The organism is Lysinibacillus halotolerans (assembly GCF_003711845.1).
Taxonomy (GTDB): Bacteria; Bacillota; Bacilli; order Bacillales_A; family Planococcaceae; genus Ureibacillus; species Ureibacillus halotolerans.
Genome location: NZ_RHLQ01000005.1, coordinates 1 through 57,671 on the forward strand (window position 1 = coordinate 1; position 57,671 = coordinate 57,671).

56 protein-coding genes and 1 other RNA gene (1 of these 57 running past the window's edge) are annotated in these 57,671 nt (G+C 35.8%); 52 read left to right on the plus strand and 5 right to left on the minus strand.

All coding sequences use genetic code 11. The features are described 5' to 3' along the window. The 24 genes from EC501_RS03445 to EC501_RS03560 form a co-directional block, all read left to right on the plus strand. A partial coding sequence (locus tag EC501_RS03445) for a transposase (RefSeq protein ID WP_148037793.1) occupies nucleotides 1-141 on the plus strand: 141 nt, incomplete at its 5' end. A gap of 143 nt (nucleotides 142-284) precedes the next feature. Further along, nucleotides 285-854: a GTP cyclohydrolase I FolE gene (gene folE, locus EC501_RS03450; protein WP_122970900.1), complete on the plus strand. Its 570-nt coding sequence runs from the start codon at nucleotides 285-287 to the stop codon at nucleotides 852-854. A 61-nt stretch (nucleotides 855-915) separates the two neighbouring features. Continuing rightward, on the plus strand, nucleotides 916-1,137 hold the full coding sequence (gene mtrB, locus EC501_RS03455) for a trp RNA-binding attenuation protein MtrB (protein ID WP_122970901.1): 222 nt from the start codon (nucleotides 916-918) through the stop codon (nucleotides 1,135-1,137). 79 nt (nucleotides 1,138-1,216) lie between these two features. Further along, entirely contained in the window at nucleotides 1,217-1,963 is a 747-nt protein-coding gene (locus tag EC501_RS03460) for a heptaprenyl diphosphate synthase component 1 (protein WP_122970902.1), read from the plus strand. A 26-nt stretch (nucleotides 1,964-1,989) separates the two neighbouring features. After that, nucleotides 1,990-2,694, plus strand: a complete 705-nt coding sequence (locus tag EC501_RS03465; protein ID WP_122970903.1) for a demethylmenaquinone methyltransferase — start codon at nucleotides 1,990-1,992, stop codon at nucleotides 2,692-2,694. Nucleotides 2,695-2,712: 18 nt separating this feature from the next. Next, nucleotides 2,713-3,687 (plus strand): heptaprenyl diphosphate synthase component II, encoded by a 975-nt coding sequence (hepT, locus tag EC501_RS03470; protein ID WP_122970904.1) that lies wholly within the window; start codon nucleotides 2,713-2,715, stop codon nucleotides 3,685-3,687. Nucleotides 3,688-3,803: 116 nt separating this feature from the next. Next, entirely contained in the window at nucleotides 3,804-4,220 is a 417-nt protein-coding gene (gene ndk / locus EC501_RS03475; RefSeq protein ID WP_174232643.1) for a nucleoside-diphosphate kinase, read from the plus strand. Between the two features lie 108 nt (nucleotides 4,221-4,328). Then, complete coding sequence (locus EC501_RS03480; RefSeq protein ID WP_122970905.1) at nucleotides 4,329-4,580, plus strand: hypothetical protein; 252 nt, start codon at nucleotides 4,329-4,331, stop codon at nucleotides 4,578-4,580. A gap of 120 nt (nucleotides 4,581-4,700) precedes the next feature. Next, nucleotides 4,701-5,471: a CheR family methyltransferase gene (locus EC501_RS03485; RefSeq protein ID WP_122970906.1), complete on the plus strand. Its 771-nt coding sequence runs from the start codon at nucleotides 4,701-4,703 to the stop codon at nucleotides 5,469-5,471. 258 nt (nucleotides 5,472-5,729) lie between these two features. Next, nucleotides 5,730-6,911, plus strand: coding sequence for a chorismate synthase (aroC, locus tag EC501_RS03490; protein ID WP_122970907.1), 1,182 nt, complete (start codon nucleotides 5,730-5,732; stop codon nucleotides 6,909-6,911). Between the two features lie 3 nt (nucleotides 6,912-6,914). After that, nucleotides 6,915-8,006 carry a 3-dehydroquinate synthase gene (gene aroB, locus EC501_RS03495; protein ID WP_122970908.1) on the plus strand — a complete coding sequence of 364 codons (1,092 nt, stop codon included), beginning with the start codon at nucleotides 6,915-6,917 and terminating at the stop codon, nucleotides 8,004-8,006. After that, a complete protein-coding gene (gene aroH, locus EC501_RS03500) occupies nucleotides 8,003-8,377 on the plus strand; it encodes a chorismate mutase (RefSeq protein ID WP_122970909.1) in 375 nt (124 codons plus the stop codon). The genes aroB and aroH overlap by 4 nt, the downstream gene beginning before the upstream one ends. A gap of 17 nt (nucleotides 8,378-8,394) precedes the next feature. Beyond that, a complete protein-coding gene (gene hisC, locus EC501_RS03505) occupies nucleotides 8,395-9,495 on the plus strand; it encodes a histidinol-phosphate transaminase (protein WP_122970910.1) in 1,101 nt (366 codons plus the stop codon). After that, a complete protein-coding gene (locus EC501_RS03510; protein WP_122970911.1) occupies nucleotides 9,492-10,589 on the plus strand; it encodes a prephenate dehydrogenase in 1,098 nt (365 codons plus the stop codon). Before hisC ends, EC501_RS03510 begins: the two co-directional genes overlap by 4 nt. A 32-nt stretch (nucleotides 10,590-10,621) precedes the next feature. After that, complete coding sequence (gene aroA, locus EC501_RS03515; RefSeq protein WP_122970912.1) at nucleotides 10,622-11,923, plus strand: 3-phosphoshikimate 1-carboxyvinyltransferase; 1,302 nt, start codon at nucleotides 10,622-10,624, stop codon at nucleotides 11,921-11,923. A gap of 161 nt (nucleotides 11,924-12,084) precedes the next feature. Next, nucleotides 12,085-13,320, plus strand: coding sequence for a tetratricopeptide repeat protein (locus tag EC501_RS03520; RefSeq protein ID WP_122970990.1), 1,236 nt, complete (start codon nucleotides 12,085-12,087; stop codon nucleotides 13,318-13,320). A 16-nt stretch (nucleotides 13,321-13,336) separates the two neighbouring features. Further along, entirely contained in the window at nucleotides 13,337-13,894 is a 558-nt protein-coding gene (locus EC501_RS03525) for a ReoY family proteolytic degradation factor (RefSeq protein ID WP_122970913.1), read from the plus strand. 189 nt (nucleotides 13,895-14,083) lie between these two features. Further along, entirely contained in the window at nucleotides 14,084-14,533 is a 450-nt protein-coding gene (locus EC501_RS03530; protein WP_122970914.1) for a YpiF family protein, read from the plus strand. A 154-nt stretch (nucleotides 14,534-14,687) separates the two neighbouring features. Continuing rightward, nucleotides 14,688-15,191 carry a QcrA and Rieske domain-containing protein gene (locus tag EC501_RS03535; protein WP_122970915.1) on the plus strand — a complete coding sequence of 168 codons (504 nt, stop codon included), beginning with the start codon at nucleotides 14,688-14,690 and terminating at the stop codon, nucleotides 15,189-15,191. 21 nt (nucleotides 15,192-15,212) lie between these two features. After that, on the plus strand, nucleotides 15,213-15,887 hold the full coding sequence (gene qcrB, locus EC501_RS03540) for a menaquinol-cytochrome c reductase cytochrome b subunit (protein WP_122970916.1): 675 nt from the start codon (nucleotides 15,213-15,215) through the stop codon (nucleotides 15,885-15,887). Between the two features lie 46 nt (nucleotides 15,888-15,933). Further along, nucleotides 15,934-16,722: a menaquinol-cytochrome c reductase cytochrome b/c subunit gene (locus tag EC501_RS03545; protein ID WP_122970917.1), complete on the plus strand. Its 789-nt coding sequence runs from the start codon at nucleotides 15,934-15,936 to the stop codon at nucleotides 16,720-16,722. 114 nt (nucleotides 16,723-16,836) lie between these two features. Next, on the plus strand, nucleotides 16,837-17,436 hold the full coding sequence (gene lhaT, locus EC501_RS03550; RefSeq protein WP_122970918.1) for a lipoprotein heptaprenylglyceryl N-acetyltransferase LhaT: 600 nt from the start codon (nucleotides 16,837-16,839) through the stop codon (nucleotides 17,434-17,436). 62 nt (nucleotides 17,437-17,498) lie between these two features. Further along, nucleotides 17,499-18,173 carry a zinc metallopeptidase gene (locus tag EC501_RS03555; RefSeq protein WP_122970991.1) on the plus strand — a complete coding sequence of 225 codons (675 nt, stop codon included), beginning with the start codon at nucleotides 17,499-17,501 and terminating at the stop codon, nucleotides 18,171-18,173. Between the two features lie 179 nt (nucleotides 18,174-18,352). After that, nucleotides 18,353-20,554: an outer membrane protein assembly factor BamB family protein gene (locus tag EC501_RS03560; RefSeq protein ID WP_241559267.1), complete on the plus strand. Its 2,202-nt coding sequence runs from the start codon at nucleotides 18,353-18,355 to the stop codon at nucleotides 20,552-20,554. A 63-nt stretch (nucleotides 20,555-20,617) separates the two neighbouring features. On the opposite strand, the gene EC501_RS03565 is transcribed toward EC501_RS03560, so the two are convergent. After that, nucleotides 20,618-21,466 (minus strand): YitT family protein, encoded by an 849-nt coding sequence (locus tag EC501_RS03565; RefSeq protein WP_122970919.1) that lies wholly within the window; start codon nucleotides 21,464-21,466, stop codon nucleotides 20,618-20,620. 283 nt (nucleotides 21,467-21,749) lie between these two features. Between EC501_RS03565 and EC501_RS03570 the strand changes: the two genes are divergently transcribed. The 16 genes from EC501_RS03570 to EC501_RS03645 all read left to right on the plus strand — a co-directional run bounded on the left by EC501_RS03570 (nucleotide 21,750) and on the right by EC501_RS03645 (nucleotide 37,385). Continuing rightward, nucleotides 21,750-22,082 (plus strand): nucleotide pyrophosphohydrolase, encoded by a 333-nt coding sequence (locus tag EC501_RS03570; RefSeq protein ID WP_122970920.1) that lies wholly within the window; start codon nucleotides 21,750-21,752, stop codon nucleotides 22,080-22,082. A 2-nt stretch (nucleotides 22,083-22,084) separates the two neighbouring features. Beyond that, nucleotides 22,085-22,882, plus strand: coding sequence for a 4-hydroxy-tetrahydrodipicolinate reductase (gene dapB, locus EC501_RS03575; RefSeq protein ID WP_122970921.1), 798 nt, complete (start codon nucleotides 22,085-22,087; stop codon nucleotides 22,880-22,882). 14 nt (nucleotides 22,883-22,896) lie between these two features. Beyond that, complete coding sequence (mgsA, locus tag EC501_RS03580; RefSeq protein WP_122970922.1) at nucleotides 22,897-23,301, plus strand: methylglyoxal synthase; 405 nt, start codon at nucleotides 22,897-22,899, stop codon at nucleotides 23,299-23,301. A gap of 202 nt (nucleotides 23,302-23,503) precedes the next feature. Then, nucleotides 23,504-24,640, plus strand: coding sequence for an N-acetyl-alpha-D-glucosaminyl L-malate synthase BshA (bshA, locus tag EC501_RS03585; RefSeq protein ID WP_122970923.1), 1,137 nt, complete (start codon nucleotides 23,504-23,506; stop codon nucleotides 24,638-24,640). Next, the gene (locus EC501_RS03590; RefSeq protein ID WP_122970924.1) at nucleotides 24,637-25,821 is read left to right on the plus strand and encodes a CCA tRNA nucleotidyltransferase; all 1,185 of its coding nucleotides are present in this window, start codon (nucleotides 24,637-24,639) and stop codon (nucleotides 25,819-25,821) included. The genes bshA and EC501_RS03590 overlap by 4 nt, the downstream gene beginning before the upstream one ends. Then, entirely contained in the window at nucleotides 25,799-26,782 is a 984-nt protein-coding gene (locus EC501_RS03595; protein WP_122970925.1) for a biotin--[acetyl-CoA-carboxylase] ligase, read from the plus strand. The genes EC501_RS03590 and EC501_RS03595 overlap by 23 nt, the downstream gene beginning before the upstream one ends. A 495-nt stretch (nucleotides 26,783-27,277) precedes the next feature. Then, nucleotides 27,278-28,114, plus strand: coding sequence for a 3-methyl-2-oxobutanoate hydroxymethyltransferase (panB, locus tag EC501_RS03600; protein WP_122970926.1), 837 nt, complete (start codon nucleotides 27,278-27,280; stop codon nucleotides 28,112-28,114). Further along, nucleotides 28,114-28,977, plus strand: coding sequence for a pantoate--beta-alanine ligase (gene panC, locus EC501_RS03605; RefSeq protein WP_122970927.1), 864 nt, complete (start codon nucleotides 28,114-28,116; stop codon nucleotides 28,975-28,977). Before panB ends, panC begins: the two co-directional genes overlap by 1 nt. Then, nucleotides 28,970-29,353, plus strand: coding sequence for an aspartate 1-decarboxylase (gene panD / locus EC501_RS03610; protein WP_122970928.1), 384 nt, complete (start codon nucleotides 28,970-28,972; stop codon nucleotides 29,351-29,353). The genes panC and panD overlap by 8 nt, the downstream gene beginning before the upstream one ends. 306 nt (nucleotides 29,354-29,659) lie before the next feature. Further along, entirely contained in the window at nucleotides 29,660-32,473 is a 2,814-nt protein-coding gene (gene dinG, locus EC501_RS03615; protein ID WP_122970929.1) for an ATP-dependent DNA helicase DinG, read from the plus strand. A 30-nt stretch (nucleotides 32,474-32,503) separates the two neighbouring features. Next, entirely contained in the window at nucleotides 32,504-32,986 is a 483-nt protein-coding gene (locus EC501_RS03620; protein WP_122970930.1) for a cell wall elongation regulator TseB-like domain-containing protein, read from the plus strand. Nucleotides 32,987-33,001: 15 nt separating this feature from the next. Continuing rightward, on the plus strand, nucleotides 33,002-34,195 hold the full coding sequence (locus tag EC501_RS03625; protein ID WP_122970931.1) for a pyridoxal phosphate-dependent aminotransferase: 1,194 nt from the start codon (nucleotides 33,002-33,004) through the stop codon (nucleotides 34,193-34,195). Nucleotides 34,196-34,261: 66 nt separating this feature from the next. Then, entirely contained in the window at nucleotides 34,262-35,557 is a 1,296-nt protein-coding gene (asnS, locus tag EC501_RS03630; protein WP_122970932.1) for an asparagine--tRNA ligase, read from the plus strand. A gap of 86 nt (nucleotides 35,558-35,643) precedes the next feature. Beyond that, nucleotides 35,644-36,366, plus strand: a complete 723-nt coding sequence (locus EC501_RS03635) for a DnaD domain-containing protein (RefSeq protein WP_122970933.1) — start codon at nucleotides 35,644-35,646, stop codon at nucleotides 36,364-36,366. 10 nt (nucleotides 36,367-36,376) lie between these two features. Continuing rightward, entirely contained in the window at nucleotides 36,377-37,042 is a 666-nt protein-coding gene (nth, locus tag EC501_RS03640; RefSeq protein ID WP_122970934.1) for an endonuclease III, read from the plus strand. Beyond that, the gene (locus tag EC501_RS03645) at nucleotides 37,035-37,385 is read left to right on the plus strand and encodes a YpoC family protein (protein WP_122970935.1); all 351 of its coding nucleotides are present in this window, start codon (nucleotides 37,035-37,037) and stop codon (nucleotides 37,383-37,385) included. Before nth ends, EC501_RS03645 begins: the two co-directional genes overlap by 8 nt. Before the next feature lie 47 nt (nucleotides 37,386-37,432). Here the strand turns inward: EC501_RS03645 and EC501_RS03650 are convergent, their stop codons facing one another. Further along, on the minus strand, nucleotides 37,433-40,099 hold the full coding sequence (locus EC501_RS03650; RefSeq protein ID WP_122970936.1) for a penicillin-binding protein 1A: 2,667 nt from the start codon (nucleotides 40,097-40,099) through the stop codon (nucleotides 37,433-37,435). Nucleotides 40,100-40,125: 26 nt separating this feature from the next. Further along, complete coding sequence (recU, locus tag EC501_RS03655; RefSeq protein ID WP_122970993.1) at nucleotides 40,126-40,770, minus strand: Holliday junction resolvase RecU; 645 nt, start codon at nucleotides 40,768-40,770, stop codon at nucleotides 40,126-40,128. Nucleotides 40,771-41,049: 279 nt separating this feature from the next. Here recU and EC501_RS03660 point away from each other — a divergent pair, with 279 nt between their 5' ends. From EC501_RS03660 to EC501_RS03695, 8 genes are all read left to right on the plus strand, one after another. After that, nucleotides 41,050-41,247, plus strand: a complete 198-nt coding sequence (locus tag EC501_RS03660) for an endonuclease (RefSeq protein ID WP_122970937.1) — start codon at nucleotides 41,050-41,052, stop codon at nucleotides 41,245-41,247. A 50-nt stretch (nucleotides 41,248-41,297) separates the two neighbouring features. Continuing rightward, nucleotides 41,298-41,666: a YppE family protein gene (locus tag EC501_RS03665; RefSeq protein WP_122970938.1), complete on the plus strand. Its 369-nt coding sequence runs from the start codon at nucleotides 41,298-41,300 to the stop codon at nucleotides 41,664-41,666. Further along, complete coding sequence (locus EC501_RS03670) at nucleotides 41,659-43,935, plus strand: DEAD/DEAH box helicase (RefSeq protein ID WP_122970939.1); 2,277 nt, start codon at nucleotides 41,659-41,661, stop codon at nucleotides 43,933-43,935. The genes EC501_RS03665 and EC501_RS03670 overlap by 8 nt, the downstream gene beginning before the upstream one ends. A 5-nt stretch (nucleotides 43,936-43,940) precedes the next feature. Next, entirely contained in the window at nucleotides 43,941-45,194 is a 1,254-nt protein-coding gene (locus EC501_RS03675; protein WP_122970940.1) for a ribonuclease H-like domain-containing protein, read from the plus strand. 270 nt (nucleotides 45,195-45,464) lie between these two features. Then, the gene (gene gpsB, locus EC501_RS03680; RefSeq protein ID WP_122970941.1) at nucleotides 45,465-45,770 is read left to right on the plus strand and encodes a cell division regulator GpsB; all 306 of its coding nucleotides are present in this window, start codon (nucleotides 45,465-45,467) and stop codon (nucleotides 45,768-45,770) included. A gap of 58 nt (nucleotides 45,771-45,828) precedes the next feature. After that, nucleotides 45,829-46,209: RNase P RNA component class B (gene rnpB, locus EC501_RS03685), an RNA gene on the plus strand. A gap of 418 nt (nucleotides 46,210-46,627) precedes the next feature. Next, nucleotides 46,628-47,770 (plus strand): THUMP domain-containing class I SAM-dependent RNA methyltransferase, encoded by a 1,143-nt coding sequence (locus EC501_RS03690; protein ID WP_122970942.1) that lies wholly within the window; start codon nucleotides 46,628-46,630, stop codon nucleotides 47,768-47,770. Between the two features lie 91 nt (nucleotides 47,771-47,861). Next, nucleotides 47,862-49,763 (plus strand): ATP-dependent DNA helicase, encoded by a 1,902-nt coding sequence (locus EC501_RS03695; protein WP_122970943.1) that lies wholly within the window; start codon nucleotides 47,862-47,864, stop codon nucleotides 49,761-49,763. A gap of 66 nt (nucleotides 49,764-49,829) precedes the next feature. Here the strand turns inward: EC501_RS03695 and EC501_RS03700 are convergent, their stop codons facing one another. Together EC501_RS03700 and EC501_RS03705 are read right to left on the minus strand one after the other, a co-directional pair. Next, nucleotides 49,830-50,258: a PH domain-containing protein gene (locus tag EC501_RS03700; RefSeq protein ID WP_122970944.1), complete on the minus strand. Its 429-nt coding sequence runs from the start codon at nucleotides 50,256-50,258 to the stop codon at nucleotides 49,830-49,832. Between the two features lie 270 nt (nucleotides 50,259-50,528). Beyond that, entirely contained in the window at nucleotides 50,529-50,984 is a 456-nt protein-coding gene (locus EC501_RS03705; protein WP_122970945.1) for a chemotaxis protein CheX, read from the minus strand. 435 nt (nucleotides 50,985-51,419) lie between these two features. Between EC501_RS03705 and EC501_RS03710 the strand changes: the two genes are divergently transcribed. The 4 genes from EC501_RS03710 to EC501_RS03725 form a co-directional block, all read left to right on the plus strand. Further along, on the plus strand, nucleotides 51,420-55,043 hold the full coding sequence (locus EC501_RS03710; RefSeq protein ID WP_122970946.1) for a dynamin family protein: 3,624 nt from the start codon (nucleotides 51,420-51,422) through the stop codon (nucleotides 55,041-55,043). Then, nucleotides 55,044-55,850, plus strand: coding sequence for a sulfurtransferase (locus tag EC501_RS03715; RefSeq protein ID WP_122970947.1), 807 nt, complete (start codon nucleotides 55,044-55,046; stop codon nucleotides 55,848-55,850). A 73-nt stretch (nucleotides 55,851-55,923) separates the two neighbouring features. Then, the gene (locus tag EC501_RS03720) at nucleotides 55,924-56,220 is read left to right on the plus strand and encodes a hypothetical protein (RefSeq protein WP_122970948.1); all 297 of its coding nucleotides are present in this window, start codon (nucleotides 55,924-55,926) and stop codon (nucleotides 56,218-56,220) included. A gap of 528 nt (nucleotides 56,221-56,748) precedes the next feature. Next, nucleotides 56,749-57,671, plus strand: partial view of an NAD(P)-dependent malic enzyme gene (locus EC501_RS03725; RefSeq protein ID WP_122970949.1) — the 5' portion only. 286 nt of this gene lie beyond the right edge of the window; the window shows 923 of its 1,209 coding nt (coding positions 1-923); its start codon is at nucleotides 56,749-56,751; its stop codon lies off the right edge, out of view.

Genomic DNA, 57,671 nt, shown 5'->3' on the forward strand with positions numbered 1-57,671 from the left:
TCAAATGGTTTTTTAGAAGGAATTAATAATAAATCAAAAGTTTTGAAGCGTAATGCTTATGGTTTTAGAAGCTATGAACACTTTAAAGCGAAAATTTTATTAAATAATTTATCTAAGAAAATTGGGATTCATTTAGGATAATCGGGGTGCCGTGTAATATCACTTCACCCCAACATTTGACATAGAACCTAAAAAAGAAGAGAAACCCTTTTTGCGAATAAAGTCAGTATGTGCTACGATTCATTTTGACAGTGCAACGTTGCATCGGTTTAGGAGGAAGAAAGATGTCGAAAGTGAACTTACAAAAAATAGAAGAAGCCGTAAAAATGATATTAGAAGCAGTGGGTGAAAATGTAGATCGGGAAGGTTTACTAGATACACCGAAACGCGTTTCCAAAATGTACGAAGAAATGTTTAGCGGTATCAATGAAGATCCTAGAGAATTTTTTAGCACCGTTTTTCATGAAGATCATGAGGATTTAGTGTTAGTAAAAGATATTCCATTTTACTCTATGTGCGAGCATCATTTAGTTCCATTCTACGGAAAAGCTCATATTGCCTATTTACCAAAGGATGGACGTGTCGCGGGTTTAAGTAAATTAGGTCGTTGTGTCGAATCTGTTGCCCGCAGACCCCAATTACAAGAACGTATTACGTCTACAGTTGCAGATTCCATCATGGAAATGTTACAACCACAAGGAGTATATGTCGTTGTAGAAGCCGAACATATGTGCATGACGATGCGCGGGTTAAAAAAACCAGGGTCTAAAACAGTTACTTCCGTAGCCCGGGGAGTATATGAGGAAGACGAAGTTTTACGCAGAGAAGTAATTTCATTTATTCAAATGTCTTAAATATAGTGTTTTATTGTGATATGATGTACAAGAATATGTTTATTTGAGGAGAAACGATACTATGACACAACCAGATTATATAATCATTGAAGCACAAGAAGATGGCGTACATGTAATCGGTTTAACACGTGGTACAGATACAAAATTCCATCATTCTGAAAAATTAGATGCTGGAGAAGTAATGATTGCGCAATTTACAGAACATACATCTGCGATGAAAATTCGCGGGAAAGCAAAAATTATTTCTGCCCATGGTATAGTAGAAAGCGGCTCAAAAAAGTAAAATTCATTTGATTGGTGAACCAATCGAACCAATGCAATTGTTTAAACAGTTGCACTTTAAGTAGAATGGAGTAATATCTATGGATGCAACATACATTCAACAATCAATAGAACAATTAAAAACAAATATTTTCATGCATGTTCGTCATAGAACTTTACTGCAGTATACTGGAACACCAGTGGTGAATGAAAATCAATTGTTTTATTTATTATTACCATTTTTGAATGGGGAAAAATGGAGTAAACAAATAGACGAAAGCGCTATTACAGTAGGGATCGTCCATGCCTCTCTTTATGAACATGAGAAAATAAACGAAAAACATGCATTAGATAAAGAGCAGCAGCTGACAGTTCTGTCGGGGGATTTTTATAGTGGACGTTATTATGAAATTTTAGCTCGTTCTGGAAACATTCCATTAATTCGACAGCTTTCTGAAGGTATTGTAAGTCGTTGTGAACATCAAATGAAAGTATATGAATCCAATCAATATACAATGGACCAATGGTATGAAACGATTTCAGTCATACAAACTGAGCTAATTAAAAGATTTTATCAAGTTTATCAATTTGAACAATATAGTACATTTATGCATACAGGATTATTGTTGCTTCAACTACTTGAGGAATATCGTTATCTCCAACAAGGCAAACCATCTATTTTATTTAAAAAAATGATTGAAAGTGCTGAGGATGAAAAAATATTTGAGAGTATGATCGAGAAACAAATTTCATCTCTTAAAAATTTATTAAACGAATATCTTCAATCGTCTACTGTATTAAAAGACGATTTAAAGTTATACATAAAGCAACAAATTGCGCTGAATTAATTTAGCGCTAGAAAGGTTTTGAAAAAATGGCAAAATCGAAAGAACAACATGTACACGAAGTTTTCGAAAGCATTTCCGAAAGCTACGATAAAATGAATTCCGTCATTAGTTTTAAATTACATGTCAAATGGCGTGAAGATACGATGAAGCGTATGAATGTAAAACCGGGCTCTAAATGTTTAGACGTTTGTTGTGGAACAGCGGACTGGACCGTCGCTTTAGCGAAAGCGGTAGGAGAAAACGGTGTTGTAAAAGGATTGGACTTTAGTCAAAATATGTTGAAAGTAGGAGAACAAAAGGTTGTTCCTTATCCACAGGTTGAATTAATTCATGGAAATGCAATGGAACTTCCCTTTGAAGATAACACTTTTGACTATGTGACAATCGGTTTTGGTCTTCGTAACGTTCCGGACTATATGCAAGTGTTACGGGAAATGAATCGAGTTCTTAAGCCGGGTGGAATGGCTGTTTGTCTTGAAACGTCACAATCTGAAATTCCTGTATATAGACAACTATTTCGTTTTTACTTTAATCATATTATGCCTTTATTCGGTAAGCTATTTGCTAAAAGCTATAAAGAATATTCTTGGTTACAAGAATCTGCAAGTGATTTCCCAGGCATGAAAAAACTTGCCAAAATGTTTCAAGATGCTGGTTTTGAAAAGGTAACTTATAAAGGTTATAGCGGTGGGGCAGCTGCTATGCATATGGGATTTAAAAAAGAACATTAGGGGGAGAAGGTTTCACGCGTGGAAAAGATGAAGTTAAAAATACTCTATTCCGATTTGAAATCGGATATAGACATCATCGAAAAAGAATTGGAAAAAGCGTTAAACTCGTCTTCGCACTTGATAAATGATGCCTCTCTCCATCTACTACAATCTGGTGGTAAGCGAATTCGCCCTGTATTTGTTTTAGTTAGTGCTAAGTTTGGGCAATATAACATTGATAAGGTGAAAAACATAGCAGTGCCGTTAGAGTTAATTCATATGGCATCTCTTGTCCATGATGATGTTATTGATAATTCGGATTTGAGAAGGGGTACACATACTGTTAAAGCCCAATGGAATAATCGGGTTGCTATGTATACAGGTGACTTTATTTTTGCGCGGGCATTGGAGTATGTGACATCTATCGAAAATAAAAGAGTTCATCAGATTTTAGCTAAAACAATGGTTGAAATTTGTAATGGTGAAGTTATACAAATAGAAGATAAGTTTCGTAAAGATCAAAACTTAAAAGATTATTTTCGTCGTATTAAACGTAAAACTGCATTACTCATCGAGTCTAGTTGTGAGTTAGGTGCGGTCGTTGGTGGATTAGATGATAAAAGCATCGGTCACTTGAGACGATTTGGTTATTTTGTAGGGATGAGCTATCAAATCGTAGATGATATTTTAGATTTTACGGCTACTGACAAAGAGCTTGGTAAACCTGCAGGTAGTGATTTATTGCAAGGAAATATTACATTGCCGATTCTTTTATTAAAAGGAAATCCAACAATTGATCAATTTATAGACCAAGCTTCTGTAGGAGAGGTTACAGAGAGCGGTCGCCTGGAAATGTTAAAGGTTGTTCGAAATTCCGATTCCATCAAACAGTCTATTACAATCAGTAATCAATATTTAAGAAAAGCCTTGAAGGAAGTAGAGGCTTTACCAAATCATCCTATGAAAAAGAAATTGCGGGATATCGCCTTATTTATTGGTAAACGAAAATTTTAAAATAGCTCATTAAAAATTCGGTATATATTGGTTTTAGTTGATGTATCTAAGTTATTTTGGTAATATTTATCGGTAGGTGTAAATGCCTTATTAGAATTTAAGGAGTGTAAATAAACATGGCAATTGAAAAAACATTTTTAATGATTAAACCAGACGGTGTTAAACGTCAAGTAATTGGAGATATCGTGAATCGTTTTGAACGTCGCGGATTTGAATTAAAAGGTGCTAAACTAATGGTAGCTAGCCGTGAAATCGCAGAAGCTCACTATGCAGAACATGCGGACAAACCTTTCTTCGGTGAATTAGTTGATTTCATCACTTCTGGTCCAGTATTCGCAATGGTATGGGAAGGTGAAAATGTTATTTCATTAGCTCGTACAATGATGGGTAAAACAAACCCAGCTGATTCTCAACCAGGTACTATCCGTGGTGACTTCGCTGTATCAGTTGCTGAAAACATTATCCACGGTTCAGATTCAGTAGAATCTGCTGAACGTGAAATTAGCTTATGGTTCAGTGAAGGCTTAGCTTAATTTTATACAAAACAAAAAACAACTGTCGTTTACTTGCGATAGTTGTTTTTTTAGTGTAAATTAACAGAATAATTAGCGAAATATGGAAAAATAAAGTGGAGGTTTCTAATGGGAACGATTATCGTAATTTGCACTTTTTTATTTATAACGACCGTATCAACTGCTGGGATTGTTACGGATTACTTAAATAAACAATCCAAGTATAGAATAGAAGCGATGAAACAAGAGGTTAAATTAGAAAAATTAAGACAAGAAAGCTTCCTTGTTGAAACAGAAAAGCTTCGTTTAGAAATAGAAAAAACGAGACAGCAATTGGCATTGGATACTACTAAACAACCTTTGTTACAAGAAAAACAATAATAGAACTGTTATATTTTCCATCCCCATGACGATATCAATATAGTTGGAATGATATATATTTCAGATTTTACAAAATTTCGCTATAATAAATTTACGAATAATGAGGGGATAGATGGATCGATGTCAGATTATGAACAATTTATTGCCGGTATAAAAAATAAGACAGGGATTGACCTTGCCCTATATAAAGAAGCTCAGATGAAGCGACGTTTAACATCTCTTTACGAAAAAAAGGGTTATCAAAACTTTGTTGAATTTTTACATGCCCTCGAAAAAGATCGGGATTTAATGAATGAATTTTTAGATCGCATGACGATTAATGTTTCGGAATTTTATCGTAATGGCAAACGTTGGGATGTGCTGCAAAACAAAATTTTTCCGTTATTATTAAATCATAATAAGCGATTGAAAATTTGGAGTGCCGCTTGTTCAACTGGTGAGGAGCCTTATACAATTAGTATGGTATTATCCCATCATATACCATTATCACAAATTCAAGTTTTAGCAACTGATATCGATGAAAATGTCATTCAAAAGGCAAAACTTGGACTATATCCTGAACGTTCCCTTGATGAAGTGCCGAATGATGTGAAACATAAATACTTTATTCAAGAAGGGCCATTCTTCAAGGTGAAGGATGAAATTAAACGTACAGTCACTTTTAAAAAACATAATTTACTGAAGGATACATACGATTCAAATTTAGATTTAATTGTATGCCGAAATGTAATGATTTATTTTACAGAGGAAGCAAAAGATCAAATCTATCAAAAGTTCAGTCAATCGTTACGTCCTGGTGGGGTATTATTTGTAGGTTCAACGGAACAAATTTTTAATCCTAGCCGTTATGGATTTGAAGTAGTGGATACATTTTTCTATCGAAAAATATAAATAAAATCGTTTGTGAAAAGAAAGTGTTAAGTGAATATGACTTTAAAACTTTTTTGAAATGGAATGACGCTTTTCGTATAAACGGAAAGCGTATTTTTACTATTGTCGACTTAACATGAAAAAATGCACCGTTATATACGTATTTCTGAATATTCGGTACTATTTATGTTTCGATTCAAATTTGCCACTGATTTTTAATGTATAATATGTTATAGTAAAAAATACATACTTTAGCGAGTTGAAGGGAGAAAGTGTTTTATGCGTTATCTTACTGCAGGAGAGTCTCATGGACCCCAATTAACAACTATTATCGAGGGGTTACCATCCCTTTTACCAATTACGTCAGAAAAAATAAATTATGATTTAAAACGTCGCCAAGGTGGTCATGGACGTGGTAGACGGATGCAAATTGAAACGGACACAGTTGAAATCGTTGGTGGTGTTCGCCATGGACAAACATTAGGTTCGCCTGTTGCATTAGTAGTGAAAAATGATGACTGGAAGCATTGGACAAAAATTATGGGAGCAGATCCTTTACCAGAAGATATAAATCCTAACGAGATTAAACGCCAAATTTCCCGTCCTCGTCCTGGACATGCTGATTTAGTTGGTGGTATTAAATATGGACATCGTGATTTGCGAAATGTATTAGAACGTTCTAGTGCACGGGAAACGACGGTTCGTGTAGCTGTCGGATCCGTTGCAAAGGCATTGCTAAATGAATTAGGAATTTCAATTGTAAGTCATGTTACGGAAATTGCAGGTATTAAAGCTGATACGTCGAAAATTGAAGGGAAATCTGTAGACGAAATACGTGAGATCGTAGAACAAGATCCATGCTATTGTGTTGACGGGGAAGCTTCTGCAAAAATGGTACAAATGATTGACGAAACGAAAAAAGCAGGAGATTCCATCGGTGGAGTAGTTGAAGTTATTGTGGAAGGTCTTCCTGCTGGGATTGGTTCTTATGTACATTACGACCGGAAATTAGACGGTAGACTAGCACAAGCGATGCTTTCGATTAATGCATTTAAAGGAGTAGAATTTGGCATTGGTTTTGAAATGGCCCGCCGAAAAGGGTCAGAAGTTCATGATGAAATTTTATGGGATGAAGAAATGGGATATACACGGAGAACAAATCGTTTAGGTGGGTTAGAAGGTGGTATGTCCACGGGTATGCCGATTGTCGTTCGAGGCGTAATGAAACCAATCCCTACTCTTTATAAACCGCTTCAAAGTGTAGATATCGAAACGAAGGAACCATTTAAAGCAAGTGTGGAACGTTCTGATAGTTGTGCAGTACCAGCTGCTTCTATTGTTGCCGAGAATGTCATTGCTTGGGAAATTGCAAGTGTTATTGTGGATCAATTCCATAGTGATCAATTGCCCCAATTAAAAGCTCAAATTGACGAGATGAGAAAAGTTGCGAAGGAGTTTTAGTTGATGAAAATCCCCGTTAATACAGCTTCCCATCAGTACGACGTTACAATTGGTAATGAAATACTAACGACTGCAATGGAATCCTATAAAGATATAATAAATAAGGCAGATAAACTATTCGTATTGACAGATGAAAATGTATGGAATAATCAAGGCACTTATTTTAAAGATCATTTTCCATACCCTTTTGAAGTTTTTGTAATGCCTGCAGGGGAAGAGTGTAAAAGCTTTGATAATTTTAAAAGGGCCCATACGTTTTTAATTGAAAAAAATGGTACTCGGAAATCAATTTTATTTGCATTTGGTGGCGGAGCAGTTGGCGATTTAACCGGATTTGTTGCAGCAACATTTATGCGTGGAATCCCTTTTATTCAAATTCCAACGACTATATTAGCTCATGATTCTGCAGTAGGTGGAAAAACGGCTATCAATCATCCTCAAGGGAAAAATTTAGTTGGTGCTTTTTATCAGCCTGAAGGGGTTGTTTATGATATTCATTTTTTACAGTCGTTAAATGAGCGGGAAGTTCGTTCTGGAATGGCTGAAGTCGTAAAACATGCGATGATTTCCGATGCAAAATGGCTAGAAAAATTAATGGCTTGTCCTTCCCTAAATAAAATGGCACAGGATGAATTAGCTTTTCATTTGAAATCAGGAATTGAAGTAAAAGCGAAAATTGTAACTGAAGATGAAACAGAACAATCTGTTCGAAAGTATTTGAACTTTGGTCATACATATGGTCATGCCTTAGAAGCGGCAGCAGGATATGGGGAACTTGCCCATGGTGAAGCGGTCATGATAGGGATGGTTTATGCGTTACTATTAAGTGAGCGTTATGGTCAAATTAATCGTTCATTTACGAAATCATTTTTACAATACGCTTATCACAATGGGTATCCGTTTGAACAAGTAGTAAAATATCCGTTTGAAACATTACAACCATTTATCGTTAAAGATAAAAAGGCGGAATATGGTGAGTTAAAGTTCGTTTTACTTAGTAAAATTGGAACGCCTTTTATGCAACCAATTGAACTAGCTGAATGTAGAAACGTAGATAGCGAGTTCCGAGCGTTAGTTATGGAGGTATGTAAATGATTAGAGGAGTTAGAGGGGCAACGACGGTAACAGCGGATCAACCAGAATTAATTTATAACGAAACTGAAATTTTGATGAAGGAGATTGTAAGACTTAATCAATTACAACCGGAAGATATTATTTCGGTCTTCATCTCTACTACGACGGATTTAGTTTCAGGATTTCCAGCTAAGGCGGTTCGCTCCATTGAAGGGTGGCAATACGTTCCGACAATGTGTACTCATGAGATGAATGTCCCAAATGCTCTTCCAATGTGTATTCGTGTATTAGTGCATGTCAATACGGATCTAAGCCAAAAGGAAATTCGTCATGTTTATTTAAATAATGCAGTCGTGCTGAGACCTGATTTAGTACAAGAGACAAACAAATAGGTAGAGGAGACGTTTATATGAAGTGGAAACAACAAATTTTCGGAATGAAAGCTTACCAACCCGGTAAACCGATGGAAGAAGTGAAAAAAGAGTTTGGCTTAGATGAAGTAGTAAAGCTTGCCTCAAATGAAAATCCTTATGGTTTTTCACCGAAAGTAAAGGCATTTTTAAATAATGAAAATACAAATCATGCGATATATCCGGATGGATATGCACAAAATTTACGTACGGCTGTTGCAAATCATTTAGGAGTTAAAGAAACGGAATTACTATTTGGAAATGGTTCAGACGATATAATAGCAATTATTACCCGTGCCCTTCTATATCCGGGAGTAAACACGGTAATGGCAACCCCTTCCTTCTCCCAATATAGTCATAATGCTGAAATTGAAGGCGCAGAAGTAAGAAAAGTACCTTTAAAAGATGGCAAACATGATTTAAAGGCGATGCTTGAAGCAATTGATGAAAATACTTCCGTCGTTTGGGTATGTAATCCTAACAATCCAACAGGTACGATTGTTCATCATCATGAATTACAAACATTTTTACAAAATGTTCCTCAAGATGTATTAGTCGTTCTCGATGAGGCTTATTTTGAATATGTTGATTCACCGGATTATCAAAATTCCATTCCTTTTATACATGAATATCCTAATATTATTATTTTACGTACATTCTCAAAAGCTTACGGTTTAGCCTCTTTCCGCGTAGGCTATGCCATCGCCAACGAAGAAGTTATTGCAAAACTTGATCCAGTTCGTGCGCCATTTAATAATACAATATTAAGCCATAAAGTAGCGATTGTAGCTTTAGAAGATCAAGAATTTATCCGTTCTTGTAAAGAAAAAAATGAAAATGGGAAAAAGCAATTTGTTCGTTTCTGTGAAAAACATCATTTCCATTACTACCCATCCCAAACAAACTTTATATTATTTGAAGTAAAAGCTGATAGTGATGTTGTATTCAATGAAATGATGAAACGCGGTTTTATTATTCGAAGCGGTAATGCGTTAGAAGCCCCTGGATATATTCGTGTAACAATTGGTACAGAAGAACAAAATGAAAAGTTTTTATCTTTACTTGAAGAAGTGCTGACAGAACAAGGGGTTTTTGCATGACACGTAATGTCTTAGTAATTGGATTAGGGTTAATTGGGGGCTCTATTGCTTTGTCTTGTCAAAAAGCCCCCGATACAAAAGTATTTGGTTACGATTACAATGAAAAGACAAGAGCCCAAGCTGCAAAGTTAAAAATTGTCCATGAAGTAGTGGATGATGTGTTAAAAGCTGCGAGCATGGCAGATATTATTATTTTCGGAACACCTGTCAATGCGACTATTGAATGGTTAGAACAATTAAAAAAATGGCCGTTAAAGAAAAATGTCATTGTAACGGACACAGGAAGTACAAAAGGGTTAATAATGGAAAAAGGGGCAGAGCTTCGTGAATGTGGGATTACCTTTATAGGGGGACATCCTATGGCTGGTTCCCATAAAAGTGGTGTTCAAGCTGCAAAAGCCCATTTATTTGAAAATGCATATTACATGTTAACACCTTTACACAATGAAAAAGAAGATAACATCAATGCATTAGAACAATTATTAAAATTTACTTTAGCGAAATTAGTTAGAGTAGATGCCCATGAACATGATCATATGACAGCAGTTGTTAGTCACTTTCCACATCTCGTGGCAGCTTCCCTTGTTCATCAATTAGATGCAGAACAAAAACGTTACCCGATGACAAGTTTACTCGCTGCTGGTGGTTTTCGTGATATTACGCGCATCGCTTCTTCTAACCCACTAATGTGGAAAGATATTGTACTTCAAAATCGTGAGGAATTACTATCCCAATTAAATTTATGGTTAGCTGAAATGAACCGGGTAAAATCTTTATTGATTGGTCTGGATCAATCGGCAATTGAAGAATATTTTGCAACTGCAAAAGAAGTAAGGGATCAGTTACCCATTTCAACAGGTGTATTCTATTCAACTTACGATTTATATGTCGATATCCCTGACTATCCAGGTGTTATATCAGAGTTAACTGGATATTTAGCTGAAGAAAAAATTAGTATAACGAACATTCGAGTTGTGGAAGCGCGGGAAGACCTTTTCGGTATTTTAGTCATTAGTTTCCAAAATGCAGATGATCGTGATAAAGCTGAAAAATGTATTAGTAAAAAAACAAATTATGAAATGTATGTTTCGTAATCGGCACATTTGTTTCTGAAAGGAGTACTTACATGTCTTCTACAAAAGTTTTAGATAATCAAAACATTCGTCTTCAAGGATCGATTGTTGTACCAGGTGATAAATCAATTTCCCACCGTTCAATTATGTTTGGAGCCATTGCGAAGGGGAAGACAACGGTTAGCGGCTTTCTTCTTGGTGAAGATTGTTTAAGTACGATTGATTGTTTCCGTAAACTAGGTGTGAACATTGAAGTGAACGGCACGGATGTAACCATTCAAAGTGATGGTATGGACAATTGGAAAGAGCCAAAAGAAGTGCTTTATACTGGGAACTCAGGTACAACGACAAGATTAATGCTGGGCATTTTGTCTGGTACGCATTTGCATACCGTCATGACTGGAGATGCTTCCATTGGTAAACGTCCGATGCGACGGGTAACGGACCCACTCCGTTTAATGGGGGCGAAAATTGCCGGTCGTGAAAATGGACAATATACTCCTTTAGCTATTCAAGGAACAAAACTTAAAGCGATTGATTATACGATGCCAGTAGCTAGTGCACAAGTGAAATCAGCCATTCTTTTAGCTGGACTTCGTGCAGAAGGGACAACGATTGTCCGAGAAAAAGAGATTTCCCGGGATCATACTGAACGAATGTTAAAGCAATTTGGCGCTAACATTGAAGTTCAGGAAGGGATTATATCCTTCCAAGGAGGGCAACAATTACAAGCAACCCATGTGAATGTGCCAGGGGACATTTCATCTGCTGCTTTCTTTTTAGTTGCAGGAGCAATTACACCGAATAGTGAAATTACAATGGAAAATGTGGGAGTAAATCCTACTAGAGCAGGTATTTTAGAAGTTTTAGAAAAAATGGGCGCAGATATAACGGTAACGATAGAAGATGAGCATGCTGCTGAACCGACTGCAACGATTACGATACGATCATCGTCTCTTCAAGCTACAACGATTGAAGGAGAGATTATTCCACGACTAATCGATGAAATCCCAATCATTGCCTTATTAGCTACGCAAGCACAAGGAACAACAGTTATTCGTAATGCTGAAGAGCTAAAAGTAAAGGAAACAGATCGGATTACAGCAGTTGTAACAGAGCTAAAAAAACTTGGAGCTAATATTGAAGCGACAGATGATGGCATGGTTATCCATGGACCAACGGCTCTTGGCGGAGGCCAATTACAGTCCTATGGAGACCACCGTATTGGTATGATGTCGGTGGTCGCATCTTTCATTTCTTCGTCACCAATTCAAATAGATGACACAGATTGTATCGCAGTGTCATATCCTTCGTTCTTTGACCATGTTCGTGAGCTAAAAAATGAAATATACTAAAATTAGTCCACTTGATCACTGGATGATTACTATTTATAGTAGGTAGGATCTTCCCGAAAAGGGACAGGTCCTTTTTCTTGTTTCTATTAATTGAGTGCGGTAGCATAGTATATTGACTATGAATAAAAAGGTGAGTAAATTTGACAAATACAACGAATGAAATGATTCAAGCAATACAAAATGGTGATTTACAACAAGTTAATACGTATTTAGAGACGTTTTTGTTAAATGAAAATCCAGAGGTTCAGTATGAAATAGCAGATTTACTTATGCAATTTGGCTATTTACCGGAAGCAAATCGAGTATATGAACATTTACAGTTTTTATTTCCGGATGAAGCACAAGTGGCCATTGATCGAGCTTCCGTCTTAATTGAATTAGGGGAAGAAGATGAAGCGCTGCAATTATTGATGGGTATTGACTCAGAGTCTCCCGAATATCCTCAAAGTTTATTACTACTAGCAGACTATTATCAAATGCAAGGATTATATGAAGTAGCTGAAACACGGATTAATGAGGCATTAGAGTTATTGCCAAACGAACCATTATTACAATTTGCTAAAGCGGAATTATTATTTGAAACGGGACGTTTTACCGAAGCGGCTCGTATTTATGAAGAATTACATGGAAAACAGAGCGAAATAGCTGGGGTAGTACTTGCTGAACGACTGGCGGAGGTTTATCGTTCTGGTGGGGGATATGAAACAGCCCTTGACTATTACATGGAAGCATTAGAAAAGTCTGTAACTCCCGATTTATTATTCGGATCTGCCTATGCCGCTTTTCAATCAGAAAAATATGAACTTGCCATTAAACAATTAGAAGATTTGAAGGAATTGGATATCGATTACTTTAGTGCCTACTTATTATTAGCAGAAAGTTATGCGATGATAGAAGATAACAAAAAAGCACTGAAAATAATTGAAGAAGGTTTAAAACGGGATGAGTATGAAAAATCCTTTTATTTATTTGCCGGCAAGATGGCGCTGAAAAATAATCTTCCAGATAAAGCAATTCAATATTTACAGCAAGCGATTGCTTTAGATACAGAATATATGGAAGCCATTTTAGTGCTAATGTCGATTTATGCAAATCAAGAACGCTTCGGGGAAATTATCGATTTATATGAAGAATTAAAAAACGATGATTTTGACTGGAGCGCTTTATATCCAATAGTTGCAGATGCTTATGCAAAAGATGAGCAGTATGAACGCGCATACGAAATTTACAAGGTAGCATATAATGATTTTAAAGACGAACCGTCGTTTTTAGAAAAATATTGTTATTTCTTGATAGAAGAAGGAAAAAGAGACGAGGCACGTGATATTGTTAATCAATTAATTGCTTTAGAACCTACTGAGCAACAATGGATTGATCTGCTTTACACTCTTGAATAAAAGGAGGGATAGCAAAATGACTTCTTCCGTTCCGATTATAGATAAAAAAACTTTTGTTCGTTGGTTTCTGAAAAATTTCCAATTGAAAAGAAGAGAATGTGTTTGGATTTTAAATTACTTATTAAGTAATGATAACTTGTTGGAAAATATCCACTTTGTTGAAGAAGCCCATTATTGTCCTCGTGCAATCGTTATGTCATCTGTTGATTCAAATGGGGTACCGTTTCGTTTCTACAAAGGGAATATTATGACAAGTGATGCAGAGAAGTCTTTTCATGATTTACGATTACATCCAAATGAAAGCATGTATATCCAATTGAATTTTCCTAACATACCACCAAGTGGCCAGTATTTAGCTGTATTAGAGGAAAATCCTTATATGCCAAAATTTTTACACATTAGTGAAAAGGATCGACTCATTGCAGAAGAAATGTTAAATAATAGCTTGTTGGCTTTCCAAGAAGAAAAGCTGTTAAAAGAAATTGACGATGCATTAGATAAAGGGGATAAAGAAAGATTTTATTCGCTATCCAATTTACTCCAAGCATTAAAACAAACATCAAAAAACTTTTAATTTCTCCCATTCAGCCGTGGAAAATCGGCTGAATGGGAATTAAATTGTTTGGATAAGTTTGGATAATTCGATTAATATTATTTTAGTAAAACGAATACATACATAAAAGAGAGATAGTTTTTATTTTTAGATGATAATTTTTTATTATTTTTGGCAATAGTAAATATTGATATAGATGGAGGAGAAGCAATGTTTTTTAATGTAAATGATGTGCAACAGTTTCAAAGCCAAAAGGATTTTATCGATACGGCTCTCGTACCATTATTATCTCTAGATTTTGAAGAAGGAAAGATGAAGCAAAGTAGTTCGGCAGCAGAATTTTTAATGTCCCTTACTTCTTTTATTGAACAACAATTTAAAGGGCGTTTAATGCTAATCCCGCCATTTTCTTATACAGAGCAAACGAAAAGTGGGTTGAATGTTTCGTTATTAAAAGAGGAACTGAATCAAGCAGGTTTTAAACATGTCCTCTTTATTACAACAGACCATTCATGGACAAGCTTAAATGAGCAAATGGATATTCTATGGTTACCTTCAATTCCATTGGAATTTATGGATAGTGGGGTAAAAAAATCGGTGCTTGAAGAGCAACTTAAACAAGTCATCCCAATACTTTCTACCAAATGGTCTCAAAGTTAGTAAATTGTTTCATTAAATGTTCACAATCTTGTCGAATCTACTGAATGCATTATTGACCAACCTATTTTCTTGATATATCATAGATATGTCCTAGTATTACTATTTGTAAAAGTATGTCCGTTGGACTGACCTTTTAGTTAGAGGGGGGAAAAGGATGAGTAACAATCGAGTTTCAAGACGTCAATTTCTTAACTACACTTTAACTGGTGTTGGTGGATTTATGGCGGCGGGCATTTTAATGCCAATGGTACGTTTTGCAATTGATCCAGCGCTACAAACACATGCAGATGGTGATTTTGTACAAACAAGTACAAAAGTTGCAGATCTTACAGAAGAGCCAGTAAAAGTTGACTTTTCATATGAACAAGTTGATGCTTGGTACAAATCAGAGGTTACTGATACTGCTTGGGTGTATAAAGAAGGAGATAAAATTATCGCTCTTTCACCGGTGTGTAAACATTTAGGATGTACTGTAAACTGGAACAGTGATTCAGCACACCCAAATCAATTCTTCTGTGCATGTCACGGTGGACGTTATGAGAAAACTGGTAAAAATGTTCCGGGTACACCACCATTAGGTCCGTTGGACGAGTATGAAGTATCAGAAAAAGATGGCTTCTTATTGCTTGGGAAAAAAATGGCAAATACTTTAGTTTAATTAGTTAGGGGGTAGACAAGAGTGCTAAATAAAATTTATGATTGGGTCGATGAGCGACTAGATATTACTCCAATTTGGCGTGATATTGCCGACCACGAAGTGCCAGAGCACGTTAACCCTGCACATCACTTTTCAGCATTTGTATACTGTTTCGGCGGTTTAACATTCTTTGTTACTGTTATCCAGATCTTATCCGGTATGTTCTTAACAATGTACTATGTGCCAGACGTAGAAAATGCATGGAAATCAGTTTATTATTTACAAAACGAAGTAGCCTTTGGTGAAATTGTACGTGGTATGCACCACTGGGGAGCTTCATTAGTTATCGTAATGATGTTCTTACATACACTTCGTGTATTCTTCACAGGTTCTTATAAAAAACCTCGTGAGTTAAACTGGATTGTAGGCGTATTAATCTTCTGTGTAATGTTAGGTTTAGGTTTCACAGGATACTTATTACCTTGGGATATGAAAGCGCTATTCGCTACAAAAGTTGGTATCGAGATTGCAGCTTCTGTTCCGTTTATTGGTGAGCTGATTAAAGTTTTACTTGCAGGGGATGCAACAATAATTGGTGCACAAACGTTAACACGTTTCTTCGCTATTCATGTATTCTTCTTACCAGCAGCATTATTTGCATTGCTTGCAGCACACTTTATCATGATTCGTCGTCAAGGTATTTCAGGACCTCTATGATTTAGTTCATTTGAAAGGTCTATGATTTTTTAAAGGAGGGGACACTATGCATCGCGGAAAAGGGATGAAATTCGTAGGTGACTCGCGCGTTAAAGCTAATAACCGTATGGTCAATATGCCTAAAGATTATTCCGAATATCCAGGTAAAACTGAAGCGTTCTGGCCTGATTTCTTATTAAAAGAATGGATGGTTGGTGCCGTTTTCTTAATTGGATATTTATTATTAACTGTCGCACACCCTTCACCACTTGAAGGTCCGGCAGATCCAACTAACGCTTCATATATTCCATTACCAGACTGGTATTTCTTATTCTTATACCAATTATTAAAATATACTTATGCTTCTGGTCCTTACAATATTGTTGGAGCAATTATTATTCCTGGTTTAACTATTGGCGCGTTATTATTAATGCCGTTCTTAGACAAAGGTCCTGAACGTCGACCATCTAAACGTCCATTGCCAACAGCATTTATGTTATTAGCGCTTGCTTCAATGGTTTACTTAACTTGGGAATCTGTAGTTAACCATGACTGGGAAGCTGCAGCAAAACAAGGTGAAATTAAAGAAGAAGTAGATATCGAAATCGATGAAACTGCAGAAGGTTACTTAATCTTCACTGGTGAACAAGGTAAATCTTGTATCGCTTGTCACGGAGCTGACATGCAAGGTGGAGGAGCTGCGCCTCCTTTAGTAGGTAACGAATTAACTGCTGAAGAAGTTGCAGAAGTAATTAAAAATGGTCGTGGTGCAATGCCAGCTGGTCAATTTGCAGGTACGGATGAAGAACTTCAAGTTTTAGCTGAATTTATCGCAAGCTTAAAAGCTGAAGAATAATATTTGTATTTATAAAGAGAGTCGGGAAACTGACTCTCTTCTCTTTTATCTTTTTTACATATAAGCTTCCATGAAAAAAATACATAAAATTTGTCAGACAAAAGGGGATAAGGTATGAAGTCATTGTTAACGCAAGCTTGGTTTCTATTAACTCATCGCTCATTTTTAACATTATTATTCTTTATAAACCTTTTTGGAACAATTTACGGTTATATATGGTATGGGTGGCAATTATCTGTAACGGAGCCTCAATTTTTAATATTTGTACCAGATAGTCCAACAGCGAGTTTATTTTTTTGTATAGCAATCATTGGATGGATTTTTGGAAAACATTTTAAATTAATTGAAGCATTAGCACTCATTACGTTAGTGAAATATGGAGTTTGGGCAGTGGTCATGAATTTACTAACTTTAGGAGAAACGGGATCCATCGGTTTAGCTGGTTGGATGCTTGTTGTTTCCCATGGTTTAATGGCTGTTGAAGGATTACTGTATATGGCGAAATATCGTTTTACGATGATTCATATTGCAATAGCTGCTATTTGGACATTGCATAATGACGTAATTGACTATGTATATGGACAAATGCCGATTTATCGAATATTAGAACAATATTCAAATCATATTGGCTATTTTACTTTTTGGTTATCTATTGTCTGCATTATCATTGCTTATTCTGTATATAATAAGCGTGAATATTTGCATAAGTTATAGTAAATCATTAAAATTATAAATATAGTAAGTTAAAGAAAGGACGAGGGTAATTGACAACAGGGATGTATATAATTTACTTTCTGATTATATTAATTTTACCAATTTATGCACAAATTAAAGTAAAAAACGCCTATAGAAAGTTTTCTCAAGTACCTGCAACGAAAGGTATGACTGGTGCACAGGTTGCTCGTATGATTTTAGACCATCATGGATTATTTGATGTACGGGTAGTACCAACGCAAGGTGTTTTGGCAGACCATTATAACCCGGCGACAAAAACGGTTGCCCTTTCTGAAGATAATTACTACAATTCATCAATCGCAGGAACAGCAGTTGCAGCCCATGAAGTTGGACACGCAATTCAACATAAGGAAGCCTATTCTTTCCTGACTTTACGTTCAAAACTTGTACCAGTAGCAAATATTTCTTCTAATGCATCATGGATTTTTGTTATGATCGGTATTTTTGCTGCAAGTACAAATATGTTGTTGTTAGGTATTGTGTTATTAGCAGCAGGTGTATTATTCCAAATTGTTACTTTACCTGTTGAATTTGATGCTTCTAGACGAGCAATGAATGAAGTGGTTTCACTAGGAATCATTTCAAACAATGAAGAACGTAGTGCGAAAAAAGTATTAAGTGCAGCTGCCATGACATATGTTGCTGCAGCAGCAGTTGCAGTACTTGAGTTACTTCGTTTAGTGTTAATATATACAAACATGAAATCAGAAGATTAAATATAACTTTAATCCAAAATGTAACCGACCTATTATAGGTCGGTTTTTTTATTTATTTTACAAAATATTTTATAACAAATAATATCTATAGACCTAGATTAATAGAATATAGAAATCGTTGGATGTTATGAAAGCGCAACCAAGTGCTTTGCATAAAGGAAAATAAAGGGGGGAGAACAATGAAAATTAGTGGGACGAAAATGATTTTGTTTGGGTTTATAACATTTATTGTTATTATCGGGTTAGCTTATTGGGCAGGGGTGTTATCAAAACAAATTGTAGAGGATGGTAAAGAAGAGGAAAGTGGATTTATTATTGACTCTTCAGATGATAAAGAAAGCAGTGGAAGGGATCCGGGTCAGCCGAATATTAAAGTTAGTTACGCAGAGGATGAATGGCTGACTCATGGGGGTGATTATTACAATCGCCGTTTTTCACAATTAGATCAAATTAATCTTGAAACAATTGGAAATTTAAAGCCTGAATGGGTAACAAGTCTTGGAGCAAGTCTTGATATGAAATATTCAGGTGAAGCAACACCTATCGTAATCGATGGTGTAATGTACATTGCGACGGCAGAAAATGATATTTTAGCCCTTGATGCTAAAACGGGTGGGAAAATTTGGGAATATCGCCCTGAAATTGAACAGAAATTAGACACGGTTTGTTGTGGTTGGACGACTCGGGGAGTAGCTGTAGCAGATGGAAAAGTTTATGCTGGCCTATTAGATGCTAGATTAATAGCTTTAGACCAAAAAACTGGAGAACTTCTTTGGGAGACAGAAGTAGCTGACTGGGAAGAAGGATATACGATTACAAGTGCACCTCTATATTACAACGGCAAAATTTATACAGGTGTTGCTGGTGGGGAATATGGAATTCGTGGACGGATAATGGCCTATGATGCAGAATATGGCCACGAAGTTTGGAGATGGTATTCCATTCCTTCACCATATGAAGAAAATGGTGATACATGGCCAGACGATGAAGATAAAAACTGGCTACATGGTGGAGCACCAATATGGAATACACCAGCAGTGGATCCTGAACTTGGCTATATTTACTTTGTAACCGGAAATACATCACCAGACTTAGATGGAAGTAAAAGGGAAGGAGATAATTTATACGCCAATTCGATTATTGCATTAAATGCAGAAACAGGAGAATACATTTGGCATTTTCAACAAGTCCATCATGATATATGGGATTTAGATCCCACGAACCCGGTTATTTTATTTGATGTAGAAATCAATGGTGAAAAGAGAAAAGCATTAGGTGAAGCTGGGAAAACAGGATGGATTTACTTCTTAGATCGAACAGATGGAACACCATTAATTGGAATTGAAGAAAAGGAAGTACCCCAGTTGGCGGAACAAAAAACATCACCGACACAGCCATTCCCGATTGGAGACTCTTTCGTTCCACAGGAAGTAACGGAGGAAGATGTAGAAAGGGATTTAGCTGATGATTTCGAAGGGAAAATTGGATCCATTTTCACACCGTTCTGGGATGAACCAGTAACGTTAAAACCTTCAGCATTTGGTGGTGCCAATTGGCCACCTTCAGCTTATTCACCTGAAACGGAATATTTTTATGTTTTAGGAACGGATGGATATATTGCTTTATCAAGAATGGATGAAGATATATACGAAGAGGGTGGTATGTACATTGGCAGTATTATGGTACCTGTTTCAGATGCTCCGCAAAGAGGTACCGTTACGGCAATGGATGTAAAAACAAATAAAATTGCTTGGCAAGTTGTTTGGGATGACAATGCCTATTCGGGAGTGCTTGCAACAGCAGGTGATCTCATTTTTGTTGGACATAATGACGGTCGACTCATTGCCTACAATGCTAAAACTGGAGAAGAAGTATGGAGCTATAAAATGGATGCAGGGGCAAATGCACCTTCAGTCACATATGAAATTGATGGGGAACAATATTTATCCATTTTTGCGGCAGGAAACTCATTAGCCGGTTCTGTTCACGGTGATAAAGTATATACGTTTAAAATAGATGGAAAATGGAACGGAACGCCGATTGATGCTTCTGAAAAAAGTTCTGGTGAGAAAGTTGTAACGACGGAACAACCTAAAGAAACAGAACAATCCGATACAACAGGTGATACAACAGATCCTTATGAATTAGGCCTTTCAGTATATGAAGGAAATTGTTTATCTTGCCATGGGAATATGGGGGAAAATGGCCATAATGGTCCGAACTTACAACTAAGTGAGTTTGCCGAAAACTATGAAAATGTAGTGGAAAAGGTTAAAAATGGAGGAGAGGTAATGCCTGCTTTTGGAGAAAATTTAACTGAAGAAGAAATTGAAGCAGTAGCTAAATATGTAAATGAAGTATTAACAAAAGCAGACGAATAAAAAATAAATGGGGTGGCTAGTATGACAGCCATCCCACTTTTCGTTGAGCTTGTAGTGATACGTTTAATCATCTATTTTAAAACCTTCACCCGTTACATCTCTAACATCAATAATTGAAACAAAGGCATTCGGATCAATACTTCGTACAATGGATTTTAGGCGCACAATTTCTCTTGTCGCAACGATACAATACAGCACATCTTTCGATTGTTTTGTATAATGACCGTATCCGTGAAACACTGTAATCCCTCTTTCCATTTTTTCAGAAATGAAGTTGGCAATTTCCTCTGGATGGTTTGATATGATTAATGCGGCCTTTGCTGAATAAGCTCCTTCTTGTACCATATCAATCACCCTTGCTCCGACATACACAGCGACTAATGTGTACATCATAGAGCGAGCATCTAAGAAAGTAGCCCAAGATGCAAGAATTACAAAGGCGTCAAATAGGAACATCGTACGGCCCATGCTCCATCCTAGATACTTGTTGGCAATTCGTGCAATGATGTCTACTCCTCCTGTAGTACCACCACATCGGAAGATAATTCCTAAACCTATACCGACAAAAACACCGGCAAATAAAGAAGCTAATAATAAATCATCCTGTAAATTTAGTTTAAACTGATATACTTGAAACAGTCTTAAAAAGATGGAAACAGCTACGGTACCAATAATTGTATAAATAAATTCGATTCTGCGGAACAATTTCCATCCTATTATAAACATTGGTATATTTAGAATTAAGTTCATAATTGCTGGATCCAAATTTAAAGTGAAGTATAATATTAACGTAATTCCACTAAATCCGCCTTCACCAAGCTCATTTTGCATATTAAAATGGACAAAACCAAAACTATAAATGGCTGCACCAATTATAATTCCGATAATGTTTCGAATATTTAACCCTTTCAAATGTAAACCTCCTACTGTAAGCCAAATAAATTTTCATTTCTAGTAACATGCTGTACGATGTATTTGCATGAACTTGCAAAAGTGGTACACCCTTCAATATTGTGAATGAAAAATTAAAAAGGTGTAATATAGTTTCTACAAGAAAAGCATGATTGGATAACGACCAATAAGTGTGATAAATGAATTTTCCACTGATTGATAGTTTCACCTTATTATGTTGTATTTTTCATCTTTTGACAACCGAGCCTTAAATTATTTACGATGTTAGTAGGAGCGTGTTATGATGACGAGTGAGCTTTCTTTGCAACAATTACAGAAAAAAGTAGATGATTACATAAGTCAATTTAAGGAAGGATATTTTCCTCCCTTTGAAATGATAGCAAGATTAACAGAAGAGTTAGGCGAATTATCGCGAGAAGTTCAAGATGTTTATGGTCATAAAAAGAAAAAGAGTACTGAATCAAAAAATAGTATTGAAGAAGAATTAGGAGACTTTTTCTTTGTATTAGTATGTTTTGCAAACGCACAAGGTATCCAATTAGATGATGCGTTATTAAAAGTATTACATAAATTTGAAACGAGAGATAAAGATCGTTGGACACGAAAGGAAGAGTAACAATGACGATTCGAGTAGCAATTGCTGGAGCAAGAGGAAAAATGGGCTCAGAAGCAGTGAAGACCGTATATAAACGGGATGGGCTAGAACTAGTGGCTGCCTTAGATTATAAACATGTTGGAGAGAGTTTATCTGAACTAGAAATCTTCCCTCCAAATTTGGATGTTCCGATATATACAAACTTAACTCAATTAATCAGTGAAACAATGCCAGATGTATTAATTGATTTAACAAATCCGGACTCTGTGTATGAACATACAAAAGAAGCAATGTTACATAATGTACGAACGGTTGTTGGTACGACAGGCTTTACTGATGAACAATTGGAGGAATTAACAAGCTTAGCGAAAACGAACAAAGTTGGCTGTATTATTGCTCCTAATTTTGCTATCGGTGCTGTTTTAATGATGAAATTTGCAAAGGAAGCAGCAAAATACTTACCCCATGTTGAAATTATTGAATTACACCATGACCGAAAACTCGACGCGCCTTCAGGGACAGGTAAGAAAACAGCTCAAATGATTTCGGAAGTACGAGAGGCTAGAAGACAGGGGCACGAATTCGAAACTGAAACGATGCCTGGTGCAAGAGGTGCAGATTTTGAAGGGATGAGAATTCACTCTGTTCGTTTACCTGGATTAGTTGCCCATCAAGAAGTACTATTTGGTGGAGAAGGGCAAATGCTGACGATCCGTCATGATTCGTATAACCGGGAATCATTCATGGGTGGAGTCGTTTATTGTGTTGAAACTGTGATGACGTTAGAAGAATTAGTTTATGGATTAGAAAACATCCTATAGAATGGAGATTTGAAATGAAAATTGCCCTTATTGCGCACGATCGAAAAAAAGATAGTCTAGTTGAGTTTGCTATTGCATATAAAGAGATATTACAACATCATGACCTTTTTGCAACTGGGACAACGGGACAGCGAATTCATGATGAAGTTGGTTTAAAAGTGACAAGATTTCGTTCAGGTCCATTAGGAGGCGATCAACAAATTGGTGCGATGATTGCTAATAATGATATGGATATGGTATTTTTTTTCCGAGATCCTTTAACTGCACAGCCCCATGAACCAGATGTGACGGCTCTTGTACGTTTATGTGATGTTTACCACATTCCGTTAGCAACGAATATGGGAACAGCTGAAATTTTACTAAAAGGATTACAAGAAGGCTTTGTAGATTGGCGATTAATTCAAGAGAGACGTAAATAAATTCATATTAAGTTACTGATTCTAAAATTTATCTTTAAAATGGTTGTTAATTAGCTGAATATATAGTGAACTTCTGGCGGATGCGACTCTATGTTTATGAAACGAACAATGATGCGCATTAATGAATCTACTCATATTTGATTAATTAATTTGTTTTAGATTAAAGTAATTAAATATTTTGGTTAGAGAGGATGAACGTCGGATGAGAAAATTAAAAATTGGTATTACATGTTATCCAACAGTTGGAGGTTCGGGTGTACTTGCAACAGAACTAGGTAAAATGCTTGCAGAAAGAGGTCATGAAATTCATTTCATTACTTCCAGTGTGCCATTTCGACTGAAGAAAATTTATCCGAACGTATTTTTCCATGAGGTAGAAGTGAGTAATTATTCAGTATTTCAATATTCTCCATATGACATAGCTTTAGCGAGTAAAATGGCCGATGTTATAAAAGAGGAAAAGTTAGATGTATTGCACGTTCATTATGCGATACCCCATGCCGTATGTGCAGTTCTAGCCCGTGAAATGAGCGGTGAAAATATAGGAATTGTAACAACATTACATGGAACTGACATTTCTGTTTTAGGTCAAGATTCGACCATGGCACAAGCGATTCGATACGGTATTAATAAATCCGACATTGTAACGGCTGTTTCAAATTCGTTAAAAGAACAAACTTATGAATTAATTGATTCGACAAAAGAAATTGAAACTGTTTATAATTTTGTCGATGAATCGGTATTTAAACCTATTGATTCAAGTCATTTAAAAGAACAATTTGGCATTCGGCCAGATGAACGGGTTATGATACATGTATCTAACTTCCGGAAAATTAAAAACTTACCAGATATCGTCAATGTATTTTATAAAGTACGTGAACAAATGCCTGCAAAGTTACTTCTTGTTGGTGATGGACCGGAAAAACAACGGGTGATGGATTTAGTGAAGTTATCACCTTATAAACAAGATGTTTTATTTTTAGGAAAACAAGAAAATGTTGCAGAGTTATTTGGTATTAGTGATTTAAAATTATTAATGTCTGAAAAAGAATCCTTTGGTTTAGTTCTTTTAGAAGCAATGGCTTGTGGTGTACCTGGTATTGGCACGAATATTGGTGGAATTCCAGAAGTAATCGACCATGGAGAAAATGGTTACCTTGTAGAACTAGGGGACGTTCACCAAGCTGCCCAGTATGCAATCGAGTTATTACAAGACGAAGAAGAGCTGATTAAGTTCCGTCAAGCAGCAATTAATACGGTACAAACAAAATTTTTAGCTAAACCGATTATTGATCATTATGAACAATTATATGAACGATTGGTGGCACTAAGAGTATGAAAAAAAGTGAGGAATGGCTTGTTGCTTTAAAGGTCATTGACAAAATTGAGAAGGCTGGATTTGATGCGGTCATTGTAGGTGGAGCCGTACGAGACTACTTACTAAATAAAAGTGTTAATGATGTAGATGTGGCAACAAGTGCATTACCTTCTGAAGTAAAGGAAATTTTTTCATCTACCGTTGATGTTGGAATTGATCATGGTACGGTTTTAGTTCTAGATGAAGGGCAACCTGTTGAAGTAACTACATTTCGTACTGAAGGTACATACACAGACTACAGAAGACCAGAAGAAGTAACATTTGTACGTACTTTACAAGAGGATCTCGAACGACGCGACTTTACCATTAATGCAATGGCCATATTAAAAAATGGTACGATTATTGATTTATTCGGCGGTCAAGAGGATATTGAAAAGAAAGTTATTCGAGCAGTAGGAGATCCGAATGTACGATTTCGAGAAGATGCTTTGAGAATGTTAAGAGCGATTCGATTTAGCGCTCAACTCGGATTTACGATTGAGGAAAAAACATTAAAAGCAATTCAAATTGATAGTGATTTAATTGATTTTATTGCCAAAGAACGAATTACAATGGAAATGGCAAAAATATGGAAAAGTGACTATGTATATGAAGGATTAAAATGGCTCGTTGTAAGTAAATTAGCCCCCTATTTAGTTGGAGATTTTAAAAATCAACTGAAAAGTTGGAAGGAATTTCGATCGAATAAGCCGGAAGTTGGTTGGGCTTATTTGTGTTTGTTAAATCGAAAGGACATTCAACATATTTTTGATTTTTACCGATTGTCGAAAAAAGAAAAAACATTTATTCGAGATGTTTTAAATTTATATGACGCATTGTTACAAAAGTGGACATTAATGGATTATTTTTCAAATGAACTATTAGTTTTAGAAACTGCCTACGATTTCGCTATATGGCAACATCATTCCGTTCCCTTTTCAAAAGAGGATATTGCAAAAGTAAAAGAAAACTTGCCAATTCAAAAAGTGGATGAACTGGCAATCAACGGAAACCATCTTATCAATTGGACCGATAAAAAAAGAGGACCATGGATTAAAGTGGCACTTGATGCAGCACTAATAGCGGTTTTAAATAGATATGTGGAAAATGAAGAAGAGAAACTGAAGGAATGGTTCTTAAATGACTTTATCGATGAAAGATGAAATATTAAAACGTTTTTTATCTGCTAATGGTGAGCCCATTAGTGGGCAACGATTAGCAGATGATTTAGGTATTTCTCGAACGGCAATATGGAAACATTTACAGACGTTACAAGAGGAAGGCTATACATTTGAAACGATAAAGAAAAAAGGATACGTTTTAATGACAAAGCCAGACAAAGTGGAAGCACCAAGAGTAACAGCGTTTTTAAAGACTGAACGCTTCGGTCAAACGATTCATTATTTAGAAGAATGTACGTCAACCCAAACAATTGCCTATGAATTAGCGCGGAATGGGGCAAAGGATGGAACATTAGTAATCGCAGAGACGCAAACAATGGGGAAAGGGCGAATGAGCCGTCCTTGGGAGTCGACGAAAGGAAAAGGGATTTGGATGACGATTATTATTCGTCCAGATATTTTACCTCATCAAGCTCCCCAGTTTACATTGGTGGCTGCAGTTTCCATTGTCAATGCGATGAAATCCCTTTGTCATCAATTTAGTCCTTATATTAAATGGCCAAATGATATTTTAATCAATGGACGTAAATGTACAGGAATATTAACGGAAATGATTGCTGAAATGGATCGAGTTCAATGCCTTTTAATAGGGATGGGCATTAATGTAAATCAAGAACTTTCTGATTTTCCGGAGGAGCTTCATCCAATCGCCACATCTTTGAGAATTGAAGAAAAGAAACCTTTGAACCGGGCTGAACTTGTTGGAACTATATTAAATTATTTAGAGAAGTATTGTGACCTTTATGTGAAAGATGGATTTGCCCCAATTAAACTATTATGGGAAGAAGCTTCTGGAACAATCGGTAAAAGAATTAGAGCAACAACGTTAACAGAAGTTATTGAAGGTAAAGCGATTGGTATTACGGAATCGGGTGTATTAGAAATTCAATTGGATAACGGGGAAATTAAAAACGTTTATTCAGCAGACATTGAATTAAAATAACCTTTTTAAAGAGAATGTTTTCCTTCTCCATAAAAAATTTTACCCTTATTTGTAGTGGATTACTTCAACTATGAATGAGGGTTTTATTTTTCTTACAAATGGAATTTTTGCTATACCTTTTCGTCAAAACTTGTTATAGTAGCGGTAAGGACAGTATCGATATAGAACTGTACCTTAAAACATGTTTAAATACTAAAAATGATCTGCCTTGATCTGGAAAGACAGGGACGGAAGAAAACAATGCGTTGAATTATTGAATTATACTGATTTAGGTATAAATTCACACAAATCAGTATAAAAAATGCATCTGAAGTAGATGTATTTGATCGATAACGCTATCCTTCTGTCCATTTTTAGACAGAAGGATATTTTTATGTTGATAAAAGATTCGTTGACTCAATTATCAGCATAAGAAAAACATCGTATCGTCATTAATGGCGTTCAAAAGTGTTTTTCGACTTGTTTTCTTCTTTTAAAAAAGGAGGAGAAAAAGTAATGAAAAGTACAAATGATTTTTTGAAGATGAAGTCACAAGGTGAAAAAATTGTGATGATTACGGCGTATGACTACCCATCTGCCAAATTTTCAGAAGAAGCTGAAGTCGATATGATTTTAGTTGGTGACTCTTTAGGGATGGTTGTTCTCGGTTATGATTCTACCATTCCTGTGACAGTGGAAGATATGATTCATCATGCAAAGGCGGTGCGACGAGGTGCTCCAAATACCTTTGTTGTAGTCGATATGCCCTTTGGTTCTTACCATGGTGATGTAAATGAAACGTTAAAAACAGCCGTGAGAATGATGCAAGAAACGGGAGCAGATGCATTAAAGCTAGAGGGCGCTGGTGACGTAGCCAAAGCTATTGGGAAATTAACAAGTGTAGGGATACCAGTAGTTGCCCATTTAGGATTGCAACCTCAACTTGTAGGCGTACTTGGCGGCTATAAAGTACAAGGGAAATCAGCGGAACAGGCGTTAAAATTAATGAAAGAAGCGAAAGAATGCGAGGCTGCTGGTGCATGTGCGGTTGTTCTTGAATGTATCCCTTATCAATTAACAGAGGAAGTTTCAAAGGAATTAAGCATTCCTACGATTGGTATTGGAGCAGGTCCAACTGCTGACGGTCAAGTGCTCGTTCATCATGATTTATTACGTTATGGAAAACATCATATTCCTAAATTTGTTGAAAGTTTTGCCTTCGTAGGGGATGAAGTCGAAAAAGGAATAAAAGGCTATAAAAAAGCTGTAAAAGAAGGTTCGTTTCCGACCGTTGCCCATAGTTTTACGATGAAGGAAGAAGAATTATCGCAAATTTATGGGGGCGTCAAGTAATGGAAGTTGTAACGAAAATTGTCCAGTTAAAATCCATTGTGAGTCGGGTAAAAGGGGAAGGAAAAACGATTGGTCTTGTACCAACAATGGGTTACTTGCATGAAGGCCATCTAACTTTGGCAAAAGAAGCTAGAAAAGAAAATGATTTTGTCGTTATGAGCATTTTTGTTAATCCAACCCAATTTGGTCCAAACGAAGATTTTCTATCTTATCCTAGAGATTTAGAACGCGATAAAAGATTAGCAGAGTCAGCTAGTGTGGATGTCATTTTTGCTCCGTCGGTAGAAGAAATGTATCCGACAAATGGAGGGATTTCTATCCATGCTGGTAGACAATCGGAAATTTTATGTGGAGCATCCCGACCAGGGCATTTTGATGGTGTACTGCAAGTTGTAACGAAGTTGTTCCATTTAGCAGAACCAAATCGAGCATACTTTGGACAAAAGGATGCCCAACAAGTCGCGATCGTTCAAACGTTAGTAAGGGATTATAATTTTCCTTTAGAAATTCGGACTGTTCCAATTGTAAGGGAAGAAGACGGATTGGCGAAATCTTCTCGTAATGTTTATTTATCAAAATTAGAGAGGGAAGAAGCACGAGCTATTTATGAAGCATTGCAAATAGCAAAAGAAACATTTCTTTCTTCTTATCATGTGAAAATGGCCTTAGATGAAGCTAAAGCATACATTTTAAGTAAAACAACCGGGGAAATCGATTACTTAGAGCTATTATCTTATCCAGATTTACAGCCAGTTACTGAAGACACAAAGCAGTTTTTACTAGCTACAGCTGTCTATATTGGTAAAACAAGACTCATTGACAATATTATTTTTTCTATAGAAGGGGAAACAGCAAATGTTTAGAATGATGATGAATAGTAAAATCCATCGGGCACAAGTAACACAAGCAGATTTGAATTATGTCGGCTCTATTACAATTGACGAGGACATTCTTGATGCGGTTGGCATGCTTCCAAATGAAAAGGTTCATGTAGTGAATAATAATAACGGAGCCCGTTTTGAAACTTATATTATTGCAGGAGAGCGTGGAAGCGGGGTTATTTGCGTGAACGGAGCAGCCGCAAGACTCGTTCAAAAGGGTGATATTGTCATTATCATTTCTTATGTTTATGTGACAAATGAAGAAGCAAAGGATCACCAGCCAACAGTGGCGATTATGGGCGATAATAATACGATAAAAGAAATGATTTCCTATGAACCAGAAGCGACAATAAAATAAAATTTTACTTGTTATTCTCTTTAATATCATATAATATATATAGAAGGTGCCAAACCTAGTAAAGTATATACTTTACAACCAAAGTACTCATTACGACACGGATTTGTCGGAGTACTTTGTTTTTATGAGCAGGGAGATGAGCCCCTGCTCTTTTTCATTTCCAATAAAAGATAAAAATGAACAATTTGTCTCAAAGGTCCATGTGACTTTTGAGATTTTTTTCGTTTCTGTATTACAATAACATGACCGGTTGACAGTACATATGATAAAATTCGCTTATAATTATTTAAATTGTGAGTTGAGAAAATGATGGAAAGTCAGAAATATGCAATTGTTGATATCGAGACAACTGGACATTCCCAAGCAAATGGGGACCGAATGATTCAAATAGCAATTGTCATTATGAAAGATTGGTGTATTGAGAAGACTTTTACATCATTCATTCATCCTGGGAAGTCAATCCCACTATTTATTCAAGATTTAACAAACATAACAGATGATGACGTAAAAGATGCATTACCTTTTGAGGCTCATGCAGATACGATATATGAATTGATACAAGATGCTATTTTTGTTGCCCATAATACCGATTTTGATCTTTCCTTTTTACAAGGGGAGTTTAAACGAGTCGGATTGCCGAAATGGAATGGAAAGAAAATTGATACGGTTGAGCTGGCAAAAATTTTATTTCCCTCGGCTTTAAGCTACAAACTAGGAGATTTAGCAGCAGAATTAAATATTCCTTTAACTAATGCACATCGGGCAGATGATGATGCTAAGGCATGTGCCTTTCTGTTAAAAACATGTTGGGAAGAACTTTTAGTTTTGCCTCTTTCGACTTTAGAACAAATGCATAAAAAGTCCTTTCGATTAAAATCGAATTTATCCCAATTGTTTTTTGAAGCATTGCAAATCAGTCGAAGTACTGTCTCGAACGAAGATGACTTTATTTATTATAAAAAATTGGCTTTAAAGAAACCGTACGCCACTAATAAGAAGATACGCCATCAAATTGATTTTCCTGCCACGAGCGCGGAAAAAAGTACATTATTTAAAAAAGCGCTGTCGCATTTTGAAGAACGACCGAAACAATATCAAATGATGGATATCATTTGGGAACATTTAAATAACAAATCTGAAGTGATGATTGAAGCATCAACAGGTATTGGGAAAACGATTGGTTATTTAATTCCTTCAATCATCTATGCTAAACAAAACAATCGAAAAGTATGTATTAGTACGTACACGACCTACTTACTTGAACAATTATTAAGCAGTGAAATTCCAAAGGTAGAAAAAATTCTAGGCTGTCCAATTAACGTAACGTTATTAAAGGGGCGGAGAAATTATGTAGATGTTGTTGTGTTTGAACAATTAATGAAAAGTAATGATTTATCTTACGACGAAACATTAACAACCCTTCAAGTACTTGTATGGTTATCAAAGACCGAAACAGGAGATTTATCCGAATTAAATTGTTCCGGTGGAGGTCAACTGTTCATCGATAAAATTCGTAAAAATGCAGAATATGGAAAGAAAAAACAGCTTTTTGATTATTATGATCGAGCGATTCAAGAAAGCGAACATGCAGATTTAATTATTACAAACCATTCGATGTTATTAGCAGATCTTGTACGTCATGAACCAGTTTTTAATCAAATTGATGCTTGGATAATCGATGAAGCCCATCAATTTGTGCAAGCTGCTGTACAACGGGATCAAGCAATCTTTTCCTATACGAATTGGAAATATTTATTTGGTCAAATCGGTTATGCTTCTGATCATCAGTTATTTTCTATCTTTCAAAAAATTGCATTGAAAAAACAAAGGGTTCCGTTAACTTATTTCCAACAATTAGAGAAGAAATTTATGCAGATGGTTGAATTATTTGATAAAACAATACAAGAAATTCTATATCATATGCAAAAAACGTCATTACCTTCCAAGTTTGAATCAAAACAAATTGCCTTTGTACACAATATCTTAACAAATCGTGAAACGATGAATAACTTTTCGATTGCCTTGCAAGGTTGGGTTGATTTAGCTGAGCAAATATCTGTCATGTTCAAAAAGGATATCGAACAAATTGCTCCAGAACATCAATTAATATTAGAGCAGTGGGACTTTTTCGTTCGCGAATATAAAATGAAGGCAACGGAATGGGATGAAATTTTCCTACAAACTGATAACGATTATACGGCTTGGATTGAAATTGATCGAAGAAATTTACCTGGTAGTATTCGTGTGCTCAAAAAACCTATTAGTATAACTGCAACCATTCAACAATTATTTGAGTCTATACGAAAGACTTCTGCTGTTATTTGGACTTCTGGAACTTTAACTGTTCCAAAAAACGAACGTTTTATTGCGAATCAATTAGGAATTGATGAAAGGGTACCAATGATCGTTTTGCAGGCACCAGCCTCTTATTATAAAGGGGCAAAAGCATATGTTGTAAACGATATGCCAGATATTCAATCGGTGTCCCAAACGGATTATATTGAATCGGTAGCTCTAGCTATTACGAGAATTGTCCGAGCTACAGAAGGAAGATGTTTTGTTCTTTTCACATCACAAGATATGTTAAAAAAGACGGTAGAGCTAATTCAAGAAAGTGAATTGCTCTATGACTATATGCTGTTTGCCCAAGGCGTAACAAGTGGTAGCCGTATGCGCTTATTAAAGTCGTTCCAAAAGTTCAGCCATTCGGTGTTATTTGGAACAAATAGCTTTTGGGAAGGTGTAGATGTTCCAGGGGATGGTCTATCGTCCGTTGTTATTGTCCGCTTACCTTTTTCAGCACCAGAGGAACCAACTTTTAAAGCGAAATCGATTAGTCTACAACAACAAGGTCGAAATGCTTTTACTGAATTATCATTGCCGGAAGCGATATTACGATTTAAACAAGGTTTCGGTAGATTAATAAGAGCGTCGCAAGATAAGGGCGTATTTGTTGTGTTAGATAGAAGAATTGACACAAAATCGTATGGAGTAGAATTTTTACGTGCATTACCGCAAATTTCTGTTAATAAACTACCTCTACAAGATATGGTTTTAGAGATAGAACATTGGTATAATAACAAAGATGGGAAAAGAAAGCAGGTTGACAAAAATGAATAATAAAACTGTACAAATTTCGAAGGTGATCCGATGAAGAACTGGATAATTTTCATTTCCGTTTTTATTCTATCTTTGGCACTTGTCATTTCGGTTCTCGTAATTTGGAAATCTGATGCACCATTTGATGAAATTGAAACGAAAGCAGAAGAATTGGCATTATCTTCTGACTCACTAGCTGCTGTATCGGACTCATATGTTTATAATGGTAATAAACCATACGTTACCGTATTCGGTGAAGATAAGGACGGTAACAAAAAGGCACTATTTGTTCCAATCAATTTAGAAGAGAAAGCAATTCAGGAAGTAAATTTAAAAGATGGTATTACTGAAAAGCAAGCGTTGTCTGTTTTAAGTAAAGAAGAGGAAGTAAAAGAAATCCTTCATACAAAATTGGGCTATGAAGAAGTTGGTCCAGTTTGGGAAATTACTTATAAAAACAACTCAGACAAACTGAACTATGTCTACATTTTATTTGAAGACGGACAATGGTGGAAACGTATTTTGAACTTGTAGAGGAGAAGATTTTTGATGAAAGAATTATTAGCCAATCGTGTAAAAACTTTAACACCATCAGCAACTTTAGCGATTACGGCAAAGGCAAAAGAATTAAAAGCACAAGGAATTGATGTAATTGGGTTAGGAGCAGGAGAACCTGACTTTAATACACCAAAGAATATTCTGGATGCCGCTGCAAAATCGATGTATGACGGACATACGAAATATACTCCAGCTGGTGGACTTCCTGCGTTAAAACAAGCAATCATTGAAAAATTAGCACGAGACAACAATTTAGAATACAAACCGAATGAGATTCTTGTTGGTGTTGGGGCAAAACATGTTCTTTATACTTTATTCCAAGTCATCTTGAATGAAGGCGATGAAGTCATTATTCCAATTCCATATTGGGTATCTTATCCTGAACAAGTGAAATTAGCGGGTGGAGTACCGGTTTACGTTGAAAGTACTAGTGAACAAAATTATAAAATTACAGCATCTCAATTACGTGAAGCAATAACTGACAAAACAAAAGCCGTCATCATTAATTCACCAAGCAATCCTTCTGGTATGGTTTATACTCGTGAAGAATTAGCACAATTAGCTGCAGTTGCAGTGGAAAAAGATATTATAATCGTATCGGATGAAATTTATGAAAAACTTCTATACAATGGACTTGAACATTTTTCAATTGCCCAACTTTCTGAGGAAGTGAAGTCACGCACGATTGTCATCAATGGGGTAGCGAAATCCCATTCTATGACTGGGTGGAGAATTGGATATGCTGCTGGAAATGCTCAAATTATTAATTCGATGGCTGATTTGGCATCCCATTCAACATCGAATCCAACTACTACTTCTCAATATGCAACAATTGAGGCTTATAATGGCTCACAAGATTCCGTTGAAGAAATGAGAAAAGCATTTGAAACACGATTAGAAACAATCTATCCGAAATTAAATGCGATTCCTGGTTTCCGTGTAGTGAAGCCCCAAGGTGCATTTTACTTCTTACCAGATGTAGCAAAAGCAGCTGAAAAAACTGGATACGGGTCCGTAGATGAATTCGCGACTGCACTTCTAACTGAAGCGAATGTTGCCGTAGTACCTGGTTCAGGTTTCGGCGTACCAACAACTGTACGTTTAAGTTATGCAACTTCTTTAGAGTTACTTGAAGAAGCAGTTCGACGTATCGATCATTTCGTAAAATCAAAATGGCAAGACTAATTTTGTAAACAAGTTGGAAGTACGAAACGACAATTTGATAAAATTAGTCCTTTGTGGAGGAACAATATGAAGAAAATTATGATTCAAGACATGCCAAATCATATTGGCGAAACTGTAAAATTAGGCGTTTGGTTATCGAACAAACGTTCAAGTGGAAAAATTGCCTTTCTACAATTACGTGACGGCTCAGGCTTTGTTCAAGGAGTTATCGTAAAAGAGGAAGTAGGGGAAGAACTATTTGCGACAGCAAAAGGTTTAACTCAAGAAACATCTATGTATATTACTGGACAAGTTAAGGAAGATACTCGTTCTAGTTTTGGATGTGAACTTGCCGTAACGGATATTGAAGTGATTCATGCTGCAGTGGATTATCCTATTACACCAAAAGAACATGGTGTCGAATTTTTAATGGACAATCGTCATTTATGGCTACGTTCACGAAAACAACATGCCATCATGAAAATTCGTAATGAAGTTATCCGAGCTACATATGAATTTTTCAATAACAACGGTTTCGTTAAAATCGATCCGCCTATTTTAACAGGTTCTGCTCCTGAAGGAACGTCAGAACTATTCCATACAAAGTACTTTGATGAAGATGCGTATCTTTCTCAATCTGGTCAATTGTATATGGAAGCAGCGGCTATGGCTTTAGGAAAAGTATTCTCCTTCGGTCCTACATTCCGTGCAGAAAAGTCCAAAACTCGCCGTCATTTAATTGAGTTCTGGATGATTGAGCCGGAAATGGCATTTGTTGAATTTGAAGAAAATCTAGAAGTACAAGAACAATATGTATCTTATATTGTTCAATCCGTACTTGAAAATTGCAAATTGGAATTAGAACGATTAGGACGCGATACTTCTAAATTGGAAAACATTCAAGCACCATTCCCACGCATTACTTATGATGATGCGATTAAGTTCCTACATGAACAAGGATTTACAGATATCCAATGGGGAGATGACTTTGGAGCACCTCATGAAACGGCAATAGCCGAGCATTTCGATAAACCAGTATTTATCACTTGCTACCCAGTAGGAATTAAACCATTCTATATGCAGCCCCATCCTGAAAGAGATGATGTTGTATTATGTGCAGACTTAATTGCACCAGAAGGTTACGGTGAAATTATTGGTGGATCTGAACGTATTCATGATTATGAATTGTTAAAACAACGCATTGCAGAACATAACTTAGATGAATCTGCCTATGCTTGGTATTTAGATTTACGTAAACAAGGGTCTGTACCACACTCCGGTTTTGGTTTAGGATTAGAACGAACTGTAGCGTGGATTAGTGGTGCAGAACACGTACGTGAATGTATTCCATTCCCAAGACTTTTAAATCGTTTATATCCATAATAAATAAGGAAGATTTTTTCCTAACATAAAAAGCGTCCGTATATACGGGCGCTTTCCTTACTATAAGAATAGAAAGGAGTCTTCTTATGAACGATAAAGGACAGCGACTCCGTACGTGGACAGAGCAGGGGAATGTAACAGTTCCTCAATTTTTTTTTCAACACTATAAAGATTTAAAGATAACTGATGATGAAGCATTACTTTTATTGCATTTATTAGCTTTTCACTCTGAGGGCAATGATTTTCCAACCCCAACGGATATTGCGAAACGTTTTCATGTTAACGAAAATGATATTTCATTAAAACTGCAGCGTCTTTTACAAAAGGGCTTTTTAGAAATTAGCCAAGGAATCGATGGCAGTGGAAGATTATTTGAAAAATATTCGGTTTTCCCATTATGGGAAAGAATTTTGGATTATATCGAATCACAAGCGATGCAGAAAGAATCTCAAAAAGTGAAAAATGAAGAAGGGGAAATTTTTTCAGTATTTGAACAAGAATTTGGGCGCCTTCTATCACCAATGGAAATTGAAACGATTTCGATGTGGTTAGACGCAGATCGTCACTCCCCAGCAATTATTAAAGCAGCATTAAAAGAAGCAGTTCTAGCTGGAAAACTTTCCTTACGATATATTGATCGGATTTTATTTGAATGGAAAAAGAAAAATATTACTTCACTCAAACAAGTTGAAAATCATACAGAACAATTTCATCAAAAAACAACCGTCGTGCAACAAAAGCAAAAGTCGACGACGCAAGAAAATCAAAATAAAGTTTCCTTTTATAACTGGTTAGAAGAAAGAGAATAGGGGGTACATTATGCTTACGAAAAAACAGTGGGAGCATTGTTTAAACGTGATGGACGAAATGTTTCCAGATGCACATTGTGAGCTCGTACACGATAACCCGTTTGAGTTAACAATTGCTACATTATTGTCAGCCCAATGTACAGATGTACTTGTCAATAAAGTAACGAAGACTTTATTTCAAAAGTATAAAACGGCTGAAGATTATTTAGCTGTACCATTGGAAGAATTACAAAATGATATCCGTTCGATTGGTCTCTATCGTAATAAAGCTAAAAATATTCAAGCTTTATGTGAAAAAGTAATTACCGATTTTAATGGAGAAATTCCACAAAGTCGTGAACAACTCGTTACATTACCCGGTGTTGGACGTAAAACTGCAAATGTTGTTTTGTCAGTTGCGTTTAATATACCAGCCCTTGCAGTAGATACACATGTAGAACGTGTTTCGAAACGTTTAGGGTTATGTCGTTTAAAAGATACGGTGTTGGAAGTTGAAGAAACGATAATGAAAAAAACACCAAAGGAAAATTGGTCTAAAACCCATCATCAGTTAATTTTCTTTGGTCGTTATCATTGTAAAGCTCAAAATCCCCAATGTCATACGTGCCCGTTATTAGACATTTGTAGAGAAGGGCAGAAACGTTTGAAAAAAGGTTTGGTGAAAAACGTTGATTAAAGTAAGACCTGAAGCAATTCAAAAGGAGAAGGTTGAACCTTATTTTGCACAATGGGAGGAACTAAGTCAGCTTATTCATCAAGCCCACGATCAACGTAGTGGCGAAGCGAAATCATTAATGGATAAAGGAATTGTGCTATTTGAAGCTTGTGTATTGAACAGCTCACAAAGTAGTGAACCAACATTGGATGAAAAGGAAGAGTATGAAGTTCTTCCAATCAACGGAATGGAACGGCTTTTGTTTATTAAAGCAAGACCAGGTCAATATGCTTGCTACCGTCAATTGGATGAATTATTTAAAGAATTAAAGAAGCGATTAGCTCGTCTAAGAATTAAATCATAAGAAAAAAGGAACATCAATCATTTTCATCTGATTGATGTTCCTTTTTATTATTCTGGTGTTTCAGTCGGGTCAGTCGGTACAGTAGGAGCTTCTATTTCGCCATTACCATCCTCACTGACGTCTTCTCCGCCATTATCCCCGTTGTTTTCACCATCTTCTCCTGGTCCAAACCAGTCATCTAAATTACCATCGTCTCCGTTACCATTACCATTACCGTTACCATTACCATTCCCGTTACCATTCCCATTTCCACTACCATTCCCGTTGTTTTCATTTCCATCCCCGTTATTTCCATTATTCGGGTTTTCTGGTTTTTCAACTTCCGGTTCTTCTATTTTATTTTCAATGAAAATTGAAACGGTTGCTGGTTCACTTCGGATATCATCAGAAACGGCGACTACAGAGAATGTGTAATTACGTCCAGGTTCGATATTCGGAATTTGTAATTGTTTATCGGACGTTGTATTCACGACTACAGGTTGTTCTTGATCAACAGTCATCGATACTTCAAAGGAAACATCCAAATCTTCATTCCCTTTAGGCGCTTTAAAGTCCCAAGTTAAGTCAACAGTACTTCCTTCTTCATTGTACTTCGCTTGTAATTTAGTAGGGGCATCTAATTCAATCTCTTCGTATTTCTCTGATACTTGAGATGGTTCAGTCCCTTTAACAAACAATTCTGTTCTTCGTAATTCATTTGGTGTATATTCACTTGCTAATTGTAATGGATTTGTTCCGACTTCAATTGTTGCTTCTACAACAGAATTTGGCTTTTTAAAGTCTGATGTTTCAACATCATCAGATATTTGGCTCATAATTGATTTAAACAATCTTTGTGGTAAACGACGTTCATCCCAAGTAGTAATCGGTTCGGAACGTTGAGAGTAACCACTCCAAATGGCTATTGAATAATTTGTTGTATAGCCTGCAAACCATGAATCAGGTACACTGCTACTTGGTAAATTGAATTTATCAAAGTCTTCAGGGGAGTAATTGGTTGTACCCGTTTTACCTGCAATATCTAATCCAGGTACTGCAGCAGCGGAACCTGAAGCTCCCGGTTTATCACTTAAGACATCGCGTAAAATATCTGTTACCATATAGGCTGTATAGTCGCTCATCGCCACTTCTGGTTGTGATTTATAAGATTTTTTTGAACCGTCACGGTACTCAACTTCTTTAATCGTAGTTGGTTCGTTATAAATACCATTATTACCAAATGCAGCATAGGCAGCAGCCATTTGGATAGGGGACATATAAATCGCTCCGCCACCAATTGCATCAGACTCATATACATCTTCAGTTTCGATACCTAATTTACTAATAAATTCTTTTGCTGCATCTGTTCCAACCTCTTGTAATGTTTTAACGGCTGGTACGTTACGTGATTGGTATAATGCTTCACGTACGGTCATTGTGCCCAAATATTTATTATCCCAGTTCGTAATGACTTTATCTGAATTAGAATAAGTCATTTTTTCATCCACAATCGTTTGACCAGTTGACCATTTTAAGTTTTCAATGGCAGGACCGTAATCAAGTAAAGGTTTCATTGTTGAACCTGGTTGACGATCTTTTAAATCATCTGCATAGTTCCAACCTCTCTCTGCTCCGTAATTTCTTCCGCCACCAATTGCACGAATCTCACCCGTTTTTGTATCAATAACAGATACACCAGATTGAATATCCTCAGTAGGGAAGTTTTCAGAATCGTTCATAATATTTTCTACAACCGATTGAGCATTAGGGTCAAGAGTAGTATAAACTTTTATTCCTTCAGCTAATGCTTCTCCATCTCCGTTTTCTTCAAGTTCTTCTAATACAACATCTAAGAAGGCATCATATTTTGTGCCTGTTACAGTTTGACGTTCTTCTTCCGGTAAAACGCGGGAAGCAATTTCAACTTTTTTCGCTTCAGCAGCTTGTTCTTCTGTAATTTTTTCGTGTTGAACCATTAAATCAAGTACTAAATCCCGTCGTGCTTTCGCTCGGTCAGGATTTTTGAATGGATTATAATTGTTCGGACTTTGAGGGATACCTGCAAGTAAAGCCATTTCATCCAATTCTAATTCATCTAATTCTTTACCAAAGAAATATTCAGCAGCAGTTCCAAATCCATAAACCCTTCCAGACATAAGTACTTTGTTAAAGTACATTTCAAAAATCTCTTCTTTTGAATAATGTTTTTCTAGTTGAATCGCAAGCCATGCTTCCTGTGCTTTACGTTTTAACTTTTTGTCATTACTTAAAAATGAATTTTTTACAACTTGTTGGGTAATCGTACTTGCCCCTTGTGCACCGAAACCTTGCGTAACGTTTGCAATGACGGCACTACCTAAACGCCATATATCAAGACCGAAATGGTCAAAGAATCGTGAGTCTTCGGTTGCTAAAATAGCGTCAATCATTTCTTGAGGAATATCATCGTATTCTACATATTTACGGTCTTCTGCACCAATTTTTGCAAATAGCTCACCATTCTTATCATAAAACTCGGAAGAAATCGGATCTTTTAAAAGTTCTTCATCCAACTCGGGAGCTGAACTAGCATAATAGGCAAATAACCCAGCACCACCTAATAATCCGACAACACCAATGATAAGAATTGTAATGATAATTCGTTTTATCCAAGAACTTGCTGGTTTTTTTTGTTTTTTCTTTTGTAGTTCGCGTTCTCGTTTTAACTCTTCACGAGTGCGTCTTTTCTCAGTCAAAATAATCTCCTCGCTTTAACAATCTATTATTCTTCGTTTGTAATCAGTTTTTTTATTGCGGATAAGTAATCTATTCGTGGATTATATCCAGGCCTAATTTCAATAGTTTGTGTTTCGAATATTGATAATGGTATAGATTTTCTCCCACCTTTTTCCATTTGCCTCCAAGCATCATGAAGTACAGAAAAAGGAACCACGAAATAACGATCTAAAGTTGAAAATTTTACGATAGTAAAGGCAATTCCTTTTTGATTTGTCACATCTTTCATATGCAGAACTTGATGTTGATGGACGTTTTTTAAAGGAAAGGACGTTTTACTCTCGGTTTCCTTCGCTTCAAAATCTATATAATATCCGTTCCAAACACCGTTGTAATCAGTTGTAGATGGCGTTCGAAAGTAGGCTTCACGAATAACTGCTGCACTCCGTGACGGGTACTCTACTTTGACGATTTGAACCGGAACAGGTTTCTTATGAATGATTGCAATTTGTTGATTTAAATAGTAGGTATTCGTTTCATTAATTTCATCTTCAAGAGTTTTTCCGCGATTACTAAATGAAAGCTCCTTTTTTTTAACTGGTTTTGCCGGTTTCGAAAGGGGTTCACTCGGCTGATATAGTTTGCCATTTGGATAATGTATCACGAAAAGCACTCCTTTTTGAAAGATCATTTCTACCAACAAGTTTAACATAATTTTATCAAAGTTAAGCTAAGTACCTCTTCTATTAGGATAGACTATCGGAGGTAACTATAATCAATATATGACTAGACTTTTACTATTATATGAAATAGTTTATGGAGAAATAGATGCTAAATAAATTTACGATAAAGTTTAAGAGAAACTTTATATCGAAAAATATGTTGTTTTAGCAACCTATGTCTAGTTTTGACAAGTGGAAAGGGTTTTGAATGCTTTCAATGAATTCTATTTGTCAAAGGAGGAATGACAATGAATAGAATTCAACTACTCATTTCGCAAATTGACTACATCGACCAAATGATGACAGCTAAAATTGAAAACGAACGGGCATACATTCATAACCAATTTTTCTCTCAACTAGGAAGCACTTATCAAAAAGTAAGCTTAGCAGAAAAGCATTATCATGTAAAGAATACTTGTTCCCCTATTGCTAGAGAATTAGCTTAGTTTTTGGTACACTTAAGAAACAAAATAGGAATCTTAAGAGGGTACTAAAAATGGAATTAATCGAACAAACGAAACAGTTAATATACGAGTGTGATGCGTCAATAAACCGTTTTTATAAACAGCGGGAACTTGACGCAACACCTCAATTTTTTGAAGAAGTAAAACCTTTTGCAGATAACATACAATCTTTATTAATAGAGTGGCAACAAAATGCGTTAAATTGGATTAAAGAAAACAGACCGAAATATATGCATGAGTCGCAAATACAAAACGTTGTCGATGCAATGAATCAATTTGTCGTACAATCTTTTTATAAGGAGACAAGTAAAAAACGATTTATCCAGTCTGTCCAATCCGTCCATTACACGTTATCTTTCTTTTTACGTTATTTAGAAGGGGAGAGTGAAAAGGATGTTTAGTAAAAAACGGACGATCGATGATTTATTAATCGAATGGCAATATGACGAACAATTAAAACAAAATATCGTCCATTGGCAAACAATTGAAGCAACTCCGGCACGTTATTCCAAATTTCCGAACGAACTTCATCCCTCTATAAAAAAAGCATTAAATAAAAGAGGAATAGAGCAATTATATACTCACCAGCGGGAAGCCTTTGATTATGCAGTCAATGGTAAATCCTTTACTGCTGTTACACCAACTGCCTCTGGAAAATCACTTTGCTATCATTTACCAGTTTTGCAAAAAATTTTAGAAGATCAATCGAGTAGGGCCATTTATTTATTTCCTACAAAGGCATTAGCTCAAGATCAGAAGGCCGATTTAAATGATTTAATCGAGGATATGGAAGAGGAAATTTTAAGTTATACGTACGATGGTGATACAGCACCTGCAATTCGACAAAAAATTAGAAAAGCAGGCCATATTGTTATGACAAACCCTGATATGTTACATTCGGGAATTTTACCCCATCATACGAAATGGGTCTCCTTATTTGAAAACTTAAAGTATATTGTCATTGATGAGTTACATACATATAAAGGGGTATTTGGAAGTCATGTAGCCCATGTTATCCGACGTTTAAAACGTATTTGTGCTTTTTATGGAAGTGACCCAATTTTTATTTGTACATCCGCTACGATTAAAAATCCGAAAGAATTGGCTGAAAAATTAACAAATACCAATCATGAACTAATCGCCAAATCTGGTGCACCAGTCGGTAAAAAAACATTTTTATTTTATAATCCTCCAATTGTGCATCCGACCTTTGGTGTTAGACGAAGCAGTGTATTAGAAGTCCGTGATTTGGCGACCAGATTATTTGAAGCAGGTATTCAAACAATTGTTTTTGCCAAATCCAGAGTTCGAGTCGAAATGCTCGTAACTTATTTAAAAAGTTTAACGAAAAATAAAATTCAAGATGAATCTATTCGCGGCTATCGTGGAGGCTATTTACCAACGGAACGCAGGGCGATTGAAAAAGGATTAAGGGACGGTACAATCCAAATTGTAGTAAGTACAAATGCATTGGAATTGGGGGTAGATATCGGACAATTACAAGCATGTATTATGACAGGCTATCCGGGTAACATCGCTAGTGCGTGGCAACAAGCTGGACGGGCAGGGCGTAGACAAGATTCGGCTTTAATTATTTATGTGGCAAATTCCACTGCATTAGACCAATATGTCGTAAACAACCCTACCTATCTATTAGGTAGTTCACCAGAAGAGGCGTTAATAAATCCAGATAATATTCTTATTTTAATGGATCATTTAAAATGTGCCGCTTTTGAATTACCATTTTCTATTACAGATAGCTACGGGGAATTTGAAGTACAAGAATTACTTGAGTTTTTACAAGATGAAGGTGTATTAGTGAAAACTAGTTCAAACTGGTATTGGATGAGTGAACGTTTCCCAGCCCATGAAATTAGTTTGCGCTCTGCTTCCCAAGAAAATGTAGTCATTATTGATCAAACGGTGCCAGCAGGAACGAAGGTTATCGGTGAAATGGATACGTATAGCGCTATGACCCTTCTACATGAAGAAGCAATCTATCTTCACCAAGGAACACAATTCCAGGTAGAAATGCTCGACTGGGAAGAGAAAAAAGCCTATGTTCGTGAAGTAGATGTGGATTACTTTACTGATGCGAATTTAGCTGTTGAGTTAAAAGTTTTAAATGAAGATAAAACAAGTCAGCATAAAACCGCGTCAGTTAGTTATGGAGATATTAGTTTACTAGCGATTCCAACAATCTTTAAAAAAATCCGTTTCCAAACCCACGAAAATATTGGCTCAGGGAAAATTCATATTCCACCCCTTGAGATGCATACAAATGCTACGTGGCTGTCCTTTAACTTACCAGAAAATTGGTCAGAGGAAATGTTAACGGATGCTTTAACTGGCGCTAGTTATGCAATTGGGTCTTTTATTCCTCTGTATATTCAGTGCGATCGGAACGATTTAACGGTTGTACCTCAAGTGAAATCCGTTCATAATGATAAACCTACACTATTTATCTATGATAGTTATCCTGGAGGCATCGGGTTAAGCGAAAGGGTGTACGACATTTTAGTACCGATAATTGAGCAAACGATTGGTCATGTGCAAAATTGTCCTTGTCAAAACGGATGTCCTTCTTGTATTGGCGCACAAGATAGCTTTAGTGAAAGTAAACAAAAAGTCATCAAAATACTATCAATTTTATTAAATGAAATAGGATGAGCTCCATGTCATACGAAAATAAAATGATGCAATTAAAACAAATGCTTGGGAAAAAGAAAGAACAGCCTAAAAATAAACCTACTTTTCAAAAACCAGAAAAACCTTTCTATATAAATGAATGGCAAAAAGCTGGACTTGCATTAGTTGAAAATGATTTTGGCGTTTTATTTAAAAGGGAAGTGACGTATCCCTTTACGTTTCAACACGGTTTTTATAAGTTAGGCTTATTTTTTGATGCTGTTGAAAAATGGCAGAAGGCGACTGTTGAACATCCTTATGCTATTCATATAGATGAACCAGTCCTATTTTTTGATACAGAAACGACGGGTTTAAAAGGGGTAGGGACAAACATATTCTTATTAGGCTTATTAAGTGTAGAAGAGGATCAATTTGTCCTTACCCAGTATGTATTAGCAGATCCTGCAAATGAAGCAGCGTTTTTATTCGAATCTAAATTTTGGCAACAGTCAAAAACGATTGTATCTTATAATGGGAAAAGTTTTGATTGGCCCCAATTAGAAACAAGATGGACATTAAACCAAAATGTTTTACCGAAATTACGAAATCCTCGACAAATCGATTTATTACACAGTTCGAAACGAATATGGAAAAATAATTTGGAAAGAATGAAATTAACAAAAGTCGAGGAAGAAAAACTCGGATTTAGAAGAAATGGTGACATTCCGGGATTTTTAGCACCGATTATTTATACAGACGCTATCAAAAGCGGAAATGCATCTGCTTTAATGAAGGTACTATATCACAATGAATGGGACCTTTTATCTTTAGTGACACTCTATATCCATTCCACAAACCTATTGCTTGAAGGAGAATGGGAAGAGTCTGCTACTACGTATACAAACATAGGAAAATGGTATGGTGATTTAAAACAACCTCTACAAAGTGAACAAGTGTTAACGACTGTAACGGAAAATTATCAAACAGAAGAGGCTGGTCTTGCCCATTATTATTTAGCCTTTCAACAAAAGCGCAATGGAATGGTTGAAGAGGCTATCAAGTCTTTTCAAAAAGCACTTTCATTTGTTAACAATAGAGAAAAGCTAAAAGTATTGGAGCAACTTGCCATTTTATATGAACATCAATTAAAAGAATACGAACGGGCATTACATTACACAAATGAAGGATTGCAACTTTTAGAGAGCCAATCTTTTATAAAAAAGGATCAACAAATGAAGTATGTCATCAATTGGACAAGAAGATTGCAAAGGGTTGAAAAGAAACTAAAAAGTAAAATATAATAGAACATTATTTGAATGTCCTTTAACATTGTTGGTTATAAACAATGTACAAGCAATTATGGGAATAATGGGGAGTTATTTCCTGAATATTTTAAAAATAATTTCCCGGGTAAGCGCATAATCTGACATTTTTCTTCTATGGTATACTTCTATCAAATTTTTTCAAAAAGTTACCGTTAATTTTGTTAAAACAGTTTCTTTGAATCCCTTTTATTATATTCATATGATATAATTGAATCATGTACCGTATCGGATGGAAGGGCGATGTGAATGGAAATTAAATTAAATTCAAAAATAATATTAGAAAAAGAATTTAAAAAGGCGATGAAAGGTTATAGTGTTGACCAAGTCGATCAATTTTTAGATCAAATTATGGAGGATTATGACGTATTTGAAAAGGTTGTAGAAGAACTAGAAGAGCTTCGTGCTGAAAATAGACGTTTAAAAGAAGAACTTGAAAACAGTGCATCTCGCCGATCACAAGTTCAACCACCAGCAGGAAATACAAATTTTGATATTTTAAAACGTCTTTCAAATTTAGAAAAGCATGTGTTTGGCAGTAAGTTGTACGAATAAATTTACTAAACATCTTGTTTTTGTGATAATTTTTTAGTATAATTCTTTTATCATAGTCAAATTCGAGTAATCGCTGCAATGTTAAATTGTAGAGGAAAGTCCATGCTCACACGGCTCTGAGATGACCGTAGTGTTCGTGCTTACTGAAAAAATAAGGTAAGGCAAGCTATAGCTTGACGGCGGAAGGAAAACCTAAGTCTTATGATATGGTTGACACTTCCTGAAAGTGCCACAGTGACGTAGCTTTATTGGAAACAATAAAGGTGGAACGAGGTAAACCCCACGAGTGAGAAACCCAAATTATGGTAGGGGCACTCTCCTGAAGGAAATGAACAGATGGAGGGACGAAAGAGTATTCTTTCGTAGATAGATGATTACTACCCGATTCGTACGAGGCTTCGGCTGTTTGAGTACCCGGGAACAAAACATGGCTTATGAATTTCTATGATAACTATTCAATTTAAATGCGAAATGATAGAAATTTAAGAAATACTTGTTCAAAAATCACCTTGAAATTGATTATTTGAACAAGTATTCATTATGTATTTAAGAATTTTTACTCACATAAGAGGCTCTCCATCCTATTGGAGAGCTTTTCTTTTAGTGTATGGGAGAGTAAAATTTAGGGTAATATGCTAATGGTATCGTTTAAATACATAAAATGGAATTTGATTTTTCCAATACGTATTACATTATCGGTCCCAAAAGTTAATAAATAACGTAATTTTCTCATTTAAGAATATCCTTTTATTCTGAAGGTGAGGTTGGCATATAACAAGTTGTTTTAACTAAAAGAATTACAATTTACGTGAACTTTTTTCACAACCGTAATAACAACACCAAGGAGAAATTGTAGAATGACAAAATTTCAATTAGTAGCGACTGCGGCAATGGGGTTAGAATCGATTGTTGCCCAAGAAGTTCAAGATTTAGGCTATGAAACACGTGTGGAAAATGGAAAAGTATATTTTGAAGGCGATGAAACCGCCATTGCTCGATGTAATCTTTGGTTACGTGTAGCAGACCGTGTGAAAATTGTAGTAGCAGAATTCCCAGCCCACACATTTGATCAATTATTTGAGAATACAAAAGCAATTGAATGGGAGAAATTTTTACCTGTTGATGCGGCATTCCCAGTATCAGGTAAGTCGGTCAAATCGAAATTATTTAGCGTTCCGGATTGCCAATCGATCGTGAAAAAAGCAATTGTCGAACGAATGAAATTTCATTATAAGCGATTGGGCTTTTTAGATGAGTCGGGAGCGACATATAAAATTGAAGTTTCTATTTTGAAAGATGTAGCTACTTTAACGATTGATACATCGGGAGCTGGCCTACATAAACGTGGCTATAGACAATCCCAAGGGGAAGCGCCGTTAAAAGAAACGTTAGCTGCTGCTCTTGTGAAAATTTCCAGATGGAGTCCAAGTAGACCTTTTGTTGATCTATTTTGTGGTTCCGGTACAATTCCGTTGGAAGCTGCGATGATTGGGCAAAATATTGCACCTGGTTATAATCGTGAATTCATTTCAGAAGAATGGAATTGGATGAAAGAAAAAATATGGGAAGATGCTCGAAATGAGGCGGACGATTTAGCAAACTACGATCAACCTCTCGAAATTATTGGTTCGGATATTGATCATCGCATGGTAACGATTGCGCAAAGTAATGCGCTTGAGGCAGGCTTTGGTGATTTAATTACGTTTAAACAAATGCAGGCAACGGATTTTACAACAAAACTGTTAGATGGCGTTATTATTTCCAATCCACCGTATGGGGAACGTATTGGAGAAAAGGAAGAAATTGAAAACGTTATTCGTACATTAGGACAAATAATGAAAAACTATCCAACTTGGTCCGTATATATGCTTTCCTCAATGGAAAATTTTGAAGAGCTTTATGGCAAGAAGGCTACAAAAAAACGTAAATTATTTAATGGATTTATTCGTACGGATTTATTTCAATACTGGGGTCAAAAGTCAAAACGTGATAAAATTTAAAGTAAATTAAATTGGAAATTGAACGGAAGGAGAAATACTCCTTCCGTTTCCATGTCTTTATAATAGACGTGAGTATGAAGGAGATAAAAGAATGAGACAGTCTTTACCGTTTGAATTATCAAAAGATCGTTCCTTTTTCGACTCCCTTGGAGATTGGATGGGAGATGTTTTATATGATGAATTGCCTGAAAAAGGATTTGAATGTCGTGATGAACAAATTTTTATGGCATATCAAATTGAACAGGCATTAAAAGAAAAAAATGTTTTATTCGCAGAAGCCGGTGTTGGTACTGGTAAAACGATTGCCTATCTATTACCGGCAATTTCCTACGCCCGTTATACTGGTCGTCCAGCATTAATTGCGTGTGCAGATGAAACTTTAATTGACCAGCTTGTTAAAGAGGGTGGAGATATTTATAAATTAACCGAACACCTCGGTTTAACGATTGATGTTCGGTTAGCAAAGTCTCGCAATCAATATTTATGTTTAAAAAGATTTGAAGAGACTGAAAAAGTAGTAACAGAAGAATGGATCGATGATATTGCCATGTCTATTCCTGATGGTGTGTATGCCCAAGGTTCTATGTTAACGGTGAGTCCCTTTGGGGCGAGAAGTGACTATCCATCGGTTAGTGATGAAGATTGGCAAAAGGTTAATTATAACTCAATTATGCAATGTTCAGTTTGCGATATGAGAAACCGATGCGGTCAAACTTTACACCGAGCCCATTATCGTGAATCTAGTGATTTAATTATTTGTTCTCAAGATTTTCTAATGGAACATTTAGCAACGAAAGAATCACGGGAACGGGAAGGTCAATTACCATTGCTACCTGAAGTATCGATGATCGTTTTAGATGAGGGACATTTATTAGAATATGCAGCTCAAAATGCAATGACGGTTAAAGTACAAAGTTATACGATTGTCAACTTATTGGAACGTTTGATGGTAGATGGTGTTCGTGAAAAAACTTTATATGCAATGGAGAAATTACAAGATGATCACGAATTATTTTTCGATCAATTACGAGACGATGTAGTACCATCAGAAGAGGACAGAAAATCAATTCGAAAGTCAGAACGTTTACTTCAACTAGGGAAACAATTAATCGTTGATGTTGAAAAATTATTAGAAGAGTTTGTATTTGAATCTGAATTATATATGATTCCAGAATACGAATTAAATATGGCTGAAGAATTTCTAGAACAATATGAAGCAGCAATCCGTATTTTTATTGCTCAAGGAGATGCGGTCGATTGGTTAGAGGAAACCGATGGGGAAGAAACATTAGTCATCATGCCTCGTTTAATAACAGATGTTCTGGAAGAGAAATTATTCTCTAAAAAAATACCGATTGTTTTCTCATCGGCTACTTTATCGGTAAATAAAGATTTCTCTTATATTGCGTATAGCTTAGGCATTAAAAAATATCAATCCTTTAGCGTGCCTTCTCCATTTGATTATGAAGAAGTGATGAAAGTATATTTACATGACTTGAAGCAAGAGGAGAAAGTATCGAAAGTTGAAAAGTTATTACAGGATGGACAAAAGACATTAATATTATTTAAATCAAAACAGTCAATGTTGTCCTTTAAGTCGAAATTGTCTATGATGACAAAGTTAACAGTTGCCTTTGAAGGTGATCGGGAATTATCGGCTATTATTCGTGATTTCCAAGAGGGAACAGTAAAAACATTATGTTCATACCATTTATGGGAAGGGTTAGATTTACCAGAGGAAGCATTAACCCGTGTGATTATATTTGATTTACCATTCCCACCTCAAGATCCATTATTTGATGCGAAACGTGCCTTTGCCGAAAATCCTTTCGAAGAAGTGGAATTACCATTTATGCAATTACGACTCCAACAAGGAATTGGAAGATTGATTCGTACATCTAATGACTATGGTGATATTCACCTATTATTGAACGAAGAGGAGAGTATATATCGTTCAGAGTTTATAAACATTTTACCAGTAAATCCGATGTGAAAGTTTAAAAGCAAAAGTTCCATTATGGGACTTTTGCTTTTTTCATAGAAAAGGTTCTTCTTTATGCTATAAATTAGGACATCGTTTTTTTAATTCAGAAACGAAACGTTTTTTATCTGTAGGTGAAATTTTAACGCTCCCTAAAATACCTTTTTTATAAAAGATCTCAAGGCTATCTTTTGATGCCAACACCCGATAACCTGTAAAGAGTTCTGTTGTCTCTGTTAGTTTTGTTATGTCTTCATAAGGGATACGAGTTTTAAAAAGTCCGCCTTTTACGAGTAACGTATCTGGATTAAAAATGTATTTAATAGAAAAGGACGTCCATAAAATAAAGGCAATAGATAAGAAACATAAAGAGAGGACAATGATTACTTCTACTAACGTTTTGTCATTATCTAAAATGAGAGGAATTAAAAAGACAGCCATTATGATAAATAACGTAATGGATATAACAACAACAAAAAAGTTATCTACTTTCGAACGAAACTCCATCCTATTACCTCCTTAACATTTATACGGAAGGAAAAAGGGAAAGTTTCACTCTAAAAAGGAGTTTATGACGAAATTTCACATAATTGAACTACTGTTGAAAGGAAAATTGTTAAAATTTTTATGACCTATGAATACATTTATTTGTCGTTTAATAAGATAAAAGGCGAAGGATTTTTATTTTCAATTAAAACAACAACAAGAATGACTCCTTAAATCAATCTCTTAAAAAGTCATCCTTTTTGTTGTTTTAATAAAGAATGGAACAATCTATTACTCTTCGTCGATCGTAAATAGAATGGTAAGGGGACCGATATTTTCTAACATGGCAGGTAATTTAAATGCTTTTTCAAATCCACATAGTTTAGTTGTACCGACCATAACCGTTGGTGGTGTAATATCAACATTTAATGATTGTTGACCAACATGGGTACAAAGGTTTCCGGCAAACATATTTCCAAACTCTCCTGTAAAAGACTCTAACATTTCTCCTTCGATTGGAATTCCAAACATTTTAGTACCAATAGCGCTGATGGTGGATGAACTGCTATTAATAACAAGTCTTCCTTTAATATCTCCAATTAGACCGATTAAAACGCCCATTTCTTCTTGTATGTATGGTTGATTTAATACAGAAGGGGGTTGAATATTCATTTCCATTGGTAGAATCGTTTTTAATGAATGAATGGATCCATTTAAAACGGTTTGTATATGTTTTGAATTATTCAATAAAATCATCCATCCTTTTTTCTATTTTTCCCTATCTTACCATTGTTCTAGTATAATAGTATATGAAAATTATTATAATTTACATTCTTTTTAAGTCGGAAGTAGTATGAACTTGACGTTTTTACAAAATTTTTATTATAATTAGTGAAAATGATTCTCATTATAGGAGGTAAGAAAGAGTGGTTTATTTATTTGTTGCAGCAACAATTGTCATTTATGTTGGAGTTGGTACTTATGTACTAAAAAGAACAATTAAATCATAAAACATTCTTTTCTACCTATTAATTCCCCAACAATCATCATTATTTTTTAATCCCTCCCCTTTTATGTCAAAAAAATTCCCTTTCTGTTCATTTCTTTAGTAGCGAATTTTGTCTTTTTTATTATGATAGTATATAATTGTGACAAAAATGAGACAAAGGGGCATTTATTTGCATGAGTTCTTTTGATGAAAAAATTGAAAAATTATTACAGCAATCCGCTGTACAATACATAATTTATAAAAAAAATGAAGATACAGAACGGATGGAAAAACTTCATTTATTCGCCCGTAAACTGTTACAAAAGGAATATGTTATTGGATTTGCTGGTCATTTTTCAGCAGGAAAATCCAGTATGATCAATGCGTTATCAGGTGAAGACATATTAGCAGCAAGTCCTATTCCTACTAGTGCAAATATCGTCAAAGTGCATAAATCGGAAGAAGATTATGCCATTGTATATATGCATCATGAAAAACCAGTGAAATTTGAAGCAGGTTATGACTTTAAAACGGTTAAGGAGTTAAGTAAAAACGGTGAGCTCGTATCCCAAATTGAAATTGGCCATCGTGATTCCACATTACCTTTTGGGGTCACTGTAATGGACACCCCAGGAGTCGACTCTACCGATGATGCCCATGCGATGTCGACAGAGTCAGCACTCCATATTGCCGATGTCGTTTTCTATACGATGGATTATAACCATGTTCAATCCGAGTTGAATTTCCAATTTACAAAGCAATTAATGAAATACAATCCAAATGTATATTTAATTGTTAACCAAATAGATAAACATAAAGATTATGAACTTTCCTTTGAAGACTTTAAACAGTCCGTTCATCACTCCTTTGCAGCGTGGGGCGTTGAACCTAAAGGGATCTTTTTCACTTCATTGCGGGATTTTGAACATCCTCATAACGATTTTGAAACGGTGAAAAAAATCGTGATAGATTCGATGAAAGATTGGAAAGAACAGTTGATTGTTACCGCGGAAAATACTTTATTAAAATTACAAAATGAACATATCTATTATTTAGAGGAAGAAAAACAACAGTTATTGACCGAATCTGAAAATGTTTTAAGTGATGAAGAATGGGAAAATCATCAGGATATTTTGGAACAATACGAAAAATTAAAGCTTCAAACAGAATTATTTTCCATTGAAAATTGGAACGAATCCTTTAAAGAGAAAAGTAAAGAATTACTTTCGAATGCGGCTATTATCCCAGCTGACTTCCGCGAGAAATTACGGTTGTATCTTGAAAGTACTCAACAAGGATTTAAAGTGGGTGGTCTATTTTCTGCCAAGAAGAAAACGGAAGAAGAACGAAATCGCCGAATTCAAGACGTATACGAGCAATATAAAGTCATTTTACAATCCCAAATTATTGGCCATTTAAAAAATTTAATGAAACAATCATTAAAAGATGTTGGCGTATTGACAGATGAACGGGCTAGCAACATCGATTCGATGGCCTTTGATGTTCCATTTTCTTTAATTGAACAACAGGTTAAAAAGGATTCGTTAGTAACTGGTGATGCCGTTCTAAACTTTGCTAACCGAGTAGCGGAAGCAACGAAAAGATATTTCATTGAAGCAACGGAAATTTGGAGAGATCTACAAAAGGATGTATTGGCAGATGCCTCTAAACAACTTTCTGCCCCAGTAAAGGCAAAGTTAAAAGTGTTAGAAGAAAAAGTAGAAGCGATTCAATCGATAATAAAAGTTGATGAACAAAAACAGTTTGCTGAAAAAGAAATTAAAACTGCAACGAAAGATACGCGTAATGGAGCATCAAACCAATACAAAGCATGGCAGGAGAGTTATGAGCAGTCATTGAAAGACATTCGACCATTCGATCCTTCAATGCTCGTTGTTAAGGAGTCCAAAACGGAAGAAGAAACGGATTCAGTACAACAAACAGCCCATTATAATGAAAAAAGCGGTGAAGTCATTCAAGCTGCGATTCGAACAGCCAATGCAGTGAAAAAAGTTGACGGCTTTGAAGAAGTTGCTCAATTTTTAATGAAGAAGGTTGAACGTTTAGAGAAAAAGGATTTTACAATCGCCTTATTCGGTGCATTTAGTGCGGGTAAATCGAGTTTCTCCAATGCGTTAATGGGGGCTAAAGTATTACCTGTGTCACCAAATCCAACGACAGCGGCGATTAATAAAATTCGCCCTGTAACGAATGAACATCCTCATGAAACGGCAGATGTTCAATTGAAAACAGCAGAACAGTTACTAGAAGATATCCGTAGTTCTTATGAAGCTATCGGTATGTCGATTCATTCTTTACAAGAAGCATTTGAACGGGCAGAAGAAGGCGTTGCAGTACAATTAACCGATGAACGTCTTAATGTACACAAATCCTTTATCCGTGCTTTTGCCCACGGTTTCAAAACGTACGAATCCCAATTAGGTCAAACTTTACGTGTAGACCGGGAAGAGTTCGAGCGTTTTGTTGCGGAAGAGAGTCGTTCATGCTTTGTTGATAATATTGATTTTTATTATGATAGTCCATTAACTCGTATGGGTGTTACCCTTGTTGATACACCAGGAGCAGACTCGATAAATGCTCGCCATACGGGAGTAGCCTTTGACTATATTCGTAATGCAGATGCTATTTTGTTCATTACGTATTACAATCATGCCTTTGCAAAAGCTGACCGGGAGTTTTTAATTCAATTAGGTCGTGTGAAGGATGCCTTTGAATTAGATAAAATGTTCTTTATTGTAAACGCCATTGATCTTGCTTCTACGAAAGAAGAAGAAGAGGACGTAAAAAATTATGTTAAAACAGAACTTCAACGATTTGGCATTCGATTCCCTAAATTATTTGGTGTTTCAAGTTTACTTGCCTTAAAGGAAAAAGTGGAAGGTACCGATCTCCATTCAGGTATGGAACCGTTTGAAGAATCGTTCCATCACTTCTTAAATGAAGAATTGGCCTCTATTGCGGTACAAGCATTGCACGAGGAAGTTGAAAAAACACAGCAACGACTATTTGACTTAATTGCTCAGACGGAAGAAAATTTAAAGCGAAAAGATGAGCGATTAAAAGAATTAGAAGAGCTGGAACAGCATATAGAAAAAACGTATAGTAGTGCTTCTACTAGCATGTTAAAAAGCGATATGAAGCAAGAGTTGGATGAACTTCTTTACTACGTTATGCAACGCGTTTATTATCGATATCCTGATTTCTTTAGAGAAGCGTACAATCCTTCAGCATTTTCATCTAAACCAGCACAAGCTGCGCTAGAACAAGCGTTAAAGGAGACGATCCATGCTCTAAGATTTGATTTTGCCCAAGAACTACGGGTGACAAATTTCCGTTTAGCCCAATTTATACAAAAACGTATTCAAGAACGATTCAAAGATGAAGTAAGGTCATTAAAAGAGTTAAACCCAAGCTTCTCCTTTATTTCCTTTGAGTCCGAAGAACCAAGTTTGTTAGATTTTAAAGGACCGTTTGACGACGAGAAAAAATATGCATCGGTAAAATCTTACTTTAAAAATGCAAAATCCTTCTTTGAGAAAAATGAGAAGGAACAATTGAAAGCAACTTTAGAGGAGTTAACGAAACCAGATGCGCAAAGTTACTTAGATTATGAAAAAGAACAAATTTTGCAATGGGCTGCCCAATTAATTGATTTAAAAACGAAGGAATTAAACGATCATTTATTGAAACAAGCGTTAAATCAAATTGAAACAGAACGTCTATTACTACAAGAAGAAAGCCGATTAGCGTCTTGGAAAACGATTTATTCGGAATTACAAAAGACGGAGGTAAAGTAGATGGGGAATGTGTTTATTGATGCTTCAAAGGTTACAAAGGGACGATTTATCGATACGCGTTTTAATTTGCAAGATAAACTTTGGGGGCAAAAGGTGTTTGAACAGGCTCATATAGAGGGGGCGCTTTTCTGGGATTTAGAACGGGATTTATCCGATATGATAAAAACAGAAGGGCGTCATCCGATGCCGTCAAAAGAAAAACTACAAAATTTATTTGAAACATCTGGGTTAAATTATGAAGATACCATTTATGTTTATGACCAAGGTGGTGCTCCCTTTGCTGCCCGGGCATGGTGGATGTTAAAATATGCAAATTTCCCAAATGTTTTTATTGTAAATGGGGGCTATGATGCCTTAATTGAAGCAGGTTGGCAATCATCAGCGGAAGTTTCTGTTTTTCCACCGACGCAGCTTTCAATTACTTGGAACGATTCCATCTATGCAACAAGACAAGATGTGAAAAGGATCGTAGATGGTGTTGACAAAGCGATTCTTTTAGACGCGCGGGCGAGGGTGCGTTATTTAGGCGAAACAGAGACGATTGATAAAGTAGCTGGCCATATTCCGACTGCGAAAAATTTTGACTGGGAACAGTTGAAAGAAGGAACATTCCTTCGTGGGAACGAATTATTACAACAGCAAGTACAAAAGGATGAACAAATTGTAGTTTATTGTGGTTCGGGGGTAACGGCATCACCTTTATATGCCGTGTTAGCTGATTTAGGATACGATGACTTAAAGTTATATGTCGGTAGTTACAGTGACTGGATTACACAATACGATATTGAAACGGGTGACAATAACTAAGTTCTTATTGGACAAATCATCTTTATGAAGCGTTGTACAATTATGTCGCTTATTAAAAAGGAGAAATGACATTTTGAAAGTAATTTTAGAATTAATTCGAATTTTAGCGATATCATTCATTCTCGGAAGTATAATGAGTGCCATGATGACTATTATTTATCGATTATTTTCTGTAGATATTACGAATACAAATGGTGTTTTTTTAGTCGGAATAGCCATTTTCATATTGCTCTTCGTATTGTATAGAAATAAACTTCAATTTTCAGGTTTTTATGATGGGGAAGGGAAAATAAAACTTTCCAAAAAGGTAAGTTGTTCTCTTATCTCCCTTTCTGTTTTCCTATTTATCATGGCGCCTTTTATTCAGTAGGTTATCGAACGTGTAAATGAATAGCACAATTTTTATTCAACAGCACTCTTTGTTAAAGAGTGCTGTTTTTTATGGTTATTTAAATAAAATGACCACAACATTTTGGATTAAATGGAGAAAATGCATCATTCTAAATAAATAATAGGCATGAAGTCTGACTGTAATATGTGACGAAATTGTGAACTGATGGGTTGCTTTTGTGAAATTTTGAACAGAAGACATTGTGAAAGATTTCATATTACGATTGAAAAAGTAATACGTGTTTTATTTCACACAATGGCATTCAACGAAATAGAGTTTTATAAAAAGTAAGGGGTTGCAAATATTATATTAATAAAATAAAAATATTGAAAAATACGTTTGAAATTGTGGTTGTGAAAAAATGAGCAAATGGCATAAATATTGTAATAATAACGTTTTGTCAATTTGATTTGTAATTTTTCGCTATTTTTTGTTGACTCTGTTTTGTTAAAGCGATATTATTCAAAACTATATAAACCAAATTGGAATTTGGAAAGGGTGGGTATTTTGGATTTAATGAAAAAATCAATTGAAATGCACGGTCAACATAAGGGGAAAATGGAGATTGTTTCGAAAGTACCTTTGAAGGATACGTACGATTTAAGTTTAGCTTATTCACCAGGGGTTGCAGCACCATGTTTAGCAATCCAACAAGATCCGTCCACTGTATATGACTACACAATGAAAGGAAATCTTGTAGCGGTTGTAACAGATGGTACAGCAGTATTAGGATTAGGTGATATCGGACCAGAGGCTGCATTACCGGTTATGGAAGGAAAAGCATTGTTGCTAAAAAGGTTTAGTAATGTAGATGCAGTACCAATTTGCTTAAATACAAAGGATGTTGATGAAATTGTTCAAACGGTAAAATTAATTGCTCCAACTTTTGGTGCAATTAACTTAGAAGATATTTCAGCTCCTCGCTGTTTTGAAATTGAAGAACGTTTACGGAATGAATGTAATATTCCAGTATTCCATGATGATCAACACGGAACAGCAATCGTGGTAGGTGCTGGTTTGTTGAATGCAATGAAGTTAGTGGGCAAAAAAATGGATCATATGAAAATTGTCATTAATGGGGCAGGAGCTGCTGGAATTGCTATTTTACGTATTTTATTACATTTAGGATTTAACAATGTTGTTATTTGTGATACGAAGGGTATTATTTATAGTGGTCGACCAACTGGAATGAATCCAATGAAAGATAAAATTGCCCATTTAACAAATCCTGAAAATTTACAAGGTAGTCTTAGTGATGCATTAATTGGAGCGGATGTATTTATTGGTGTTTCTGTAGCTAATTTATTGACGAAAGAGCATATACAATCAATGAAGTCTGATTCCATCGTATTTGCCTTGGCAAATCCAAATCCAGAAATCACCTATGAAAATGCAAAGGCTTGGGGAGTTCGTGTTATTGGAACAGGACG

Coding starts and splice junctions, on each gene's coding strand:
- mtrB (WP_122970901.1), top strand. CDS start 916: ATGACACAACCAGATTATATAATCATTGAAGCACAAGAAGATGGCGTA.
- bshA (WP_122970923.1), top strand. CDS start 23,504: ATGAGAAAATTAAAAATTGGTATTACATGTTATCCAACAGTTGGAGGT.
- aroB (WP_122970908.1), top strand. CDS start 6,915: ATGAAAATCCCCGTTAATACAGCTTCCCATCAGTACGACGTTACAATT.
- EC501_RS03715 (WP_122970947.1), top strand. CDS start 55,044: ATGGGGAATGTGTTTATTGATGCTTCAAAGGTTACAAAGGGACGATTT.
- lhaT (WP_122970918.1), top strand. CDS start 16,837: ATGAAGTCATTGTTAACGCAAGCTTGGTTTCTATTAACTCATCGCTCA.
- gpsB (WP_122970941.1), top strand. CDS start 45,465: ATGGAAATTAAATTAAATTCAAAAATAATATTAGAAAAAGAATTTAAA.
- dapB (WP_122970921.1), top strand. CDS start 22,085: ATGACGATTCGAGTAGCAATTGCTGGAGCAAGAGGAAAAATGGGCTCA.
- EC501_RS03695 (WP_122970943.1), top strand. CDS start 47,862: ATGAGACAGTCTTTACCGTTTGAATTATCAAAAGATCGTTCCTTTTTC.
- ndk (WP_174232643.1), top strand. CDS start 3,804: ATGGCAATTGAAAAAACATTTTTAATGATTAAACCAGACGGTGTTAAA.
- EC501_RS03710 (WP_122970946.1), top strand. CDS start 51,420: ATGAGTTCTTTTGATGAAAAAATTGAAAAATTATTACAGCAATCCGCT.
- nth (WP_122970934.1), top strand. CDS start 36,377: ATGCTTACGAAAAAACAGTGGGAGCATTGTTTAAACGTGATGGACGAA.
- EC501_RS03700 (WP_122970944.1), bottom strand. CDS start 50,258: ATGGAGTTTCGTTCGAAAGTAGATAACTTTTTTGTTGTTGTTATATCC.
- panD (WP_122970928.1), top strand. CDS start 28,970: ATGTTTAGAATGATGATGAATAGTAAAATCCATCGGGCACAAGTAACA.
- EC501_RS03535 (WP_122970915.1), top strand. CDS start 14,688: ATGAGTAACAATCGAGTTTCAAGACGTCAATTTCTTAACTACACTTTA.
- EC501_RS03525 (WP_122970913.1), top strand. CDS start 13,337: ATGACTTCTTCCGTTCCGATTATAGATAAAAAAACTTTTGTTCGTTGG.
- aroC (WP_122970907.1), top strand. CDS start 5,730: ATGCGTTATCTTACTGCAGGAGAGTCTCATGGACCCCAATTAACAACT.
- EC501_RS03665 (WP_122970938.1), top strand. CDS start 41,298: ATGGAATTAATCGAACAAACGAAACAGTTAATATACGAGTGTGATGCG.
- EC501_RS03465 (WP_122970903.1), top strand. CDS start 1,990: ATGGCAAAATCGAAAGAACAACATGTACACGAAGTTTTCGAAAGCATT.
- EC501_RS03660 (WP_122970937.1), top strand. CDS start 41,050: ATGAATAGAATTCAACTACTCATTTCGCAAATTGACTACATCGACCAA.
- EC501_RS03460 (WP_122970902.1), top strand. CDS start 1,217: ATGGATGCAACATACATTCAACAATCAATAGAACAATTAAAAACAAAT.
- EC501_RS03560 (WP_241559267.1), top strand. CDS start 18,353: ATGAAAATTAGTGGGACGAAAATGATTTTGTTTGGGTTTATAACATTT.
- EC501_RS03545 (WP_122970917.1), top strand. CDS start 15,934: ATGCATCGCGGAAAAGGGATGAAATTCGTAGGTGACTCGCGCGTTAAA.
- panB (WP_122970926.1), top strand. CDS start 27,278: ATGAAAAGTACAAATGATTTTTTGAAGATGAAGTCACAAGGTGAAAAA.
- EC501_RS03675 (WP_122970940.1), top strand. CDS start 43,941: ATGTCATACGAAAATAAAATGATGCAATTAAAACAAATGCTTGGGAAA.
- EC501_RS03570 (WP_122970920.1), top strand. CDS start 21,750: ATGACGAGTGAGCTTTCTTTGCAACAATTACAGAAAAAAGTAGATGAT.
- dinG (WP_122970929.1), top strand. CDS start 29,660: ATGATGGAAAGTCAGAAATATGCAATTGTTGATATCGAGACAACTGGA.
- aroH (WP_122970909.1), top strand. CDS start 8,003: ATGATTAGAGGAGTTAGAGGGGCAACGACGGTAACAGCGGATCAACCA.
- EC501_RS03635 (WP_122970933.1), top strand. CDS start 35,644: ATGAACGATAAAGGACAGCGACTCCGTACGTGGACAGAGCAGGGGAAT.
- EC501_RS03485 (WP_122970906.1), top strand. CDS start 4,701: ATGTCAGATTATGAACAATTTATTGCCGGTATAAAAAATAAGACAGGG.
- EC501_RS03480 (WP_122970905.1), top strand. CDS start 4,329: ATGGGAACGATTATCGTAATTTGCACTTTTTTATTTATAACGACCGTA.
- EC501_RS03555 (WP_122970991.1), top strand. CDS start 17,499: ATGTATATAATTTACTTTCTGATTATATTAATTTTACCAATTTATGCA.
- aroA (WP_122970912.1), top strand. CDS start 10,622: ATGTCTTCTACAAAAGTTTTAGATAATCAAAACATTCGTCTTCAAGGA.
- mgsA (WP_122970922.1), top strand. CDS start 22,897: ATGAAAATTGCCCTTATTGCGCACGATCGAAAAAAAGATAGTCTAGTT.
- EC501_RS03530 (WP_122970914.1), top strand. CDS start 14,084: ATGTTTTTTAATGTAAATGATGTGCAACAGTTTCAAAGCCAAAAGGAT.
- EC501_RS03690 (WP_122970942.1), top strand. CDS start 46,628: ATGACAAAATTTCAATTAGTAGCGACTGCGGCAATGGGGTTAGAATCG.
- EC501_RS03595 (WP_122970925.1), top strand. CDS start 25,799: ATGACTTTATCGATGAAAGATGAAATATTAAAACGTTTTTTATCTGCT.
- EC501_RS03625 (WP_122970931.1), top strand. CDS start 33,002: ATGAAAGAATTATTAGCCAATCGTGTAAAAACTTTAACACCATCAGCA.
- EC501_RS03670 (WP_122970939.1), top strand. CDS start 41,659: ATGTTTAGTAAAAAACGGACGATCGATGATTTATTAATCGAATGGCAA.
- EC501_RS03620 (WP_122970930.1), top strand. CDS start 32,504: ATGAAGAACTGGATAATTTTCATTTCCGTTTTTATTCTATCTTTGGCA.
- panC (WP_122970927.1), top strand. CDS start 28,114: ATGGAAGTTGTAACGAAAATTGTCCAGTTAAAATCCATTGTGAGTCGG.
- folE (WP_122970900.1), top strand. CDS start 285: ATGTCGAAAGTGAACTTACAAAAAATAGAAGAAGCCGTAAAAATGATA.
- EC501_RS03590 (WP_122970924.1), top strand. CDS start 24,637: ATGAAAAAAAGTGAGGAATGGCTTGTTGCTTTAAAGGTCATTGACAAA.
- hisC (WP_122970910.1), top strand. CDS start 8,395: ATGAAGTGGAAACAACAAATTTTCGGAATGAAAGCTTACCAACCCGGT.
- recU (WP_122970993.1), bottom strand. CDS start 40,770: ATGATCTTTCAAAAAGGAGTGCTTTTCGTGATACATTATCCAAATGGC.
- EC501_RS03520 (WP_122970990.1), top strand. CDS start 12,085: ATGATTCAAGCAATACAAAATGGTGATTTACAACAAGTTAATACGTAT.
- asnS (WP_122970932.1), top strand. CDS start 34,262: ATGAAGAAAATTATGATTCAAGACATGCCAAATCATATTGGCGAAACT.
- EC501_RS03510 (WP_122970911.1), top strand. CDS start 9,492: ATGACACGTAATGTCTTAGTAATTGGATTAGGGTTAATTGGGGGCTCT.